This window comes from Dactylosporangium sp. NPDC000555, assembly GCF_040300025.1.
Lineage (GTDB): Bacteria > Actinomycetota > Actinomycetes > Mycobacteriales > Micromonosporaceae > Dactylosporangium.
Map to the genome: position 1 here is coordinate 1 of NZ_JBEPDB010000049.1, position 55,895 is coordinate 55,895.

Sequence of the window (55,895 nt, forward strand, 5' to 3'; positions counted from 1 at the left end):
GGGGGGGGGGGGGCCCCCCCGCCCCGCGGCCGATGACCGACTCCGGAGGTACGACCTTGCAGACCGACCGATACGGGCAGAGCGTGTCCACCGCCGACCCGGACGCCGCCGCGGCCTACTTCGATGCCATCGACGCGTTCCTGGCCCTCGACGACGACGCGCTCGACGGCTTCGGCCGCGCCGTCGAGAAAGACCCGGGCCTCGCGGTGGCCCACCTCGGGCTCGGGCTGAGCCTCGCCGCGGACGGCCGCGACGGCGAGGCCCGCGAGGCGTTCGCCGCCGCGGTACGACTGCGCCGCGACCACCCGGACCGCCTCACCGCCCGCGAGGCCCGGCAGATCGACCTGATCACCGCCCCGCCGGGGTACCTCGCCGCGTACACCGAGCACCTCGAGCGCCACCCCGGCGACATGCTCGTGCTGGGCTTCGCCGCCGGGCTGCTCAGCGGCCGGCGCATCGCCGCGGGCACCGGCCGCGACGCGGTGCTGATCCTGGCCGCCCGCCCCGGCGAGGCGTTCCCCGACGATTGGGCGCTGGCCGGGATCTGCTCGCTGGAGCTCGAGGAGGCGTGGCAGTTCGCCGCGGCCGAGGCCGCCGCGCAGCGCTCGCTACGCGACCGGCCGGACAACCGGGCCGCCTGCCACGGCTACGTCCACGTCCTGCACGAGACCGGCCGGATCACGCAGGCGGAGTCGTTCCTGGACGACTGGTTCCACACCCGCCCCGCCCGTTCGCCGCTGCAGACCCACCTGCGCTGGCACCACGCGCTCGTCGCGCTGGAGGCCGACGACACCGAGGCCGGCCTGCGCCGCTACCACGCCGCCCTCGACCCGCGGGTATCCGGCCGGCGCACCACCCTGGTCGACAGCGCCGCGGTGCTGTGGCGGCTGCACATCGACGGCCACGGCGACCTGCCCTGGGCGCCGGTGGCCGAGCTCGCCCGGGCCCAGCTGCGCGGGCCGCGGGCCGCGCTGTTCGACGTGCACGCCGCCCTCGCCCTCGCCGCCGTCGACCGCGCCGCGCTGGGCACCCTGCGCGACGCGTGGCGGGCCGAGACCGCCCGCCCCAACCGCGACGTCGTCCTCGCCGTCCTCGACGGTGTCGCCGCCCACGGCGAGGGCCGTTACGACGAGGCCGCGCGGCACATCGGGGGCGTGCTGTCGGCGGTGAGCCTGGTCGGCGGCAGCCGCCTGCAGCAGGACATCGTCGTCGATACGCTGTGCGACGCGCTGGCCCGAAGCGGCGAGCCGGGCCGGGCCGCGGACATCCTGGAGGACCGCAAGCTGCGCCGTCGCTCGCGCCGCGACGAGCGCTGGATCGACGCGCTGCGCCGGCGGGCCGCGGCGGAGGGCCGGTGAACCCGCCCACGGTCCTGCAGGCCGAGGACCTGCGCGTGACGTTCCGCACCGGGGCGGGCACCGTCGAGGCGGTCCGGGGCATCGGCTTCACGCTGCACGCCGGGCAGTGCCTGGCGATCGTCGGCGAGTCCGGCTCCGGCAAGAGCGCGACCGCGCGGGCGCTGCTCGGCCTGGCCGGCCCGAACGCCACCGTCACCGCCGGCGCGCTGCGCCTGGCCGGGCGCGACCTCACCACCCTGTCGGAGCGGCAGTGGCGCCAGGTTCGCGGCCGGGACCTCGGCCTGGTGCTGCAGGACGCCCTCGGCTCGCTCAACCCGCTGCACCGGGTACGCCGCGACGTCGGCGAGCCGCTGCGCCGCCACCGCCTGGTCCCGCGGGACGCCCGCCCGGCGCGGGTCATCGAGGCGCTCGCCGCTGCCGGGGTGCCCGAGCCGCGGCTGCGCGCCGAGCAGTACCCGCACCAGCTGTCCGGCGGCCTGCGGCAACGGGCGCTGATCGCCTCCGCGGTGATCGCCGCGCCGCCGGTCCTCGTCGTCGACGAACCCACCACCGCCCTGGACGTGACCGTACAGGCGCAGGTGCTGCAACTGCTGGAGGAGCTCAAGTCGGATGGCACCGCGCTGCTGATGATCAGCCACGACCTGGCCGTGGTGGCCCGGATGGCCGATCACATCGCCGTGATGCGCGACGGGGCGATCGTCGAGTCCGGCCCCCCGCGGCAGGTGCTGGGCGCCGCGTCCCACGCATACACCCGCAAGCTGATCGCCGCGGTCCCCTCCGCCCGGCCCCGCCGGGCCCCGCCCGCAACGGCCGGCGAGACGCTGTTGGAGGTCCGCGAGGTCACCAAGCGGTACCGGCAGCCCGACGGGACCCCACGCGCCGCCGTCCACGACGTGTCCTTCACCGTGGCTGGAGGCCGGACGCTGGGCATCGTCGGCGAGTCCGGCTCCGGCAAGAGCACCGTCGCCCGCATCGCGATGGGCCTGCTGCGCCCGGACGCCGGCGAGGTCCGCTTCGCCGGTGCGGCCTGGAGCGCCCTGCCGGAGCGCGACCGCCGCCCGCACCGCGGCCGGATCCAGCTCATCCACCAGGACCCGCTCAGTGCGTTCGACCCGCGGTTCACCACCGCCCAGGTGATCGGCGAGGCGCTGTCCGGCCTGCCCGACCGCTCGGCCCGGCGCCGCCGCGTCGCCGAACTGCTCGACACCGTCGGCCTGCCGGCGGCGCTGGCCGAGCGCCGGCCCGCCGAGATGTCCGGCGGTCAGCGGCAGCGGGTGGCCATCGCCCGGGCCCTCGCGCCCGGCCCGCAGCTACTGGTCTGCGACGAACCGGTGTCGGCGCTGGACGTCTCGATCCAGGCGCAGATCCTTGACCTGCTCGCGCAACTGCAGGCCGGGCAGGGGCTGGCGATGCTGTTAATCTCCCACGATCTCGGCGTCATCCGGTACCTCAGCGACGACGTGCTGGTGATGAAGGACGGCGCCGTCGTCGAGCGCGGCCCGGTCGACGAGGTCTTCGAGCGCCCGAAGCACCCGTACACCCGGCAACTGCTCGCCGCGGTGCCGCGCCTGCCCGTGTGAATTTGGGACTCTGTCAAGCCGCTGATGTCGATGCTGTGCGAGATTTCATGTGTGATTGATGAGCTGCCGCCAAGATGCCTCGACATCTCCGCCGACATGGCGGTGGCGCTCCTCAACGGCGCGTTTACGGACGCGATACGGCGACACGGCAACGTCGAGCCGGTGCAGCCGACCGGCGCAGTAAGCATGGAGCCGACGTCGAGAACGTTCGCCGAAGCGACCTACTCGGCCGTCGGGATGCTTCGGCTGTACCGGGTGGAGGTATGACGGCGGCGGAGGTTGTGGGGCAGACGCTCCAGCGGGCCGGGTTCGACGTCAGCGAGATCGTCGCTCTCCCGGGCGGATGGGGTGGGGCGAGCTTCCGGGCCGAGACGACGACCGGCCCGCTTGTGGTCAAGCTCCGCAAGGACCGGCGGCCGCTGCTCGCCGCCAAGTCGGTGACAGCGGTGCTGGCCCTGCACGGGATACCGCACCCCGAGGTCGTGGTGACTCCGACCGCGACGACCGAGGGCTGGATCATGGCCCAGCGTTGGATCGAGGGGATATCGGTCGAGGCGACGGAGGTGAAGCGCTGGGCCGATCGGGACGCGGCGCAGCTGGGCGCCGACCTCGGCCGGTGGTTGAGCCGGCTGCACGCCGTCGAGTTGCACCGCCGGGTCTGGCTGCCGCCGGCGCGGCGCCGTTACGTGGGCAAGCTTCGGCGCTGCCAGGAATTGAGTCTGCTCGACGGGCAGCTGGCCGCCGCGGTCGAGCGGCGGTGGTCGGATACGGCGGGGTGGCTGGCGACGGTGCCCCTGGCTCTGATCCACCGGGATCTCCAGCCGGGCAACATCGTGGTTCACGACGGTCGGTTCGCCGCTGTCATCGACTTCGAGCAGGCACGGACCGCCGACCCTCTCTACGACTTCGTCAAACTCCGTGAGTGGGTGTTCCCGCTGCATCCCGCGATCGAACCGGCGCTCAACGACGCCTACGGGATGAACACCTCCATGCTTGAGTACCTGTCCGCCCTCGTCTATTTCGCCAAGCACAACAACGCGGCCATGGTGGATGATCAGCGGGCGCGACTGCAGGACCTGGTGCTCTCCGGCCGGGTGGACGCATGAGCGTGATCGCCACGGTGATACTCGTTCTGCTCGTCGCGGCGTCCGCATCCCGAAGCCTCCTAGCGTCGCGGTGACCCGGCTGCTGGCCGAGATCCGCGACCAGGGCTACCCCGGCAGCGCGAACCTGCTGGTGCGCTACCTCAACCAAGGCCGCGCCGATGCGGCGTCGTGAGCGATATCGCGCTGGACGTGCCCGAGACCGGCCGGCTCCGGCGTCACTGAACCACGCTGCGACGGATTTCAGCGGCCGGCAACGTCCGCTTCCGGCGCGGACCGCTTGATCACGTTTCGCGAATGCCTCAGACAACGCGCAGCCGGCGGCCAGTGGCGCTCGACAAGCTCCGGCGGTGGGAACGGTGTGAACCTGACCTGTTCCGCCCCAGCCACCTGGGCGGCGAGGCGGGCGACGACCGAGGTGGTGCTCGCCGCAGCGGGCGCTGGGCAGAGACGCTGGGCCTATCGGGTCGCTGGCGGTGGCCGTCGGCGGTGGTGGTGGCCGGTTCGAAGAACCCGCCCGGTTCAGGCGGGGAGGCGGATGCGCAGCGCCGCCCGCACGTAGGCGAGGTGCGGCCGTAATGGTGGCCGGGGCCGGCAGGTCAGGCCGATGCGATGCAGGACATCACGCTTCTACGGCCGGACTGTATCGTATGACGTAGTAGAGGAGGTGTCGCGGTGGTGCGTCGTGCGGACCAATTGGCGTGGGGAAACCCGCCGCTGCTGATTCTCGGCAGCCTCGCGGGCGGGCCGAAGCACGGGTACGCGATCGTGCAGGACGTCCTCGAGCAGGCGGGGATCGAGCTGGGGCCGGGGACGCTGTATGGGGCCCTCGCAAGGCTGGAGGAGCGCGGTCTGGTGGAGGCGTTGCCGGGCGACGAGCGCCGCCGGCCGTACCGGTTGACCGCGGCCGGAGCACAGGCGTTGTCAGAGCGGTTGACCGACATGTCGCGGTTCGCGCGCACCGGTCTCGCGCGGCTGTCGGCTGTGCACCCGTGATCCGCGTACTACTGGCCTGCTACCCGCCGTCGTTCCGCGAGCGGTACGGTGCCGAGTTGGCCGGGTTGGTCGAGGACACCGGCACCGGGCCGCGAGTGTGCTGGGATCTCGCGGTGGGTGCCGCGGCGGCGTGGGTCCGTCCGACGTTCACCGGGTCGCCGGACGAGCGGGTGCGCCTCCGCGTCCAGGCCGGGCTCTCGACCACCTGGGTGGCCTGGTGCCTCGGCATGCTGGCGGTGCCGATGGTGGCCCGGGCCCTGCTCGACCCGCCGGCACCGGGTACGACCGGCACGGTGCGAACGCTGGTGTGGGTCGCATGGCTGGTGCTGCTGGCGGGCGGCGCCGTCGCGGCCGGGTGCGCGCTGCTGTTGGCCCGCCGGGTGCTGGCGCCGGCACTGCGATCCGGCCAGCGCCGGGTGTGGCGACCGTTGCTCCCCGCGGTCGTTCTGCTGCTGCTCGACACGGCGGGTACGGGTGGCGTGTGGCTGCTGCGGCGCGGACACCCGGCGGTATGGCCGCACCCGTCCCCCGCGTTCGTGGCGGCGGTGCTCGGTTGGCTGGCCGGCCTGGCCGCCCTCGCCGGCGTCGGCGCGGCCGGCCCGCCGGTCACGCTGCGCCGGGCCGCACCACCGGTTGGCGTCATGCGGCTGCCCGCCGTACTGGCGGTCGGTGTGACGGCCGCGCTGACGGTGCTCGCCGTCGTGGAGGTGGCGGCGGTACTGCTGGCCGGCGACGGGCCGATGGCGTTTGCTGGCGCGGCGACCGCGGTGCTGGCTGCCGGCGGCGCGCTGGTGAGCGCGGGTCGGACGGCACCGGCCTTGCGGAGTTGACCCGAGTATCGTCTCACGTAGTATCGTCTCACGTAGTAGCGAGACGGGGAGACGGTGCATGGAACGCCGGGTGTCGTGGTGGAGTATGAGCTGTGCGGTGCTGTTCACCGCGTTCGCGGTGGCCAGCACGCAGGTACAGGCATTGCGGATGCACAGCCCCTGGCAGGACGACCCGTACGACGTGGTGGTGTCCTTCACGCAGATCCTGGTGCCGGCGTTGGCGGTCGGGATCGTCTTCCGGCGCTCCGGGGAGGAGCTGCTGCGCGGCGGCTGGGCGCTGGTCGGCATCGTCGCGGCGACCGCAGCGACCGGCTGGGTCGCGGTCGGCCTCCGGGTACACGAGGACCGGTGGGGCGGCCCGGGTCGGTTCCTGATCGCCGGGCTTGCCCTGGTCACGCTGGCCGCCGTGGCCGTCGCCACGGCGATGTGGCGGGTCGGTGAGGGCACCCGCGCTCCGGCCGGTCCCGACTGGGTCGAAGACGTGCTGGTCGGCATTGGCCGCCTGGTTGCTCAGCACAAAGCCGCGGCGCGGGCACTCGACTGGATCCGGCGGGTGGTCGTCGGTGGCCGGCACGGGCTGCGCCGGCACCGGCTGTCCACCGCGGTGCTGGCGAGCCTCGCCGTGTCGACCTGGTTCACCGTGGCCGAGGCGCTCGGCGACGGCCTCGGCCCGCATCCCGCGGAGGCGGCGGCGATGCGACTGCTGATCGGTACCGCCGGCCTCGTGACGGCCCTGATCCCGCTCAACGCGTACCTCGGTGTGCTACGGCCAACCAACCCGACCCGGTCGGCCGCGCCGGCGCGGCGGCCCGCGCTGGTGTGCGCCGGGTACGCGGCGGTCGCGAGCGTGCCGGTCGCGGTGGGGTTCCGGGACGGCATCGGCGCCCTGGTCGACTTCCCGGTCACCGGCTGGGGCCGCCTCGCCGGCCTGGTCGCGGCGATCGCGGTCCTGGCCGGGCTGGTCACCCTGCTGGCGCAGGCCATCCGCCGGCGCCGGAGCGGGCTGGTCAAGGCGCTGCTCACGGTGCCGCTGGCGCTCGTCCTGGCGATCGTCGGCACGGTCGGCTACCTGGGTGTACGGCACGTGCTGCCGCGGACTCTGCCGGCGCCGACCGGGCCGTACCGGGTGGGCCGAACCACCTTCGACTGGACCGACACCGCCCGCACCGATCCCCTCGCCCCCGAACCGGGGCAGCACCGCGAACTGTCGGTCTGGGCCTGGTACCCCGCACCGGCCGGCACCACCGGGCGGCCCGCGCCGTACGCGCCCGGGCACTGGGCAAGGATGCTGCAGTTCGGGATCCTGGCCAACCGCCTCGACGCGGTACGTACCCACTCGGTGGCCGACGCTCCGGTGGCCGGCGGGCGTTTCCCCCTCGTGGTGCTCGAACCCGGAATGGGCCTGGCCGCGCCGCAGTACAGCGGGCTCGCCGAAGACCTGGCCAGCCACGGCTACGTGGTCGCCGGCATCACGCCCACCTACAGCGCCAACGTCACCGTCCTCCATGGACAGCCGGTCGGTCGCACCGCGGCCGGGAACCCGCCGGACCTCGACCGGGACGCCCTCGACCAGTTGGTCGCGGTGTGGGCCGCCGATTTCCGCTTCGTCACCGGGCAGCTGACCGACGCCGGCGGGCCCCTTGCCGGCCACGTCGACGCGTCGCGGGTCGCCTACATCGGACACTCCTTCGGCGGTGCGGCCGCGTTGCAGTCATGCCACGACGATCCCCGCTGCGCCGGCGCGGTCGACATGGACGGCACCCCCTACGGCACGGTCGTGCAGCAGGGCCTGACCGCGCCGACGATGCTGCTCGGCACCCCGGGTGACTGCCTGGCCGGCGCCTGCCAACCCACCGACGCCGTCGAGCGCGACACCAACACCGCCAGCCAGACCCTGCGCGCCGCCATCATCGGGCCATTGTTCCGGTACGAGATCGCCGGCGCGAAACACTTCAACTTCACCGACTACGGTGCCTACTACGTCCCCACGGCCCTAAACGGGTTGGCCCAGCTCGGTCCGATCGACGGCGACCGCTGCCTGGTCACGACATCGGCCTACGTCACCGCGTTCGCCGACCACGTGCTCCGCGGCGGGCCCGCGCCCCACCCCGACCCCCGCTACCCCGAGGTGTACCCGACATGACGGCGCCGCGACGTTGGCAGCGGATTTCGGCGTACGGGCTCGCGCGACGCGATGACGCTGTGCTGATGGTCCGCATCGCCGACGACGCGCACGGTGACGCCCGTGACCTGATCGACCTGGTCACCGCCTGGGACCGGCTGCACCGCGCCGGGGTCCGCCCGGCCGTCACCGTGCACCCCGTTGGCGCCGCGCTGACCACCACCGAGCAGCTCCGGCTGCTCGTGGCCCGCCACCACACCCAGATCGTGATCACCTGGCCCCGGCGTACCACCTGCTGGCCGCCCGGCAGGACAAAGACATCTGCGCCACAGCGCGGACCTTTCCTGTCGCTCGGCGTCCCAGTGTGGGCGGCCTGGTTGCTGGCCGTCGTCGTGCACGTTGTCGCGCCCGGCCGGTGGTTCCGGTGGGCGGTCGGCTTCGCCGTGCTGGTGACTGCAGGCGTTGCGATGCTGACCGAAACCTACCGGCCGCCGCTGTTCGTGCTGCTGCCCCAGGTGATGCTCGGTATCGTCGCGCTCGGCGCGGCGGGACGGCAACCCTGGTGGGTTCGGCTGATACCGCTCGCCGCCGCGGCAGCGAGCGTGCCGATCGCTGCCAGCACCGCGCCGCGCTTCGTCTTCTCCGGCGACGACTACTACAAAGCCGCCGTGACGGCATTGCCTGCCGCTGCGGTGACACTGCTGATCGGCACCCGCTCCAGCTCAGGGTCACGCAGACCGACCGTGTCAGTGGTCCAGAACGCCTCGGGATAGATCAGCCGGCCGACCATCCACGGCTGGTACGACGAAAGAAGCGCCACCTGGAACCCCGGGTCCGGGATGCGCGTCGAGGGCCGCTCGAACCCGAGGGCGGAGGCGGAGCTGAACCCGCGGCGTCCGTAGTATTGCGGGCTGCCCTCGAGGAAAACGGCCGGCGCGCCATGACCTCCGGCGGTCTCCAGCGCCGCCGCGACCAACGCGGTGCCGACGCCGCGGCGCTGGAGGTCGGGACGTACCGACAGCGGGGAGAGCACCACCACCTCGACCAGCTCGCGTCGAGCGTCCACCCAGCCGCGTGAGAGACCAACGTGCCCGACCAGCTCCTCGTCGACAACAGCGACCAAACTCGCCCGAGCGGCTCCGCTGGTCTGCAGTGCTCGCATCATCTGCACAACGCGCCCGTCTGGTGGCTCGCCGAATGCCGCCGAGACGACCTCCTCGGCAGCCAGCTCTTCGGCCGGCATCAAAGTACGGATCTCCATGGCGCGACCCTAGTGTCAGTGGTCGGCCAGCGCACCGCAGTTCTCGGGCTCCATCTCGCGCCCATCAGCGGGCGTGGCGGTCTGGGTGTACTGCAGAGATATGTCGCTCTATCGCAACCGGTCCTAGCTATGCCGCCTCGTGCTGAGCGCGAGTGGCGCGGATGTCATACCCGACCTTCATCCTGATGAGATGACTACGACAGCGACACCGCCCGCCGACGGAGCCGGCGAGCGCAAGAGCCTCACACCGGCCATGCTGGCCGCCCTCTGGACGGTCAGCAACGGCCGCTGCTACGCCCCAGGGTGTCCGCATCCGGTGGTGTTCGAGGTCAGACCGGGAGAGTTCAAGAAGAACGCACAGGTCGCTCACATCTACGGTGTCCGTCCAGGTGCCAGGCGCTACCGGCGGGACCTACCGGCAGAGGTGCGCGACTCCTTCGAAAATCTCCTCCTGCTCTGCCTGGCGCACCACGAGGAGGTCGACAGCAAGGAGGCTGGAGGCCATCGTGGAGCGGCTTGAGGAGACGCATACCGTCACGAGCGAAACCGTGGCTGAGCTGAAATCGATCATCGCGCTCATGTCCGATACCGGCACTGGCGTCAGCGCCGCCACCGCGGCAAGCCTTGCCTACGCCGCCGAGGTACTGAACCCGTCCGACCTCAAGGCCGCTGCGGAAGACCTCACTTACGCCGCCGACGTGCTGCCCGGCATCCTCCGCCGAGTCGAGGCTGCGATGGGCAACATGAGCCAGTTCATGTGAGCCGTGGGCATGTCGAGCGGCACGCTGAAGTACCGCACGAAGCCCGAAACCACCACGCCGTGAACCCGAGCGGAGGAACCTGATGCTGATCACGCCGCTGCGCATTGACCTCATCGACGGCGTCACAGCGCTGATGCGACGTGGCGCGCCCTTCGTCACGGTCCGCGGCGCCTCCGACTACTGGCTCTACTCCTACGCCTTCGCCTCGACCTGCCCCGTCGCCGTCAACGACGATGGGACAGTGATCGGGGCCGTGATCGCGATGCGCAGCCAGGACCAGCCCACCGACGTCTACGTCCAGGACGTCGCCGTCCTACCCGACCAGCGTCGGCACGGCGTGGCGAGGGCCCTGCTGGCGTCGGTCGCCGGGCAGACCCGGGCCTGGGGCTGCCACCGGCTTGTCCTGACCTGCGCCCCGGACAACACCACGGCGCTTGCAGTGTGGGCACGGCTGGGGTTCCGGAACCTGCCCGGCGACTACGAGGTGAACGGGATCCAGGTGACCAAGGACTTCAAGGGGCCGGGCCGGGACCGGCCGGTCTTCCAGTTCGACCTCACACCGCTGGCCCCTACCCCCCGAGCCAACCAGACCGCCCGTGGCGAGGTGACCGGCGGATGACGATCGCAGATGAGCGGACCGCGCTGCGCAATCTGGTGGCCGGCATGGCACCGTTCGACGAGCGGGAGGCCAACGACCGTGCCCTCGTGCTCGCCTGGATCGACCGCGGCGGCGAACTGTACCGGCGGGTGCCACCGGACGAACCCCCGCAGCACCTGGTCACCTACTTCCTGCCGCACGATGTCGGCCAGGACCTGCTGTTCCTGGTCGCGCACCGCAAGGCCGGCCGGTGGCTGCCGCCTGGCGGGCACGTCGAACCCGGCGAGACGCCGTGGGCGACCGTCCTGCGCGAGGCCGACGAAGAGCTAGCCGTCATCGCCAATCCGCACCCGCTCATCCCCGCCCGTGAACCGCTGTTCCTGACCGTCACCGAAACCGTCGGCCCAGGCCAGCACACGGACTGCACCCTGTGGTTCCTGATCGATTTGCACCCGAACGATCCGATGGCGCCGGACCCAGGCGAGTTCAGCGATGCCGGCTGGTTCCCGCGCACCGAGGTAGCCGGCTGGCCGGCCGAGCGAACCGATCCGCAGATGGCCCGGGCCCTGGCGAAGCTCGACGCTCACATCCACGCGGCGCGTGCCGCAGGGTCTGGCCATGCCGGCCGGTGACGAGCCCCAACGGCCAGCGCCGCGTTGCGGGCCCGAGCCGTCCACCAGCGCGGTCGACCCGTACCTGGTGCCGGTCGATCTAATCGCTGACGTCGAACGCGAAGGTACCCGCCTCGATGCGGTCGATGAGTTCGCCGACACTGCCGGCCCGCCGGATGGCGCTGTCCCATCCGCTACTGGTGATGTCGACCAGCAGCACCGGTGCGGGGTCAAAGCGCAGGTCGAGCACGAGCTGTCCACGAGATCCGTCACCGCCGATGATCGCGATGCCGGGGTGCGCGTCGGCGCTCTGGCCCCACGCGTGGTGCAGCTCAAGCATCTCGCGTGGCGTGTGGAGGCAAACGTAGACTCCGTTTTCCATCCACCCTCGTCGAAGCCACGACGCCGCTTGCAGGTAGGCCCGCCATGTGGCTGGTAGCGCTGTGCCCAGCGCGTGGTAGGCGTCGGTGAACTCCTGATCGCGCACGGGACCGCGGTAGTCGGCTTCCTCGATGATCGTGCCGACAATGTGGGCGTTGAGGTCGGCGAGTTCCTCTGCGGGGATCCAGTATTCCAGCACGTCGCGGCCGCCGACCTGATGAACCTCGTAGCGGTCCAGGAACGCGCGCTGGACCTGGAACCGGGTCACGTAGCCGACGCCACCGGCGGGGACGTTCCACTCACGGGCGATCTTTGTGGCGTACCAGCGGTTGAGTACCGGGTAGAAGATCGGCTGGTCCGGCAAGCGTGGTGGCCAAGCCCGCCATCCGGATGCCGCGACAAGGTCGAGTTCGGCCTGCCCAGTGGGCCGCCACAGGGTGATCATATCGGAGGCGTCGATGGCCTGGCTCCCCTACAACATGGTTATCGCGTGCTCGTAGCGAGCGACGCATGCAACATTCTGATGCTCTCGGCCTCGGGCGTTACTGCGGCCCTGTCGGTCAGTCGGCGGGCGCATGGGACCAGGGGCCACGCATCTGCCGACGGTCGGGCGCAGCGAGCCGTACGGCTCAGGCTCCGAAGCCGGCGTAACGGTAGTAGAAGGTTCGCCGCGCCGCCGGCTGTGGGTAGTCGCCGTAGTCTTCGGAGATCGCCCAGTGCACTCGCTGGCACAGGTCGGCCAGAACGGCGTTCATCTCGCCGGCCGACGCGCCTTCGGGCAGTGGTCCGTGTTTGGTGAGCCGATCGAGCAGCCTGCGCACAAGGTCAGGTGGGAGTGCGTCAGCCAGAAGATGGGCATGCACGGTGACCAGGACGCCGAACAACGCCTCAAGGTCCGGCAGAGGCAGTGCTCGAGGGGCCGACTCCATGCGGGCCACGTTACCGACCTGGACGCCAGGACATGCCCCATGCAGGCGTTACTGGTCGGATGTGCTGTCTATGCCGTTCTCTGGAAAGCAGCAGAGCGTCGCGGGATTCGTGAGGGGCGACACCGTGTGGTGCCGCCCCTGAAACGTACGTCAGCCGCAGTTGTCCGTGAACTCGTACCACGTGTAGCCGCTGATACCGGGCTTGAAAATCGGGCCGATATGGTAGGTGTTGGGCGTGGTGCCGTTGCAGATGTAGATCAGGGACCCGCTGGTCGAGGACGTGACGAAGGCCCAGTAGCCGGATGCGACGTTGTAGCGCTCGAGGACCAGATAGGCGGTGCTGGTTCCCGGGCACGCGTTGCTCGCGGTCACCTGGATCGCCGAGCTGTTGATCGAGTACGAGTAGTTGAAGCCGTAGCAGGAGTCGCCGGACGCGGTCGCCGGCCTCGCCATGGCCGCCTGGGCGGGTGCCAGAGCGGCGGCGGCGATGGCGGCAGCGGTCACGGCAATGACTTTGAGCTTCATGAATTCACCATTCGTATGGTCGGTGAAACTCGTTGAGACGATTGGCGATCGAATGACCGGGCCCGTCGGTCGACCCTGTGATCGACAGGAATCGCCGTGGTCGATATATTGCGAGGATCGTAGCTTTCTCGACATCTGCTCGCAACAACCAGACGAATGACTGGAACCACATAGGCGAATCTCGCAAGAAGTCGCAAATTGACCGGCGACGCGCACACCCGTCCAATGCATCCGCCCTCCCTTTCGAGTCGCGTGGCGACGGCCGATCAAGGCATCGCGCGCACGGCGATCCGCGCGTACACGCGTCAGAGCCGGGCCGGCGCGCGGTGCCGCTGTGGCGCGTCGTTGTCCGCCGCCGGGTGGTGCGACGGCTCCCCCGGCCGCGGGGTGGAGCGGGGCCCCAGCGACACAACCTCGTCGACCCGGTCCAGCACGTCGGTGCGGTGGGTGATGAGCAGGACGGTGCGGCCCTGGGCGGCGTCCAGCAGGTCGTCGAGCAGCTCGTCGGCGGTCTGTTCGTCGAGGTGCTCGGTCGGCTCGTCCAGGATCAGCACCGGGAAGCCGGCCAGCAGCACCCGGGCCAGGGCGAGGCGGCGCCGCTGGCCGCCGGAGACGGCCGCGCCGTGCTCGCCGACGAGCGTGCCGAGCCCGTCGGGAAGGGACTGGACCCAGCCGTCGAGCCGCGCCGCCGCCAGGGCCTCGTCCAGCTCCGCATCGGTGGCCTCCGGCCGCGCGACGCGCAGGTTGGCCTCGATGGTGGTATCGAACAGGTAGGCGTCGTCGCCGAGGTAGCCGATCACCCGTCGCACGTCGTCGCCGCGCAGATCGCGCAGGTCGACGCCGCCGAGGGTGATCCGGCCCGCGGTGGGGTCCAGCCAGCGCAGCAGCAGCGCCGCGACGGTGCTCTTCCCGGCGCCGCTCGGCCCGACCAGCGCGACGCGACGGCCGGGCCGCAGCGTGAACGACAGGTCGTGCAGCACCGGCCGATCGGCCGCCCAGGCGGCGGCGACGTGCTCGACGCGCACCACCGGCGGCCGCCCAGCGCTCCCGGCCGGCATAACGGCCGGCGTGCCGGACGAGGCCACAGACGGCGCAACGGACGGCGCGACAAACGAGACCACAGACGGCGCAACAGACGGCGTGCCAGAGGAAGCCACAGACGGTGCGACGAGCGACGCGACGGACGGCGTGACGGACGAGGCGACAGACGGCGTGACGGACGAGACCCCGGGCGACGCGACGGGCAGGTCGACAGGCGAGGCCGGGTCGGGTGCTGGGTCCGGGACGGCCGCGATCTCGGCGAGGCGGCGCAGGGCGGCGCGCGCGGCGGCGAGGCCCTGCGCGGCGACCGGCACGGCGGCGACGGTCTCGAACACCGCCAGCGGCGTGAGGACGACGACGGCGAGCAACTCGCCCGGCAGCGCCCCGGAGCGCACGGCGACCGCGCCCGCGGCGAGGCCGGCCAGGACGCTGAGGCCCGCGCACGCCGCGGTGACCGCGGCCGAGACGCCAGCGAGGGCGCTGGAGCGGCGGGTCGCGGCGAGCAGCTCCCGGTCGGTGCGCTCCAGCGCGGCGAGGGCCGCGCCGGTGGCGCCGGCCGCGACCAGGTCGGGCAGGCCGTGCACCAGGTCGGTCGCGCCGGCGGCGAGGGTGCCGCGCAGCGGGGCGAGCCGGGCGTCCGCGCGGCGGACCAGCGCGGACTGCAGCAGCGGTACCCCGACTCCGGTCACGAGCAGGCCGGCGGCGAGCGCGGCGCCCGCGGCGGGCAGCAGGGCGCCGACGAGTAGCACCGAGGCCAGGCCGATCACCGCGGCCACGACGATCGGCAGCCATACCCGCACGACGAGGTCGAGGACCGCGTCGACGTCGGCGGCGAGGCGTGCCGCGAGATCGCCGCGGCGGAAGCCGGCCAGCCCGGCCGGCGCGAGCGGCACCAGTCGCCGGTAGGCGCGCACCCGCAGGTCCCCGAGCATTCGCAGGGCGGCGTCGTGCCCGGCCAGCCGCTCGGCGTAGCGCAGCACGCCCCGGCCGATGCCGAACGCGCGCACGGCGACGATGGCGACCATGAGGTGCAGCACCGGCGGGTGCTGGGCGGCGCGGGAGATGAGCCAGGCAGAGGTGGCCATGAGCCCGACCGCCGCGCCGGCGGCGCCGAGGCCGGCCAGCACGGCCAGGGTCAGCCGCCCGGCCGCCGCCCGCGCCGGGCCCGCCACGATACGCAACCCGCCCATCACAACACCCCCGCCGGGGCCAACGGAATCTCACGGCCGGCGGCGGCCAGCAGCACGGGCCGGCGCGCCACCAGGATCACAGTCCGGCGGGCGGCGTAGGCGCGGACCGCAGCCAGCACGATGCACAGCCCGCCCATCACGACACCCCCGCCGGGGTCAGCGGGATCTCACGGTCGGCGGCTGCGAGCAGCGCGGGCCGGTGCGCCACCAGGATCACGGTCCGGCCGGCGGCGTGGGCGCGGATCGCGGCCAGGATGTCGGCCTCGGTCGCGGCGTCCAGGCCCGCGGTCGGCTCGTCGAGCAGCACGAGCGGCGCGTCGCGCAGGAAGACCCGGGCGAGGGCGATGCGCTGCCGCTGCCCGGCGGACAGGCCCGCGCCGTCGTCGCCGATGCGGGTGCCGAGGCCGTCGGGCAGCGCCTCGACGAAGTCCAGCGCGCCGGCGCGGGCGGCCGCGTGCCGGACCGCCGCGTCGTCGGCCTCCTGCGCGCCCAGGCGGATGTTGTCCGCGATCGTGCCGGCGAACAGCCAGGGCCGCTGGGGTAGCCACGCCACCCGCCGGCGCCAGCCGTCAGGGTCCACTGTGGATAGGTCGGTGCCGTCGACCGTCACGGTGCCGCTCTCCGGCGTGGCGAAGCCCATCAGCACGGCCAGCACGGTCGACTTGCCGCAGCCGCTCGGGCCGGTCAGCGCCACCAGTTCGCCGGGGCGCACCTCGGCGCTGAACGGCGGCAGCGGGGGGCGGCCGGGGTGGTGTACCACCATGTTGTCGAACCGGATCGCGCCCGCCGGCGGCGGGGCCGCGCCCCGCTCGGGCAGCGGGGTCTCCAGCACCGCGAAGACGTCGGCCGCGGCGGCGAGGCCCTCGGCGCTGGCGTGGTAGTTGGCGCCGACCTGGCGCAGCGGCAGATACACCTCCGGGGCCAGGATCAGCACCAGCAGCGCGGTGGCCAGTCCGAGCCGCCCGTCGACCAGGCGCAGCCCGATGCCGACCGCGACGAGCGCGACGGACAGGGTCGCCAGCAGCTCGAGCACGAGGGAGGACAGGAACGCCAGCCGCAGCGTGCGCATCGTGACCCGGCGCTGCTCGGTGCTGATCCGCGCGATCACCTGGGCCTGCCGCCCGGCCCGGCCGAAGACGCGCAGCGTCGCCAGCCCGGCCACGACGTCGAGGAAGTGGTGCGACAGCCGGCTCAGCAGCCGGAACTGCCGCTGGTTGGCGGCCTCGGTGTGCAGTCCGACCAGCGCCATGAAGAGCGGGATGAGCGGCAGCGTGACGGCCATCGTGCCGGCCGCGACGAGGTCGGCCGGCGCGATGCGCAGGAGCAGGATGACGGGCACGAGCGCGGCGAGGACCAGCTGCGGCAGGTATCGCGCGAAGTAGGCGTCGAGCGCGTCGAGCCCCCTGGTGGCCAGCGTGGCGACCGTCCCGCTCGGCGGCGCGGCGCCCGGGCCGAGCGCCGCCACGTGGGTCAGCAGCCGGGCCCGCAGCTGGTGCTTGACCGCGGCCGCGGACCGGGCCGCGGCGGCCTCCTGCGCCCAGGCGACGGCCGCTCGCGCGGCGACGACCGCGGCGAGCCAGCCCAGCGCCGGTGCGATCCGGCGCAGGTCGGCGCCGTGCAGGTAGACGTCGGCGATAGCATCGGCGAGCAGGGTCGCCTGCGCGACGAGCAGGGCGGCCAGCGCCGCGCCGAGCGCCACGGACAGCGCGAGGTAGGTCCGCGCGGCCCGGGCGTGGCGCAGCAGCCGGGGGTCCAGCGGTCTCACGGGTGGGCCGCCGGGATGTGCTCCACCCGCAGCCGGCGGCGGAACACCCAGTACGTCCAGGACTGGTAGCCCAGCACGAGCGGCGTGAAGCACACCGCGACCCAGGTCATCACCTTCAACGTGTACGGCGAGGAGGCCGCGTTGGTCACCGTGAGGCTCTGCCCGCCGTCGAGGGTGGTGGGCATGACGTTGGGGAAGAGCGTGACGAACAGCGCCGCGACGGCGAGTACCAGCGTCACGGCGGTGGCCAGGAACGCCCAGCCCTCGCGCCGGGCGCGGATGGCCGGGAGCGCCGCGACCAGCGACACCGCGGCGGCCGCGGACAGCGCCCAGCCCCAGGCGTCGTCGTGGGTCAGCTGGGTCCACAGCAGGAACGTGCCGGCCAGCGCCACCGCCGGCAGGCTCAGCCACCACGCGAGCCGGCCGGCCCGCTGCCGCACGTCGCCGTCGGTCTTCAGGGCCAGGAACACCGCGCCGTGCAGCGCGAACAGCGACAGCGTGGTCAGGCCGCCGAGCAGCGCGTACGGGTTGAGCAGGGTGAGCAGCGAGCCGGTGTACTCGTGCTGGGCGTCCAGCGGCACGCCGCGCACGATGTTGCCGAACGCGACGCCCCACAGCACCGCGGGCACCAGGCTGCCGCCGATGATCGCGAGGTCCCAGCGTCGCCTCCACTGTGGACTGTCCACCTTGCCGCGATACTCGAACGCCAGGCCGCGCAGGATCAGCGCCACGAGGATGATCAGCAGCGGCAGGTAGAAGCCGGAGAACAAGGTGGCATACCACTCGGGGAACGCGGCGAACGTGGCGCCGCCCGCGACGAGCAGCCAGACCTCGTTGCCGTCCCAGACCGGGCCGATCGTGTTGATGAGCAGGCGCCGCTCGCGCTCGTCCCGGCCGAGGACCGGCAGCAGCATGCCGACGCCGAAGTCGAAGCCCTCCAGGAGGAAGTAGCCGGCCCAGAGCACGGCGATCAGGATGAACCAGACGGTGGTGAGTGCCATGACGGCGCCTGCCTTCAGTACGCGAACGCGAGCGGACGGTCCGGCTCATCTTCGCCGGGGGGTACGACAGTTTCCGGTGCGCCGGCCCGGGCGTAGCGCAGCATGAGCATGAGCTCGATGACGGCCAGCGCGCCGTACAGCACCGTGAAGACGATGAGCGAGGTCGCCACGTTCGCGGTGGACACCGACGGCGAGACGCTCTGCTCGGTCTTGAACACCCCGAAGACGGTCCACGGCTGGCGGCCCACCTCGGTGAAGATCCAGCCGAACGAGTTGGCCAACAACGGCATCGCGACCGTGGAGATCGCGGCCGGCCACAGCCAGCGCCCGGCCGGCCGGCGGCCCTTGCGGGTGCTCCACAGCGCGAGCGCGGCCACCGCCATGGCGAGCGCGCCGAAGCCGATCATCAGGCGGAACGACCAGTACGTGACCGGGACGTTGGGCACGTAGTCGCCTTCGCCGTACTTCTGGACGTACTGCCGCTGCAGGTCGTTGATCCCTTCGACCTCGCCGGACGGGCTGCCGGTGGCCATGAACGACAGCAGCGACGGGATGCGCACGCTGGCCATCTCCTCGCGCCCGTCGAGCGAGCCGATGGTGAACACCGAGAAGGACGCCGGCTTGCTGGTGTCGTAGAGGGCTTCGGCGGCGGCCATCTTCATCGGCTGCTGCTCGGTCATGATGCGGGCCTGCAGGTCGCCGGTGATGAGCACGCCGACGCCGGCGATCAGCACCACCCAGGCGCCCAGCCGCAGGCCGGGCCGGAACACCTCGACCTGGTTGCCGCGGCGCAGGTGCCAGGCGCTGACCGCGAGCAGCAGCGCGCCGGCGGTCAGGAAGCACGCGGTGATCGTGTGCGGGAAGGTGACCAGCGCGGTGCTGTTGGTGAGCACGGCGCCGATGTCGGTGAGCTCGGCCCGGCCCCGCTCGGCGTTGATGGTGTAGCCGACCGGGTGCTGCATCCAGGAGTTCGCGGCGAGGATGAAGTACGCCGACAGCATCGTGCCGATCGAGGCCAGCCAGATCGTGGCCAGGTGCACCCGCTTCGGCAACCGGTCCCAACCGAAGATCCACAGGCCGAGGAACGTCGATTCCATGAAGAACGCGAGCAGCCCCTCGATCGCCAGCGGCGCGCCGAAGATGTCGCCGACGAACCGCGAGTAGGCGCTCCAGTTCATGCCGAACTGGAACTCCTGCACGATGCCGGTCACGACGCCCATCGCGAAGTTGATCAGAAAGAGCTTGCCCCAGAACTTCGTGGCCCGCAGGTACTCCTCCCGCCCGGTGCGCACCCACGCGGTCTGCAGCCCCGCCACGAGCGCGGAGAGACCGATCGTGATCGGTACGAAGATGTAGTGGTACACGGTGGTGATCGCGAACTGCCACCGGGCAAGGTCGAGGGCGTCCATGACGCAGATTCTGCGCACCGCCCGCCGTGGCGGATCAGGGCCGAAAGTCCCATCACCACCGGGCCGCAGGGGTCCCAAGGTGCGGGCGCCGGCGCGCGACATCCGGGTAGTCGCCGCTGGACCGCGTCCGGTTCCCGGCGGTCGGTCATCTCACTCGCGGGCCTCCGAGCGCCGGATCGCGCCGGACGGTGGTTCAGGATGGGGTACATGCGACTGCCCGCGACCGCTCGCGCGGCCCTGGCCGCGACCGCCGCCGCCCTGCTCGTCACGCTGCTGCCGGCACGGCCGGCCTGGGCGCACGAACGGCTGCTGTCCAGCGACCCGGCCGACGGCGCGAGCGTGACCACGCCGGTCACCGCGGTGACGCTGACGTTCAACGCGCCGGTCAAGTCGCGGTTCAGCACCGTCGTGGTCACCGGCGCCGACGGCGCGGGCCACGCGCAGGGCGCGCCACGGGCGGTGGACGCCACCCTGGTCCAGGCGGTCGGCGCGCTGCCGCCGGGCACGGTGCGGGTGGCGTGGCGGACGGTCTCCGCCGACGGCCACCCGATCGAGGGCCAGTTCACGTTCACCAACGCGGCGCCGCCGCCCGCGAGCGCCGCCGCGTCGCCGAGCCCGGCCGCGGCGGAGTCCGCCACGGCCGCGTCGAGCACGGGCGCGTCGAGCACGGCGGCCGACCCGCCGGCCTCCGGCGGGCAGGACTCGCCGGCCCCGGCGTGGTGGTGGATCGTCGCCGCGGTCGTGCTCGTGCCGGCGGCGGCCGGTGGCTGGCTGTGGTCCCGGCGCAGGCGCGGGGCGGGCGGCTGACCGGGCGGGGCACGCGGACGCCACCACCCGGTGGAGCCGGCGGTCAGCGGCGTTCGGCCTCCGCGGCGGCCGCGCGCAGGAAGGCGTTGTACCGCGCCAGGTCGTCCTCCTCGCCGGTGGCCTCGGCCCGGTCCGCGGCCCGGTCCAGGCGGCGCTGCTCGCGCTCGTCGGCGCGGATCCACCGGACCACGAGCAGCAGCAGGATCGCCGCGGCGGGGATCTCACCGAAGCCCCACGCCAGCCCGGCGCCCACGTGCTGGTCGGCCAGGAGGTTGTCGGCCCAGGCCGGGTGGACGGCGGTGTACCAGTCCGGGGCGATCACGGTGCGGGACTGCATCAGGGCGAGGCCGAGGAAGGCGTGGAAGGCCATGCCGGCGAAGTGCACCAGCACCAGCAGCGGCGGCGGGACCGCGCGCCGGCCGGGGTCGACGCCGATGAGCACCCAGTAGAACAGGAACCCGGCCGCCACGAAGTGCGTCAGCATCGCCAGGTGCCCGAGGTGGTAGCGCATCAGCACGCCGAGCAGGTCACTGAAGTAGAGCGCGTACAGGCTCACCACGTACAGAGCGAGCGCGACGAGCGGATGCGACAGCAGCCGCGCCGGCCGGCTGTGCAGGGCCAGCATCAGCCAGTCCCGGGCACCCCGGACCGCCGGGTCGGATGGCGGGCGCAGGGTGCGCAGCGCCAGGGTGATCGGGGCGCCGCCGACCAGCAGGATCGGCACCACCATGCCGAGCACCATGTGCTGGGCCATGTGCGCGGAGAACAGCACGTAGGCGTAGCGGGCGAACCCGCCCACGGTGAACAGGCCGAGCAGCAGCATCCCGGCCATCCAGCTCGAGGTCCGGGCGACCGGCCATCGGTGGCCGCCCCGCCGCAGCCGCCACACGCCGGCCGCGTACGCGCCGATCCCGGCCGCGACCGCGGCCAGGAAGAAGGCGTCGGCCAGCGGCGGCCAGAACACCCGCACGGCGCTCAGCGGCGCGGGCGCGGCGAAGCCGAGCAGGTCGGTCACCGGATCGGTCTGGACCGGATCGGCGGGTACCGGCGCCGGCGTGCGCGACAGGGCCACGGCCAGGCCGAACGTGGCGGCGAACAGCAGCAGCTCGCCGGCGGCGAGCCGGCGCAACGCGCCCGGCCGCCCGGCCCGCAGCGCGGGCAGGGTGCGGGTGCGGTGCACGGCGCCGAGGACCCCGGCCGCGACGAGCGCGGCGGTCTTGCCGAGCACAAGGAGGCCGTACCGGGAGTGCCACAGCTCCTCCACCGCGCCGAGCCGCACCGCCGCGCTGGCCAGGCCGCTGAGCGCGACCGCCACCCAGCACCCGAGGGCCAACCGGCGGTAACCGGCCGCGGCGACGCCCAGCACCCGGTCGGAGCGCAGCACCAGCAGCGCGGCCAGGCCGCCGGCCCAGAGCGCGGCGGCGACGATGTGCACGGCGAGGCTGGTCACCGCGACCTGATGATTCCCGGCCCCGGCGGCGTGCCCGGTCAGCGCCGGCGGCACCAGCCCGGCGCACGCCAGCACCGCCACCACACCCGCGGCCGTGCGGGTCAGCACCGCCCGGCACGCCACCGCCACCACCACGGCGAGCACCGCCTGGATCAGCGCGGACCGGCCCTGCGCCACCGACCAGGCCAGGCTGCGCACGCCCGCCCACGACACCTGGCCGACCGGCATACCGAGCAGGTCCGACAGCGTCAGCGGCAACATCACCACGCTGGCCAGGGCCCAGCCGCCGGCCCACCACGAGGCGCGGCGCAGCAGCCGGTAGGCGGCCGGCCCGACCAGCTGCCCGCGGCCGCGGTGCTCGGCGCCGCCGGTCGCCGCACCGGGCTCGCCAGGCTCGCCGGGTGGCGCGGCGGTACCGGGCAGCAGGAACGCCGCCGTCACGCACCAGCCCACCGTCAGGGTGCCGAACACGTCGACGGCCGCCCGGGTCACCGGCAGGCCCCACCGCGTCCACCCGCCCGGGTCCGGCAGGCCGGGGATGCGGCCGCCGGCGACCGCGCCGCCGAAGCGCAGGGCCACGATCAGGGTCAGCAGCAGCCCGGCGACCGCGACGGCGGCCAGGAGGAGCCGCCGCGCCGGGGACGCCGGCACATACCGGTGCAGTAGCGTGAACATCGTGCGGGTGGTCGTCGCCCGCGCCTGATCGGTTCCCGCGACGGTGCGATCGTTGGAAACCTCACGGCCCGGCCGCCGGCGGAGTGCTGTCCCGCGCGCGGCGGCGCACGCATGAACGCCGGCGGCCCGGGTATGGCGCGTGCCGGGACACCCGAGCGACGGGACGAGGTGCCGCCATGGGCGCTTGGAACAAACGCGACGACATGCTCATCCACACGGCGGAACCGTTCAACGCCGAACCGCCGCCGGCCGCGCTCGCCGGACACCCGATCACCCCGACCGACACCTTCTACAGCCGCAACCACGGAGACATCCCCCGGATCGACCCCGCCACCTGGCGGCTGAGTGTCGATGGGCTCGTCGAGCGTCCGCTCGAGCTGTCGCTGGCCGACCTGCGGAGCCGGTTCGAGCACCACACCGTGGTCGCGACCCTGGCCTGCGCCGGCAATCGCCGCGGCGAGCTCATGGCCGTCCGTGACATCCCCGGGCAGACGCCCTGGCGCTCGGCGGCCATCTCCACGGCCCGCTGGACCGGTGTACGGCTGCGGGACGTCCTGGCCGCCGCCGGCCCGAGCGGCGAAGCGCATCACATCGCCTTCACCGCCGCCGACCGTGCCACCGGCATCGAGCCCTCCCAGCCGTTCGGCGGCTCCGTCCCGGCGGACAAGGCGACCACCGACGAGGTCCTGCTCGCCTGGCGGATGAACGACGAACCGCTGCCCGCCGCGCACGGCGCGCCGGTCCGGGTGATCGTGCCCGGCTACGTCGGCGCCCGCAGCGTCAAGTGGGTCGAGCGCATCACCGCCCAGCGGCAGCCCTCGTCCAGCTACTTCCAGGCGTTGGACTACCGGATTCTGCCCGCCGAGACCGATCCCGGCACGGCCCCGGCCGGCAGCGGACTGTCCCTCGGCGTCGCGGCCCTCAACTGCGCCATCCTCACCCCGTCCGACGGCTCCCACGTCCTCGTCGGCCCGAACGTCGTCACCGGCTACGCGACCGCCGGCGAGCACCGCGCGGTGGCCCGCGTGGACGTCTCCGCCGACGGCGGCAAGACCTGGCGGGTGGCCGACATGGACTCCCCGCCGGGTCCGTGGGCCTGGGTGTTGTGGCGCGCCGGCGTCAACCTGCCGCCCGGCCGCGTCGAGATCACCGCACGGGCCTGGGACTCCAGCGCCGCCACCCAGCCCGAACACCCCGAACCGCTGTGGAACCCGCTGGGCTACCTCAACACGTCGTGGAGCAACGTCCGCCTGATCGCCGCCCTGTAGGGCGGTCCGCCCGGACAGGTCGGTCCACACAGGACCCAAGGTTGCCATGGGTGCCAATGACGTCACGGCCGGCGAAATTCGGGAAGTAGTATGGTTCATGATCGCTTTCATTCGCGAGCTACTGCTCCGCTGGGTCTCCGTTGTTCCCGTGCTCGCCATCGTGGTGCTGGTGTTCACCTGGGAACGCAGCCTGCCCGGGTTCGTCATCGCGGTGGTCGTCGTGCTCCTGGCCGGCGCGGTGCTGGCGGCCGTTCACCACGCGGAGGTGGTGGCACACCGGGTCGGCGAGGTCTTCGGTTCGCTGATCCTCGCGGTCGCGGTCACGATCATCGAGGTCGGCATGATCGTCGCGCTCTCGATCGACGGCGGGACGAAGGCACAGACCCTGGGCCGTGACACCGTCTTCGCGGCCGTCATGGTGACCTGCAACGGCATCGTCGGCCTCTCGCTGCTCATCGGCGCCCTGCGCCGGCACGTGGCGGAGTTCAACGCGGAAGGCGCGGGCGCCGCCCTCGCCACGGTGATCACACTGGCCACGATGAGCCTGGTCGTGCCCACCTTCACCACGACACACGCGGGGCCGCAGTTCTCCCCGGCCCAGCTGGCGTTCGCCTCCGTCGCCTCGCTCGTCCTGTACGGGCTGTTCGTCCTGGTGCAGACGAAGCGGCACCGCGACTACTTCCTGCCGGTCGCGGCCGAGCAAGACTTCGTCAACGTCGACAAGGAGAGTGCGCGGCCGTCGGTCAACGCGGCGCTGATCAGCCTGGCGCTGCTGGTCGTGGCGCTGATCGCGGTCGTCGGCGACGCCAAGATCGTATCGCCGGCCATCGAGGCCGGCGTGGAGGCCGCGCGCCTGCCGCAGTCGGTCGTGGGCGTGGTCATCGCGCTGCTGGTGCTGCTGCCCGAAACGGTCGCCGCCGCGCGCGCCGCGCAGCGCGACCGGGTGCAGACCAGCCTGAATCTCGCCTTCGGCTCGGCGATCGCGAGCATCGGGCTCACCATCCCGGCGATCGCCGTCGCCTCGATCTGGATCGGCCAGCCGCTGGTGCTGGGCCTGGGTGGCACGCAGATGGTGCTGCTCGCGCTCACCGCCGTCGTCAGCGTGCTCACGGTGCTCCCCGGCCGCGCCACGCTCATGCAGGCGGGTATGCACCTGCTGATCTTCGTCGCCTACCTCTTCCTCGCCGCGAGCCCGTGAACCGTGGTCGCACGGGCCCGGCGGCGAGCGGGAGGGCGCTCGCGCGCCGGTCAGACGTTGCGGCGGTACTGGCCGCCAACCTCGAAGAACGCGTCGCTGATCTGGCCGAGGGTGCAGTACCGCACGGCGTCCATCAGGGCCTCGAAGACGTTGTCGCCGTGGCCGGCCGCGGTCTTCAGGCGCTCCAGCGCCGCTGGGGCCTGCGCCGCGTTGCGGGTCTTGAAGTCGGCGAGCCGGCGGACCTGCGAGTGCTTCTCGTCCTCGGTGGCGCGGGCGAGCTCCAGGCCGGTCGCCGCCTCGTCGCCGCCGGGCGCGCCGAGGAAGGTGTTGACCCCGACGATGGGCAGCGACCCGTCGTGCTTGCGCTGCTCGTACAGCATCGACTCGTCCTGGATGCGGCCGCGCTGGTAGCCGGTCTCCATCGCGCCGAGCACGCCGCCGCGTTCGGAGATGCGGTCGAACTCGGCCAGGACCGCCTCCTCGACAAGGTCGGTGAGCAGGTCCACGATGTACGAGCCCTGCAGCGCGTTCTCCGTCACGGCCAGGCCCCATTCGGCGTCGATGATCATCTGGATCGCCAGAGCGCGGCGCACCGACTGGGCGCTGGGGGTGGTCACAGCCTCGTCGTAGGCGTTGGTGTGCAGGCTGTTGGCGTTGTCGTAGATGGCGCACAGCGCCTGCAGCGTGGTGCGGATGTCGTTGAAGTCCATCTCCTGGGCGTGCAGCGAGCGGCCCGAGGTCTGGATGTGGTACTTCAGTTTCTGGGAGCGCTCGTCGGCGCCGTAGCGCTCGCGCATGGCGACGGCCCAGATCCGGCGGGCGACCCGGCCGATGACGGTGTACTCGGCGTCCATGCCGTTGGAGAAGAAGAACGACAGGTTGGGCGCGAAGTCGTTGACGTCCATCCCCCGGGCGCGGTACGCCTCGACGTAGGTGAAGCCGTTGGCGAGGGTGAACGCGAGCTGGCTGATCGGGTTGGCGCCGGCCTCGGCGATGTGGTAGCCGCTGATGCTGACCGAGTAGAAGTTGCGCACCCGGTTGGTGATGAACCACTGCTGGATGTCGGCCATGCAGCGCAGCGCGAACTCGGTGGAGAAGATGCAGGTGTTCTGGCCCTGGTCCTCCTTGAGGATGTCGGCCTGGACGGTGCCGCGCACGGTGGACACGGTCCGCGCCCGGATCGTCGCCGCCTCGTCCGCGTCCGGCTCCCGCCCGTGCTTGGCCGTGAACTCCGCGGTCTGCTGGTCGATCGCGGCGTTGAGGAACATCGCCAGGATCGTCGGCGCCGGCCCGTTGATCGTCATGGAGACCGACGTCTTCGGGTCGCACAGGTCGAAGCCGGCGTACAGCTCGCGCATGTCGTCGAGGGTGGCGATCGAGACTCCGGAGGTGCCGACCTTGCCGTAGATGTCGGGGCGCCGGTCGGGGTCGCGGCCATACAGGGTCACCGAGTCGAAGGCCGTCGACAGCCGCGTCGCCGGCTGGCCGGCGCTGAGCAGGTGGAACCGCTGGTTGGTGCGGAAGGCGTCGCCCTCCCCCGCGAACATGCGGGCCGGTGCCTCGCCGGTGCGCTTGAGCGGGAAGACCCCGGCGGTGAACGGAAACGCGCCGGGCAGGTTCTCCGCGCGCAGGAACCGGACCAGCTCGCCGTCGTCGCCGTCGCGGGGCAGCGCGACGCGCGGGATGCGGCTGCCGGAGAGGGTCTGGCGGGTCAGGGGGCTGCGGATCTCCGTGTCCCGGACCTTGTAGACGAACTCGTCGCCGCGGTACGCCTCGCGGGTCGCCGGCCACGCGTCGAGCAGTTCGCGGACGTCGCCGGAAAGCTCCCGCTCCGTCGCCTCCAGCAGCCGTGCGACGGCCTCCTCGCCGGGCAGCAGGTCTCGGGCGGTGGTGAGGTGCTGGCGGCGCCGGGCGACGGCGGCCTGCGCTGCGGTGGTCGCGTGGTAGCCGCGCACCGCTTCGGCGACCTCCGACAGGTATCGCTCCCGGCCCTTGGGCAGCGCCGACGTCAGCCCGGTCGACACCCGCCCGGCGACGGGGGTCAGCACGCCCGGGAAGCTGGGGAACCCGTGCCCGGACAGCAGTTCCTTAAGGTGGTGGTACAGCGCGGTCACCCCGTCGTCGCCGAAGCGGGCGGCGCTCGTGCCGAAGACCGGCATGTCATCCCATGGCGTGCCGAACTGTTCGCGGTTGCGCACCAGCTGCCGGGCGACGTCGCGCCGCGCGTCCTCGCCGCCACGGCGCTCGAACTTGTTGATCGCCACGACGTCGGCCAGGTCGAGCATGTCGATCTTCTCGAGCTGGCTGGCGGCGCCGAAGTCGGGCGTCATGACGTACAGCGAGACGTTCGAGTAGCCGGTGATGGCCGCGTCGCCCTGGCCGATGCCGGGCGTCTCGACGATGACGAGGTCGTTGCCGGCAGCCTGGCACGCGGCGACGACGTCGGCCAGGTTCGCGGGAACGGTGCCGTCCTGCACGCGGGTCGCCAGCGACCGGAAGTAGACCACCCCGGGCGCGATGCTGTTCATCCGGATGCGGTCGCCGAGCAGTGCCCCGCCGCCGCGCCGCCGGGTCGGGTCGATGGCGATCACGGCGACCCGCAGCTTGTCCTCGCAGTCGCGGCGCAGCCGCCGGACCAGCTCGTCGGTCAGCGACGACTTGCCGGAGCCGCCCGTGCCGGTGATGCCGAGCACCGGCACGGCGCTGCGGCGGGCCGCCTCCCCCACCGCGGCGGCCAGGTCCGGGTCGGCGCCCGCCTGCAGCGTGGTGATCGCCCTGGCCAGGGCCGTCTCGTCGCCGGCCAGCAGCGCCGCCACGTCGACCGGGCCGCGCACCGGTTCGGTGTCGCACTCGCGGATCAGCACGTTGATCATGCCGGGCAGGCCCAGCCGCTGGCCCTCCTGCGGACTGAAGATGCGCACACCGCGCTCGCCCAGGGCGGCGATCTCCTCCGGCACGATCACGCCGCCGCCACCGCCGTAGACCCGCACGTGCCCGGCGCCGCGCTCGGCGAGCCGGTCGACGAGGTACTCGAAGTACTCGACGTGGCCGCCCTGGTACGACGAGATGGCCACGCCCTGCACGTCCTCCTGCACCGCCGCGGTGACGACCTCCTCGACGCTGCGGTCGTGCCCGAGATGAATCACCTCGGCGCCCTGGGCCTGCAGCAGCCGGCGCATGACGTTGATGGCTGCGTCATGGCCGTCGAAGAGGCTCGCCGCAGTGACGAAGCGGACGGGATTGGCCGGCACGTGGAGACTCATGGGCTAGATAGTAGGGTGTCCAACTATCTGACGTCCACACAGCCCGCCGGACCGCTATCATGACGTTCGTGTCGACCAACAGCGGCCTTCCCCTCGACCCCATCGCCGAGGCACGCCGGCTGTGGGCCGAGCACGGCTGGGCACACGCCGCCGACGGCATGGCCGCGGTCACGTCCCTCATGCGCGCCCACCAGATCGCGCTCGCCCGCGTCGAGGCGGTGCTCAAGCCCCACGGCGTGACCTTCGCCCGATACGAGGTGCTGATGCTGCTGCACTTCAGCCGCAAGGCCTCGCTGCCCATGGCCCTCATCGGCGAGCGGCTCCAGGTGCACCCGACCAGCGTCACCAACGCCGTCGACCGCCTCGAGGCCGCCGGGCTCGTGCGGCGCACCCCGCACCCGGCCGACCGCCGCTCGACGATCGTCGAACTGCTCGACGCGGGGCGCGAGCTCGCCGAGGCCGCGACGGCCGAGCTCAACGCCGAGGTCTTCGCCGCACCCTGGCTGTCACCGGCGACCGACGGCTCGCTCATCGAGGTGATCACGGAGCTGCGCCGCAACGCCGGCGACTTCTGAAGCGGCCGGGCGAGGACGCGGCCGTCGTCCCCGCCGCGCCGAATCCATCCGTCGCCCAGCCGGTACGGCACCCGCCACCAGGCAAAACGTTCGCGACACGCTGCAGAACGCCATGCCGCCACGCGCACCTTGTCAGTTCCCCTCAGGGGGTTCACCTACGTTTACGCAGCCGTTATGGTCATGACGTTCGCTGCGTCGGCTGTCACTGTGGAGGGTGACACCGCGGCGGACCCGCTGAGTCGTGCTCGCACGAACCGGGGAACCAAGCGTAACTGGGGTGAATCCGAGCGGCCACGCGCCGTGAGGTAGGGCGATCCTCCCGCCCGAATCCGTCAGCTAACCCGGTAGGCGGTATCGGAAGGAGCATCGCGTGCACACCCTCGCATGGCGTCACACCTCGACCCGCGGCCCCGCAGGCCGGCCGGCACAACAAGGGCATCGTCCGGTCCGGTAACCGTTCCCGGCGCGCGCACCGGCCGCACCGGCACACCAGGCACCCCACCTCAACCATCCCCTGTGGACGGTCGATGGCCCGTGCCCTGGGTCCGTGCCGGCCCGGACCACCGGCGCCGCGTCCGCAATCCAGCAGCAGCCGCGTTCTCACCACATCTGTCGAGGTTTTCGTGAAGCACCGCAAGCAACACCGCCCACCCGCCGTGAGGTCGTCCCATGCCGGCCGATGAGACCGAGCCGCGCCGGCGCGGCCTCCGTCACCTGCGACGCTACCGCCGCGGCCGCCACTCGGCGGCCCGCCCGAGGATCGGCCTGTACTCGGCCGGGGTCGTCGCGTTCGCGGCGATCGGTGTGCTGTTCCTGTCACCGGGCACCACACCGGACAACACCATGGCGCAGGCCGAAACCGCGTATCAGAACGACCCCGAGCGGGTGGCGGACGCCGAGAACCGCGCGTCCCGTCGCGACGCGCGCCGGGGCGACGAGCCCGGCCGGCAGCCGTCGTCCCCGGCCGGCACGCAACCGCAGCAGTCACCGGCACAGAACCCTCCGTCACCGGCGAAGAGCACGGCGGCGGCACCGCAGCCGGCCGCGTCGTCGCCGACGGTCCACGCTCCCATCGGCGGGCTGAACCAGACCGAGATGAACAACGCCGTCGCGATCATCCGGGCCGGGCAGCAACTGGACCTGCCGCACCGCGCCTTCGTGGTGGCGATCGCGACCGCCTTGCAGGAAAGCCATCTGCGCAACCTCGCGAACCCCAACGTGCCGGCCTCGCTCAACGTGCCCAACGAGGGCGTCGGGAACGACCACGACTCGGTCGGCCTGTTCCAGCAGCGGCCGAGCTGGGGCAGCGTCACCCAGCTGATGGATCCGGCCGAGTCCGCGCGCCGCTTCTACGCGGCGCTGATGAAGGTCTCCGGCTGGGAGCAGATGCCGGTCACCGTGGCGGCGCAGACGGTACAGGTGTCGGCGTTCCCGGACGCCTACGCCAAGTGGCAGACCCTCGCCGAGCAGATCGTGATCGCCGTCGCATAGTGCGAGCCGCCGGCTGCGGCGCCCGGCGGGGCGCCGCAGCCGCAGGCTCGGCGCGCTCTTCCTCCTCCCGGCCGCACGGAAGTTCCCCGCGGATGGCGGGAAACTTGCGGTACATGGCAATCTCGCCACTGTCGGCCCGCGGCCGGCGGTGCGAGGCTGCACGGGCGACGGAAGGGGGCGGGATGGCCGAGCGGAACCACCGCGTGGTCGTGCTGGTGCTCGACGGGGCGAAGCCGCTCGATGTGGGCATCCCGGCCCAGGTGTTCACCAACCGCCCGAGCATGCCCTACGCGGTGCACGTGTGCGGCGCCGCCCCGGGCCTCGTCGCCGGGGGCGACGGCCTCTCCTACCACGTGGCCGAGGGGCTCGACGCCTTCGCCGCCGCCGACACGATCTTCATCCCCGGCTACCGGCACCCCGACCGGGAGCACCCGCCCGCCGAGGTCGTCGCCGCCCTGCGCGCCGCGCACGGCCGAGGGGTGCGGCTCGCGGCCATCTCGACCGGCGCCTTCGCGCTCGCCGCGACCGGACTGCTCGACGGCAAGCGCGCGACGACGCACTGGCATTACACGCACGAGCTCGCCCGCCGGCACCCCGGGATCCGCGTCGACGAGGACGTGCTCTTCGTCGACGAGGGCGAGGTGCTCACGTCGGCCGGCGCCGCCAGCGGCATCGACCTCTGTCTGCACCTCGTGCGCCGCGACCACGGCGTGGCCCTCGCCAACCGCGTCGCCCGGCGCCTCGTCGCCGCGCCGTACCGCAGCGGCGGCCAGGTGCAGTACATTCCCCGCAGCGTGCCCGAGGCCGCCGGCGAGCACTTCGTCGCCACCCGCCAGTGGGCCCTCGAACGGCTCGGCGAGCCCCTCGCGCTGGGCGACCTCGCCCGTAACGCCAACGTCTCGGCGCGCACGTTCTCGCGCCGCTTCGTCGAGGAGACCGGTTACACGCCAACCCAGTGGATCCTCCGCGCCCGCGTCGACCGGGCCCGCGAGCTGCTCGAGCGCAGCGACCTCGGCGTCGAGCAGATCGCCGCCCAGGTCGGGCTCGGCACCGGCGCCAACCTGCGGCTGCACTTCCAGCGCATCCTCGGCACCTCGCCGAGCGAGTACCGGCGCACGTTCGCCCGGCCGGTGCCACGCGCGTCCTGACCGGATCGGGCCGGTGACGAGCCTGGCGCGATCCTTGCGCGGCCTGGCGCGGCACCGCCTGTCGGCGCGCGCGGCCGCGGACGAGCATCGAGGGCGAACGAAAGGACGCCATCAGGATGACCACCCGCATCGCCGTCAACGGATTCGGCCGCATCGGCCGCAGCGTGCTGCGCGCGCTCCTCGAGCGCGGCAGCGACCTCGACGTCGTCGCCGTCAACGACCTCGCCAGCCCCGAGACCCTCGCCCACCTGTTGCGCTACGACAGCACCCTCGGCCGGCTCGGCCGTCCCGTCCTGGTCGACGACGACGCGCTCGTCGTCGACGGCCGCCGCATCCGGGTGCTCGCCGAGCGGGAGCCCGCGAAGCTGCCGTGGGCCGAGCTCGGTGTCGAACTCGTACTGGAGGCGACCGGCCGGTTCACCGCCGCCGACGCGGCCCGCGCGCACCTGGACGCCGGCGCGAGGCGCGTGCTCGTGGGCGCCCCGTCGGCCGGCGCCGACGTCACGCTCGCCTACGGCGTCAACACCGGCGCGTACGACCCGGCCGCGCACACGATCGTCTCGAACGCCTCGTGCACGACGAACGCGCTCGCGCCGCTCGCCGCCGTGCTCGACGAGCTGGCCGGCATCGAGCACGGCTTCATGACGACCGTGCACGCCTACACCCAGGAGCAGAACCTGCAGGACGGCCCGCACCGCGACCTGCGCCGCGCCCGCGCCGCCGGTGTCAACATCGCGCCCACCACGACCGGCGCCGCCAAGGCGATCGGGCTCGTGCTGCCGCGCCTGGCCGGCAAGCTCTCCGGCGACTCCATCCGCGTGCCCGTGCCCGTCGGCTCGCTCGTGGAGCTCAACGCGACCGTCGAGCGCGCGGTGACGCGCGACGAGGTGCTGGCCGCCTACCGAACGGCGGCGGACGGGCCACTCGCGGGCATCCTGGAGTACGCCACCGATCCGATCGTGTCGAGCGACATCGTCGGCGATCCCGCGTCCTCGGTCTTCGACGCCGCGCTCACCCTCGTCGACGGCCGGCACGTGAAGGTCGTCGCCTGGTACGACAACGAGTGGGGCTTCTCCAACCGGGTCGTCGACACCCTCGAGCTGCTCGCGGCCGGCTGACCCGCGATAGCCCGGCGACGCAGGTCGCCACCCGGTCGCCCATCACGCCCGGCCGGGGTGGTCGACGCGCTCCCCCACGGCCGCCTGGGCTACTCTGCGGAGATGCCACTGGAGGCCCCGACGAGGTGCACAAAGGCGACGGCCCGCGCGGTGACGTGCTGAGCGCCGCCTGGACCGAGCCCGGGGCCTTCGAGGAGGCGCCCGGCGTACACCGGATCCCGTTGCCGCTGCCGCTGGACGGCCTGCGGGCGGTCAACGTGTACGCGCTCGCCGCCGCCGACGGTCTCGTCCTCATCGACGCCGGGTGGGCCGTCCCCGAGTCGCGGGCCCGGCTGGTCGGCGCCCTCGACGGGCTGGGCCACGCACCGGCGGACATCCGCCGGTTCCTCGTCACGCACGTGCACCGCGACCACTACACGCAGGCGGTCGCCCTGCGCCGCGAGTTCGGCACCCGGATCAGCCTCGGCGCCGGCGAGCGCGCGACGATCGAGCACGCGCACGACCCCAGCCGTCCGGCGCTCGAGGGGCAGCTGCGCACCCTCGCGCAGATGGGCGCGCAGGACCTCGTGCGGGAGATCGCCGCCCACATGCCGGCCGATGCGCCGCCGGACCAGCGGGGGCTGTGGGAGGCCCCCGACGACTGGTTCGACGGCCAGGAGACGCTCCAGGTCGCCGGGCGGGCCCTCACGGTGCTGCCGACGCCCGGCCACACCAACGGTCACGTGGTGTTTCACGACGAGGCCGCGGGCGTGCTGTTCGCCGGCGACCACGTGCTGCCCGGGATCACCCCGTCGATCGGCTTCGACGTCGCCATCGCACCCAATCCGCTGCGCGACTACCTGGGTTCGCTGGCACTGGTCCGCTCCCGGCCCGACGCGCTGTTGCTGCCCGCGCACGGCCCGGCGGCCCCGAGCGTGCACCGCCGCGTCGACGAGCTGGTCGAGCACCACGGCGCCCGCCTGGAGCAGACCGAGAAGGCGGTCGCCCGAGGCGCGGAGACCGGGCTGGAGATCGCGGCGCGGCTGCCGTGGACCCGCCGCGAGCGCCGCTTCGACGACCTCGACCTGTTCAACCGGATGCTGGCCGTCTGCGAGACCGCCGCCCACCTCGAGCTTCTGGTCTCGCAGGGCCGCCTGCACGCCGAGCGCGACCCGTCCCCGGACGGCCCGGTCCGGCGGTTCCGTACCGCCTGACCGCGCCGCACAGCCGGCCGAACCGTCGCCGCCCACGATGGCCCCTCGTTCGGACCCTCGCCGCACCCCTCGAATTCGCGTTGATCACGATGAATACTTGGACATTGAGTCCAATTGACGTCTTTCGAATGGTGAAATTCTTCCCCAGCGGCCCAACCGACGCTATTGTTCGGGGCCAACGACGGACACCGCCCGGAAGGAGGTCACCCATGAAGGGCGTGCGCAACCTCTAAGGAGCCGGGTCACCTCGACGCTGCGCCGGCACTCGCGGAAACGCGGCCGGCGCAGGTTCCTTCCTCCGACGTCGACAAGGACGGGAATGCACGCGACACAACGCATCACTGTGCCGTTCGACGGCGAAGGCGACGGCGTCGAGGAACTGACCTGGGGACAGTTCGCCGCCTGGCGGTCGATGCTGATCGTCAAGGCCACCGAGTGGACCGGCGGCACGATGCCGCTCGATGCCGGCACCACCGTGCGGGACATCGCGACCCTGCTGGGCTTCATCATGAGCCGCCACCAGTCGTTACGCACCCGGCTGCTGATCGACGGCGACGGTCCCCCGAAGCAACAGCTCGTCCGCGGTGGCGAGGTCACGCTCGAGGTGTACCGCGACGATGGTGACCCCGAGCGGCTGGCGGCCGCCGTCCGCGCGCGCTACGAGGCCACCCACTGGGACCCGGCCACCGACTGGCCGGTGCGGATGGCGGTGATCGCCGACGGCGACCGCGCCGTCCACCTCGTCGCGCTGTACTGTCACATGGCCATCGACGGATACGGCTTCGAGGCGCTCGTCGCCGACCTCGCCAACCTCGAACCGGTCACCGGCCGGCAGCTCGCCCCGGTGGACGGCATCCAGCCGCTCGAGCTCGCCCGGGCGCAGCGCGGCCGGTCCGCGCGCCGCCAGCACGAGGCCTCGCAGCGGTACTGGGATCGCCACCTGCGCTCCATCGAGCCGCGGCGCTTCGCCGAAGCGCTGGTCCCGCAGGACGAGCGATGGTGGGAGGCCACCTTCACGACGCCCGCGACGGCCCTCGCCCTGGCGGCGGTCGCCGACCGCACGAAGGTGCACACCGGCACCGTCCTGCTCGCCGCGTACGCGGTCATGCTCGGACGCCTCTCCGGGCAGCCGGTCGGGGCGTTCCGCATCGTCGTGAGCAACCGCTTCCGGCCCGGCTTCGCCGCCTCGGTGAGCAACCTGGCGCAGGCCGGCCTCGCCGTCATCGACACCGCCGCCGACACGTTCGACGAGGTCGTCGCCCGCGCCTGGAACAGCCAGCTCGCCGCCGGGATGCACGCGTACTACCACCCCAGCGACCTCTGGGCGCTCGTGGACCAGGTCGGCGCCGAGCGCGACACCGAGCTCGACACCCTGTGCTACTTCAACGACCGCCGCCGCTCGGCCGCGCAGGCGCCCGCCGGTGCGCTCCCCACGCCGCGGCAGATCAGCGATGCGCTGCCCCGCAGCAGCCTGCGCTGGGGTCCCCGCTCCAACGAATTCGACGCCACCTGTTACCTGCACGTCGACGCCGTCGCGGACGGCATCGAGCTCACCTGGCGGGTGGACACCGCGTCCGTCTCGCCCGCGATGCTGGAGACCTGCCTGCGCGGCATCGAGTCGCTCGTCGTGACCGCCGCGCTGGACCGGGCCACCGCGGTCGCGGGCCGGACCGGGTAGCCCGGCGCGCTCGGTTCACCCGCCCTCGCGCTCACCGTCCGCGGTCATCGCGCCCTGGCCGGGCGCGTGGGGCAGGAACACGTGCTGATGGCCGTGACCGGTGTCGACGCTGAGCTGATCGAGCTGGGTCGCGCCGATGGACCAGCTCGCGATGGCGCTGTCGCGCTGACGTGAGGCGAGGCCCAGCAGCGCCGGACGCAGGTCGTCGCCGGCCTTCAGCGCCGCGGCATAGGTGTCGACGGCGAGGTCGAGCTGGCGCGCCCCGGCGGCGAGCCCGCCCCGGGCGACGTTGACGGCGGTGCCGGCCGACGGCGGATTCGCGAACTCGCCGGCGGCCTGGCGGGTGGCCGCCTTCCAGCCCTCGGCCTGGGCGGCGGTGGCCGGCGGACCCGGGGCCGCACCGGGCGGCAGGGCCGTGAGGAGGCCGTCGAGCGTCGAGCCGAGCAGGTCGCGCACGCGGCGGGCCTGATCGGTGAGCGCGACCACCTGGTCGGCGTCACGCTGGACGTCGGCGGCCTGCATCGCGTCGATGCGTTTCTGCTGCTCCGTGCGCGGGTCGGCCGTGGCGGCACCGATCAGTGCCCCCACGGCGAGACCGACGGCGAGGGCGACGGCAAGGGCCGGGTAGATCCAGCGGGGCAGCGGCGATCGACCGGCGGTGCGGACGGCACCGCGAGCGCCCGGGCGGGGTCGGATGCGATTGGTCATGCCGCACGCGGCTTCGGCGAGGCAGGACGCACGGGCCCTCCAGAAGACGGCCCGGGGCTCGCCGAAGACCTCCGGGCGGACGTTGGTAGGCCGCCGAGTCTAGCGCTCCCCGCGGTGCCGGTGGAACCACGATCCATCCGAGCGGTTGCCGTCCGGCGGTTCCGCTTGACTATGGAAATGAAAACCGATACCAACAAGGAGTGAAAGCTGCCTTCGTCGGCAAGGGTGGTAGCGGGAAGACCACCCTGGCCGCATTGTTCTGCCGGTTCCTCGCGGTCCAGGACGGCCCGCGCGTGCTGGCCTTTGACGCCGACATCAACCAGCATCTGGCCGTGGCGCTGGGCGCCGATCCCGAGGAGGCGGCGCCGCTGCCCGCGCTCGGCGATCACCTGGACGCGATCAAGGAGTACCTGCGGGGAGACAACCCGCGGATCGCGTCGGCGGCGGCGATGCTCAAGACGACGCCGCCCGGCTCCGGGTCGCGACTGCTGCGAGTGGACGAGCAGAACCCGCTGTACGAGCGGCTCGTGCGCACCGCCGGCGGGGTGCGGCTGGCGGTGACCGGCCCGTTCGCCGCCGACGACCTCGGCGTGGCCTGCTACCACTCGAAGGTCGGCGCGGTGGAGCTGCTGCTCAACCACATGGTCGACGGGCATGGCGAGTACGCGGTGGTGGACATGACCGCGGGCGCCGACTCGTTCGCGTCGGGGCTGTTCACCCGGTTCGACCTCACCTTCCTGGTGTGTGAGCCGACGGTGCGCAGCGTCGGGGTGTACCGCCAGTACGTCGGCTACGCCCGCGACCACGGCGTGCGCGTCGCGGTCGTCGGCAACAAGGTCGACGACGCCGAGGACGTGGCGTTCCTGCGCGCCGAGGTCGGCGACGACCTGCTGTGCTGGGTGGGCCGCTCGCCGTTCGTCAAGGCCGCCGAGCGCGGCCGCTTCCTGCCGATCGACGCGCTCGAGCCGCACAACGCGCACGCCCTGGCCACGATGCGCGCGGCCCTGGACGGGTGCGAGAAGGACTGGAGGCGCTACGCGGCTCTGGCGGCCGAGTTCCACGTCCGCAACGCGCTCGCCTGGGGCAACGCCCGCGCCGGCGCCGACCTCACCGACCAGATCGAACCCGGCTTCACCCTGGCGCCGGCGACCGCCGCCGCGCGCTGAACACCGCATCCGAGGAGGAACGAATGTCCCTGACCGTACCGACCGCCCTGCTGGAACGCGCCGAGGCCGGCCCGGTCGACGACGCCGAGTTCGTCGCCTGCGTGCGGGACTCCCTGCCGTACGCCTGGACCGTCATCAGCGGCGTCGTCGCCGACCTGCGGCAGGGCGGCGACGACTTCGCCGACCACAGCGTGCCGCCGCCGGGCGAGGCCGAGCGCGGGCAGCTGCTGCGGGCCCTGGCCAGCGACGCGATCCGCGGCGGCCTCGAGCGGCACTTCGGCGTGAGCCTGGCGTTCCAGAACTGCCACCGGGTCGCGGCCTTCAGTCCCGCGGCGGTGGGCGGCGAGCGCTACCGGGCGTTCGTCTCGCCGCGCGGGCAGTTGCTCAACCAGTCGCCGCAGCTGCGCGACTGCTGACGCGGACGCCTCGGCGGGGCTGATCGCGGCGATCGCCCCCGCCGGGGCCCGGGCGGCCCATGCGTACATCGCGATGCGACGGCTCGTTATTGAAAATGAAAACGAGTATCGTCTGGCGCGTTCACGCAACTGAGCCTCACCCCTTGTCCGAGGAGCACAACCATGCGCCCTTCCCGGCGTCCCATAACGGCCTTCGCACTCGCCGCAGCGCTGACGGCACCACTCACCGCGTGCGGCGACAACGCCACCCCGCAGCTCGCCGCGGCCGGCGACGGCAAGCTCGCGGTGGTGGCCACGACCACCCAGGTCGCCGACTTCGCCCGCAACATCGGCGGCGACAAGGTGACGGTCACCCAGATCCTCAAGCCCAACATCGACCCCCACGAGTACGAGCCGACCCCGGCCGACATCACCGCGATCGGTGCCGCCAAGGTCGTCGTGAAGAGCGGTCTCGGCCTGGAGAAATGGCTCGACGAGACAATCTCCGCCGCCGGCTTCAAGGGCACCACCGTCGACGCCAGCACCGGCGTGAAGATCCGCCAGGGCAACGGTGACGAGGAGCAGCAGGACGGCGACCCGCACATCTGGCACAACCCCCGCAACGCCAAGATCATGGTTCAGAACATCGGAAAGGCCTTCGCCGCCGCCGACCCCGCCGACGCGGCGGCCTACGAGAAGAACCTGGCCGACTACTCGGCGAAGCTGGACAAGCTCGACGCCGACATCCAGGCCAAGATCGACAAGCTGCCGCCCGACGGCCGCAAGCTGGTCACCAACCACGACGCGTTCGGTTACTACATCGACCGGTACCAGCTGGAGTTCATCGGCTCGATCATCCCGAGCTTCGACACCTCCGCCGAGCTGTCCGCGAAGGACATCGACGACATCGTCGCCAAGATCAAAAAGACCGGCACCAAGGCGGTCCTCTCCGAGAGCTCCCTGCCGCCGAAGACCGCCGAGGCGATCGCCAGGCAGGCCGGCGTGCAGGTCGTCGCCGGCGAGGACGCGCTCTACGGCGACACGCTCGGCCCGCAGGGCTCGGCCGGCGACACCTACCTCAAGATGGAAGAACACAACACCGACGTCATCGTGCGGGCCCTCGGTGGCTGACCCGGCGGCTGCTGACCCGGCGGTGGCGGCGCTGCACATCGACCACGCGACGATCGCCTACGACACCGAGCCGGTGCTCACCGGGGTCACCGGCCGCGTCCACGCCGGCGAGGTGGTGGCGCTCATCGGCCCGAACGGGGCCGGGAAGTCCACGCTGATCAAGGCGGTCCTGGGCCTCGTCCCGGTCGTCGGCGGCACCGTCACCGTGCTCGGGCGGGCACCGGCGGCGGCCCGCCGCGACGTCGCGTACGTGCCGCAGGCCGACAGCCTCGACCCCCAGTTCCCGGTCTCGGTCGCGCAGGTCGTGCTGATGGGCCGCTACCGGGAAGTCGGCTGGCTGCGCCGGCCCGGCCGCGACGACCGGCGCATCGCCGCCGACGCCCTCGATCAGGTGGGGCTGGCGGACCGCGCCCGGGCGACCTTCGGCACCCTCTCGGGCGGGCAGCGCCAGCGCGTGCTGCTCGCCCGGGCGATCGCCCAGCGGCCCCGGTTGCTGCTGCTCGACGAGCCGTTCAACGGCGTGGACCTGGTCAGCCAGGACGCCCTGCTGGGCGCGCTGGGCGAGCTCAAGCGGCAGGGTACCGCCGTGCTCCTCTCCACCCACGACCTCGCCCTCGCCCAGCACGTCAGCGACCACGCCTGCCTGCTCAACCGACGCATGTTCGGCTTCGGCCCAACCGGCGCCACCCTCACCCCGGACCTGTTGCGCGCCACGTACGGCAACCAGGCCCTCGAACTGCACGGCGACCAGATCGTCGTCGCCCACCACTGAGGCAGCCCCCCGCATGCACGCCACCCTGGTCGAGCCCTTCTCCGTCCCGTTCATGGCCCGCGCGCTGACCGAGCTGCTGCTGCTCGCCGTCCTGGCCGGCGTCGTCAGCACCCACGTGCTCACAAGGCGCCTCGGCTTCGTCGCCGACGCCATGACCCACACCGTCTTCCCCGGCATCGTGCTCGGCTTCCTCAGCGCGGGCGTCGACGGCGTCCTGCCCGGCGCCCTCGCCGCCGCCGCGGTCACCGCCATCCTGCTCACGCTGCTCACCCGGTCCCGCCGGGTCACCGACGACACCGCCCTCGCCGTGCTGCTCGCCGCGATGTTCGCCGTCGGCGTCGTGCTCGTCTCCCGCCGCGCCTCCTACACCGCCGACCTCACGTCGTTCCTGTTCGGCCGGCTGCTCACCGTCACCGCCGGCCAGATCGCCCAGACCGCCGTCGTCGCCGGGCTGGTGCTGACCACGCTCGCCGTGCTGCACAAGGAGCTGCTGCTGCGCGCGTTCGACCCGCGGGCCGCCGCCGCCATGGGCTACCGGATCTGGCTGCTCGACCTCGTGCTCAACCTCGCTGTCGCGCTCGTCGTGGTCGCCGCCGCCCAGTCGGTGGGCACCATCCTCGTCATCGCCCTGCTCGTCGTCCCCGCCGCCACCGGGCGGCTCGTCAGCGATCGCATCGCGCCGATCACGCTCGCCGGCGTGGCCGTCGCCGCCCTGTCCGGCTACCTCGGCCTCGCCATCAGCTACCGCGCCTCGGTCTCCCACGGCCTGCGCCTGGCCGGCGGCGCCACCGTCGTACTCACCATGGTCGCCGTCTACCTGCTCACCCTGCTCGCCGCCGGACTCGCGCGGGCGTTACGGTCGCGGAGGACATCCGATGCGGTGGCTTGACGTCGCGTTCGACCGCGCGCTGCTGGAATCGGTCCTCGTCGGCAGCGTGTGCGGGCTCATCGGCGTGCAGGTCGTCCTGCGCCGCCAGGCGTTCTTCACCATGGCCATGACGCACGCCACCTTCCCCGGCGTCGTCATCGCCGCCGTCCTCGGCGTCAACCTGTACCTCGGCGGCGCCGTCGCGGGCGTGCTGGCCGCGCTCGCCGTCACCGTGCTGTCCCGCCGCCGCGGTCACGACGCGAGCATGGCAACCGCGGTGGCCCTGGCCGCCGGGTTCTCCCTCGGCGTCGCCCTGCTGTCGACGCAGAACGGGTTCACCAGGAATCTCACCGCCTACCTCACCGGCTCCATCCTCACCGTCGGCGAGCAGGACCTGGTCGTGGCGGCCGCCGTCACCGCCGGCGTCGCCCTCGTGCTCGCCGCGGTCCACAAGGAGCTGCTCTACACCGCCTTCGACCACCACGGGGCCCGGGCCGCCGGCTACCGCACCGGCGCCATGGACCTGCTCGTCTTGCTGCTCATCGAGGCCGTGGTCGTGACATCGGTGCCGGCCGTCGGGACGATCCTCACCCTCGCCCTCGTCGTCGCCCCGGCCGGTGCCGCCCGCCTGTGGACCGACCGCGTCGCGGGCATGACCGCCTTCGCCGTCGCGGTCGCCGTGTCCAGCGCGGTCGGCGGCCTGTACCTGTCCCGCGCGTTCGACGTCGCCGCCGGCGGTGCGATCAGCCTCGTGGCCGCCGCCTGCTTCGCGCTGTCGACGATCGTCGCGCCGCGGCAAGGCCTGATCGCCCGCGCCGCTCACCGCCGACGCCGCAGGACACCGCCGGCGACCGAACCCGGCCGAGCGGCGCCCGGCGAACCGGTGCCCGCGACCGGATCCTGACGCGAGGCGGTCCGCCACCGCCTGGCCCCTCCCGGCTACTCGGCCTCGGGCTTCTCGGACTCGTGGCCCGCGGTGACCTCCCCGCGCTCGTCGCGGTCACGCCGTACCGGCCGCGCGGGGGGCTTCTCGATCGGGAAGAAGAAGCCCTTCACCGTCGGGGCGAGCGCGCCGATCCGGTTCATCTTCTTCGGGACCACCCAGCCCGCGTACTCCAGGACACGCTCCTCCTCGGCGCCCCGGGCCTCACCGGCCGCCGGGAGCGGCTGGTGGACCTCGACGAAGCGGCCGTCGGGCAGGCGGCGGATGATGCCGGTCTCGATGCCGTGGACCAGCACCTCGCGGTCGTGCTGCTGCAGGCCCAGCGCGATCCGGTACGCCACGTAGAAGGCCAGCGGCGGCAGGATCACGGCGCCGATGCGACCGGCCCAGATCATCGCGTTGAGGCTGATGTGGAACTTCTCCGCCACCAGGTCGTTGCCGCCGGAGATCAGCATCACCGCGTAGAACATGATCGCCATCGCGCCGAGCCCGGTGCGGGACGGGTTGTCCCGCGGGCGCTGCAGCAGGTTGTGGATGGCCTTGTCCTTGGCGAAGCGCTGCTCGATGAACGGGTAGAGCATCGGCAGGATCGCCAGGATGCCGGGCAGCACGACCGTGGGCCAGAAGATCGGCGGGACGGTGTAGCCGTTGCCGAACAGCCTGAACCGGATCTCCCACGCCGGCATGAGACGGGCGGCGCCGTCGAGGAACATGACGTACCAGTCGGGCTGGCTCGCCGCCGAGACGACAGCGGCGTTGTAGGGCCCGTACAGCCAGAGCGGGTTGATCTGGATGAGGCCGCCCAGCAGGGCGAGCGCGGCGAACACGAACATGAAGAAGCCGCCGGACTTGGCCGCGAAGTTCGGGAACATCCGCACGCCGACCACGTTCTCGTTGGTGCGGCCGGGGCCGGGCCACTGGGTGTGCTTCTGTTTCACCAGCAGGCCCATGTGGACGGTGATGAGCGCGAGCAGCGCGGCGGGGACCAGCAGGACGTGCACGATGTACAGCCGGGACAGGATGATCTCACCCGGGAACTCGCCCCCGAACAGCGAGGTGGTCACCCAGGTACCGACGATCGGGATCGACAGCACGATGGCGCTCGCGATGCGCAGGCCGGTGCCGGACAGCGCGTCGTCGGGCAGCGAGTAGCCGGCGAAGCCCTCCAGGAAGGCCAGCCAGAACAGCAGGATGCCGACGATCCAGTTGGCCTCGCGCGGCTTGCGGAACGCGCCGGTGAAAAACACCCGGAACATGTGCACCACGATCGCGGCCACGAACAGCAGCGCCGCCCAGTGGTGCATCTGCCGCACGAACAGGCCGCCGCGGACGTCGAACGAGATGTGCAGCGTCGTGTTGTAGGCCTGCGACATCTCCACGCCGCGCAGCGGTGGGAAGCTGCCGTCGTAGGCCGACTCGCGCATCGACGGGTCGAAGAACAGCGCGAGGAAGGTTCCGCTGAGCAGCAACACGACGAACGAGTAGAGCGCGATCTCGCCCAGCAGGAACGACCAGTGGTCCGGGAAGACCTTGTTGAGCACGCGGCGCAGTGGCGTGGCCGCCTGGAACCGCTCGTCGATCCCCCTCGCCGACCTGGCCGGCAGGGTCCGGAGGTCGGTCTTGCGTCGTCTCATGGCCGCTCCCCGAAGGCAGGTCCGACCGCAATCCTGGTCTCTGCCGCTACCCACTGGTACGACGTCCAAGCCCGGGCCGCGCCGCGAAGTCACGTCGGCCGGTGGGAGACGCGCGGCTTCTTCGCACGGCCGCGACGGCATGCGGCGCCCACCGGGGAAGCGCCGTGCGCCGCCGGCTCGGCCAGGACGGCGGCGCACGGCCACCCGGACCGCGGCCACCTCCCCACCCGTGCGGTGCAGGGCCTGGAGCCGAAGCCGCAGAGCAGAAACGCACCCTCCGCCTCGCCGGGCGGCCGTTCGTCCGGCCGGTACCGGTACACATGGCCGTCCTCGGTGAGCTCGGCGGTGATCGGCCGTTCGTCCGGCCGGTTCCGGTACACGTCGCCGTCCTCGGTGACCTCGGCGGTGATCGCCGCGAGGGTGGCCCGGTGTCGCAGGTCGGCGGCATCGAGCGGGCCGCGCTGGGCAGCCGGCAGCAGCAGCGCCGCATCGACCCGCGCATCGTCCGCAGGCGCGCTGCCACCGCCCGGACGGATGGGTGTGGTGGCGGGCGAGGTCCGCGGCGATGGCGTCGGCCAGGGCCGCCCAGTCGCGGCCCGTCCGGGGACCGGCGGCGACGGCCGCGGCGCGCAGTCCGCCGACGGCGGTCAGCCGGGAGTGGGTCCAGCGGTCGGCGCCCAGCTCCCAGATGCCGGCGTCGGGCTCACGCCAGCGGGCGGCGACGGCCTCTGCGGCGATCCGGACGCGTTCGGCCCGGCCTTCGAGGAGGTGCTCACCCAGCGGCGCGACGAGGCCGACACGCATCGCCGCCGCTCCGGCCGGGTCGAGCCGTCCGCCGCGAACAGCCCCAGGGCCTCACCCGGCGGACGCCATGGTCACGGAGCGTTCGTGTACCAGGGAGTACCCGAAGGCTCCGTGAGCATGGCGTCCGCCGGAATTGCCGACCGTGGCGGCGCCGCCCGGATAGCCGGACAGAAATCACAGTCCCCGTGTAGCCGGGCGCGGTGGCCGGGCCGTGCTCGCCCAGCCGCGCCGCGGGTCCGGGCCGGCCGGATCCCGGTCGGCGATCCGCAGCACCAGGTCATGCCGGTCGCCCACCGCCACGCGCAGCCGGCCGCGCGGGACGCCGGCGTCGTCGACGTGCACCGCCGGGGCGCCGGTCCAGCGCCAGTGCAGCCCACGCAGCGTCCGGTCCACGAGCTGTCGCGGTGCCGGTGCGTCACCGACCGCCGGCGACCGAATCCGCCACGGAGGTCGAGGCTCACGTCGCGAACGGCGTCGCCGTCCACCGCCTCGACCTGTCGCAGCAGCAGGGGCCCGTGCGGATCGCCGGGGACCCCCCGTCGGGCGAGGTGACCGCGTACTGCCCGCGGCCGCCGAGCAGGGCGCCGCGGCGGCCGTCACCGAGGAACGCGTACTCGCGCAGCACGTGCGGCCCGTCACGCCGCGTCCGGCCCCGACCCTGGCGGCAGCCGCCTCGGCCATCCGTCGTTTCCCGGCCCATCGCAGGGGTAGGCGTCCACGTATGGGCCTGCACCGTCGATCGCCTCGGCCCGCGGCCGGCACCCACCGCGGAGGCCGCAGCATCCGGCCGGACCCGTCCGACCCCGACCCACCAAGGAGAGCCGATGTCCACCGACGCGATCGTACTGCTCAAGGACGACCACAAGACCATCAAGCGACTGTTCAAGGAGTTCCAGGCGGCACAGGACGGCCCGCCGGCCCGCAAGGCACAGTGCGTCGAGCAGATCCTGCAGGCGCTGACCCTGCACACGTACCTCGAGAACGAGGTGATGTACCCCGAGGTCCGCCGGCTGCTGCCCGCCCTCGAGGAGGACATCCTCGAGTCGTACGAGGAGCATCACATCGCCGACGTGCTGTGCCTGGAGCTGTTCACGATGGACCCCGGTGACGACCACTTCGACGCGAAGGTCACCGTGCTCATCGAGACCATCACCCGCCACATCCAGGAGGAGGAGAACGGTTGGTTCCCGAAGGTCCGCGCGGGCCTCGGCCGCAACCAGCTGCGGGATCTCGGCGCGAAGATGCTCGAGCTGCGCCCGAAGGCGCCGACGAAGCCCATCGAGCCGGCCGCCCTAAAGAAGGCCATCGACGCCGTCCGCGCCTGAGAGTGCCGCCAGTCTTACCCTGCATGGGTCACCTCGTGCGGGGTAAGACGACATCATGGCCGCACGCAGACAGAGCACGCACGAGCTGGACGCCGCCGACCGCAACGCCATGCCGGACCGCGCGTTCGCGTTCCCCCGGCTGCGCAAGGAACCGCTGAACGACGCGACGCACGTACGCAACGCGATCGCCCGGTTCGATCAGGTCCGAGACGCCACCGACGCCGAGCGCGAGGAGGCGTTCCGCCGGATCAAGCGCGCCGCGAAACGGTACGGCGTGGACGTGACCGAGCGGCGCTGGCAGGAGCTGGGCAAACCGACGGCCACGATGAAGTCCTCCGACAAGCCGCGGACCCCGGCGATGGCCCGGCGCAACCAGCCGCGCGACGAATGGTCGCGCGACGAGCTGTACGCCGAGGCGAAGCGCCGCAACATCAGGGGCCGCTCCACCATGACCAAGGCCGAGCTGGTCAACGTGCTCGGGGGCCGCTGAGGTGGCGCGGCCGCGGATCGTCATCGTCGGGGCGGGGTTCGCCGGCTACCAGGCGGCCCGCGCGTTGCTGCGCCAGGCCCGGGGCAACGCCGACGTCGTCCTGGTCAACCCGACCGACTACTTCCTGTACCTGCCGCTGCTGCCCGAGGTCGCCGGCGGTGCCCTCGACCCGCGGGCGATCAGCGTGCCGCTGCAGGACACCCTGCCCGGGGTACGGCTGGTGCTCGGCGAGGTCGACGGCGTCGACACCCGCGCGCGGACCGTGTCGTACACCGGGCCGGAGGACAACCGCGGCACCCTCGGCTACGACCGGCTCGTCCTCGCCGCCGGCAGCGTCACCAAACTCCTGCCGATCCCGGGCGTCGCCGACCACGCCCACGGCTTCCGCGGCGTTGCCGAGGCGCTGTACCTGCGCGACCACCTCATCCGCCAGATCGAACTGGCCGACGACGCCGCCGACCCGGCCGAACGGGCCGCCCGGATGACCTTCGTGGTCGTCGGCGCCGGGTACACCGGCACCGAGGTCACCGCGCAGGGCCAGCTGCTCACCGCCGACGTCGCCGCCCGCCACCCGCGGCTGCGCGACACGCCGCCGCGGTGGCTGCTGCTGGACATCGCCGACCAGGTGCTGCCCGGCATGGACGGGCGCATGGCCGCCGGCGCCGAGCGGGTGCTGCGGGGCCGCGGTGCCGAGGTCCGGCCCGGCACCTCCGTACGGGAGGCCACCGCCGAGGGCGTGCGCCTGACCGACGGCAGCTTCGTGCCCTCGCGGACCCTCGTGTGGTGCGTCGGCGTCCGGCCCGACCCGGTCGTCGACAACGCCGGGCTGCCCACCGAGCAGGGCCGGGTCCGCGTCGACACGTACCTGACCGTGCCCGGGCACCCCGAGATCTATGCGTGCGGTGACGCGGCCGCCGTGCCCGATCTGCACCATCCTGGCCGGCACACGGCGATGACCGCCCAGCACGCCGTACGGCAGGGCCGGCTCGTGGCGCACAACATCGCCGCCTCGTACGGGATCGGGAGGCCTCGGCGGTACCGCCACCGCGACCTCGGCTTCGTCGTCGACCTCGGCGGCTGGCAGGCCACCGCCAACCCGCTGCACGTGCCGCTGTCCGGCCCGCTCGCCCGCGTCGTGACCCGCGGCTACCATCTCGCCGCCCTGCCCGCGAACAAGCTGCGCACCGCCACCGGCTGGCTGTTCACCGCGGTCGACTCCCGCCCCGGCGTACAGCTCGGCCTCGTCCGCGGCCGCGCCGTGCCCCTCGACACCGAAGCACCCGAACTCGCCCGGTAAGGCGGCAAGCGGCAGCTCAGGTCGTGGGCGCGGTCAACCGTGCAGCCGGTGCAGGACCTCCCGGCATGCCTCCGCGCACCGCAGCGTCGCCTGCGAGCACATCCGGCAGTGGTCGTGGTGGTGGGCATGCTTGCCGCACAGCTCGGCGCTGTGCTCACAGGCCATCACGCACGCCTCCAGCATCGAGCTCAGCAGCACGGCGTCGGCGCCCCGGCTGACCAGCCGCCGGCCCGCCGCCACCACATCGGCGCAGTTCAGGTCCCGCACGATCGCGTCCTGCAGCACGCGGACGTCCTCCTCGGCGACCATGGCGGCCGCGCAGGTGGTGACGGCCTCCTCGCACGCGGCCAGGGCGTCGATCACCGCCGCCAACCGCTCGCTATCCACCTCCGGGCGAAAACTCACGGCGAACGTGTCAAGCAGCTCCCGGGTCTGCGACATGGCCATCCTCCCGACGTCCGGCAACGACTGCACGCAAGTACCACGCAAGAAACGCCTGAAACCCGACGTGAACTCGCTGACCGGAAAGTGGCGAGTATGAGTGCGGGGTGTTCCTGCGGGGCCGGGGCGGATGCGATGGGGCAGGTTGACGGATGGGTGTGCTGAGCTGGCGATCGGCTGGGCTCGCCGACGGGCAGGCTGTGGAGGCCTCGCTGACCTCGGCGGAGGCCTTTGCGGTGCGCTCCTGCGGACGGCGATCGTGGATCAGGCGGGGCAACTGCCGGGCTGACCGGGCTGGGCCTGCCCGGCCAGCGGCCCGCCGCGGACCGCACCGCCTCGTGTCGAAGTCGGCGCGCCGCAGCGTCGATTCCGCCCCGGCTCACCCGGGCCGCCGATACGATCCGCCCGTGACGGAGACGATCGCGCGATGACCGCCCTGCCCGAATCGCTGCGCGATCTGGTCGCGTCCGGTCCGATGGCCCACGTGAGCACCGTCAACCCCGACGGCAGCCCGCACGTCACGGTCGTCTGGATCGGGCTGGACGGCGACGACCTCGTCAGCGGCCACCTCGGGTACTACCAGAAGCTGCGCAACATCCAACGCGACCCGCGCGTGGTGCTGTCCTTCGACGCCCCGCGGGTGCCGGGCAAGTTCTTGAACGACTACGCCGCGTTGCGCACACGCGCCGTCGTCGAGGCCACCGACGAGGCGTGGGACCTGCTCAACCGCCTGGCGAAGGTGTACGTCACGCCGAACACCGAATTCCCGGCGCCGCGCGGACCCGGCTACATCGTGCGGTACTCCGTCGAGCACATCGGCGGCGTCGGCCCTTGGGCGCCGGCCGCACGCTGAGCAGGCGGGCCGGCCGGCGGTTCCTGGCCGCGGCGACCGGCGGCGACGGCAACGCGCTCATGGAACCGCTCCCCCGACGTCACGCTGCGGGCCAACGGCGGCGGCAGGGTGGATGCGCCCGATCACCGGCGCCGCGACGGTCGCGGCGTGGTTCGCGGCCATCGGGCACCGTCACGTACCAGGGCGTCGCCCGCGCGGACATGGCGGAGCTCAACGCCGCACCGGGCGTCGTGTTCAGCGGCCCGGACCGCGTCCTCGCCACGGTCACAGGGCGAGACCGCGGCCAATGATCGGACCGCGGCGGGCTCAGGGTACGGTTTCGGGCGGTGAGGGGTGGTCCGTTGAGCAAGCCGCTGTGTCAGGCGGAGGCCGAGTTCTTCGAGGCCCTGGCTCAGCTCGCCCGTATCCGGGTCCTGGAGCACGCAGGCCTTCGCTTCGCGGGTCGGGCTGCGCGCGGCCAAGCCCGTGGACCGATAGCCGCGCCGCCGCATTGATACCCAGGATCCTCAAGCTCGGCCGCGCGACCACGTCCACGACCGACGCCGCCCCGCAGATGGTGACGGCGCCCGCCGGGCAGGACGTCGCCACCGCATACGAGCTCATCTACGTGACCGCGGCCGGCAAGGACTACCGGACGGAGGCCCACGAGGTCGCGGCGCTGATCCGCCGGCGCAACCCCACCGCCGACAGCCTGCTCGACGTGGCCTGCGGCACCGGCCTGCACCTGTCCCACCTGCGCACGATGTTCACCCACGTCGAAGGACTCGAGGTCTCCGACGCGATGCGTCAGGCCGCCGTCCGGCGGCTCCCCGGAATCACGGTGCACGCCGGGGACATGCGCGACTTCCGGCTCGGCCGCACGTTCAGCGCGATCACCTGCCTGTTCTCCGCCATCGGCTACGCGCAGTCGGTCGACGAGCTGAACCAGACCCTCGAACGCCTGGCAGCACACCTCGAACCGGGCGGCGTGATGCTCCTCGAACCCTGGTTCACCCCGGACCAGTGGACTCCCGGCACGGTGCACCCGGGCATCGCGGGTGACGGCCATCGGCACGTCACGAGAATGTGCTACTCGCACCAGTCCGGCACCACCTCGACCATGACGATGCACTACATGCTCGGCGAACCCGGCGTCGGCATCCGGCACTGGACCGAGGAGCACGTCATGACCCTGTTCACGAACAGGCAATACCGCCGGGCGATCGACCGGGCCGGCTTCGGCGACGTCGAGTGGCTGCCCGGCTGGCGCGACCAGCGCCCCCGGATCGTCGCCGTCAAGCGGTCATGATTCGGCCTTGATGCGGCGCGCGAAGCGCACCACCCGCTCGGCCTGCACCCGCGCCGACGTGCGGTCTGCCGAGCGAAACGCACCTGCACGGTGGGATCCTACGGGCTTGACCTTGACACAGTGACAAGGTCTTCACTGTCGCCGAGGAGGTGGTCGCGATGGCCATACCGAACCAGGACACGGATACGATGCGAGCTCTCCAGGGGCTGGAGCACAGCAGCTCGTCGGTGCGACTGCGGGCAGCTTTGGCGGTCGGCACGACCCCGGACCCGGGGTTCGTCGACAAGCTCATCGAACGATGCGCGATCGAACCCGAATTCTCCGTGCGCGAAGCGCTCACGTGGGCACTGACCCGCCACGCAGCATCGGTGACGGTCCTAAAGCTTATCGATGAACTCCGCTCGCAGCGTGCGCAGGCGCGAAGCCAGGCGTTGCACACGCTGTCCAAGATCGGGGATCGGCAAGCGTGGCCGGCGATCACACGGGCGCTGCTGACCGACGCCGACGACGAGGTGGCGCGCAGCGCCTGGCGAGCAGCGGTCGTACTCGTGCCCGAGGGCGACGAAGCCGAGTTGGCCGGCGTGCTGGCGACGCAGTTCGGGCGCGGCGGGCGTGAGATGCGGTTGAGCCTGAGCCGGGCGCTGATCGCGCTCGGTGAGATGATCATTCCGATCCTGCGCGCCGCGATGGCGGATCTCGACCCTCGCGTGCGGCAGCACGCGATCGCCACGGAACGTCTGTCGCGCGACCCGGATGCCGGATTCGAGTTCGCGGTCGAGGAGGCGAAGCGCGTCGTGGCCCTCGGCAGGATCAGTCAGGAGGGATGATGGGCAGTGTTGATCGGTGATGTGGCACGACGGTCCGGGGTCAGCGCCCGCATGCTCAGGCATTACGAGTCGCTCGGCCTGGTGCGGCCGACGGGTCGAAGCGGCGCCGGCTACCGGGAGTACTCCAGCGAGGACATCCGGCGGATCTTCCATATCGAGAGCCTGCGGTCGTTGGGGCTGTCGCTGCGTGAGGTCAGGCGCGCGCTCGAGGACCCCGGCTTCACGCCCTCGGAGCTCATCGACGACCTCATCCGCAAGACGCGAACACGCATCGCGGCTGAGACGGAGCTGCTCACCGCACTGCGCCGGATCGATGCCGCGGAACCCGTCGCCTGGGAGGACGTCCTGCAGACCGTCGCGCAACTGCAGGCGTTGCGGTCGGAGAGCGCCGGGAAGCGCCAGCGCGCGGCCCTGTCCTCGGTCGCGGAGGCTCCGGCGCCGGTGGAAGCACTGGTCGAGGCGGTGCTGAGCGAGGCGGACCCGAACGTCGCCGGAGCCCTCCGCTGGGCCTTGGCGCAATCGGGCGACGGCGGATTGGCGTTGCTGACGGAGGGCCTCGGCGCTCCGGTGGCCGCGGTGCGCAAGCGCGCCGTCGAGTCCATCGCCGAGCTTCCGGGCGGCGAGGCGACCGCATCGCTGCGGGACGCCCTCGCGAACCCCGACATCGTGGTCCGCCGGTATGTGGCTCTGGCGCTCGGGGCACGCGGAGTGGCCGACGCGGTCCCGACGCTCATCGACATGGTCGTCGAGGAGGCGAACGACGTCGATGCGGCCGATGCGCTGAGCGCGCTGGCGAGCGATCCCGTGCTGGCGGATCAGATCGCTACCAGGCTCGTCGATCGCCTCACCCACGGCAGCGTCGCGTCGTCCGCACGCCGACGGCTGGCACAGGCGCTCGCGGACATCCCGGGGACCGCGGCGTCACGTGCCCTCGCGGACCTGTCGCGTGACGAGGACCGTGCCGTCGCGCTCACCGCGGCATACATTCTCAAGCTGCGCGACGAACGATGACGAATCCTTGTCAGTGCGAGCGCGGGCGGGCCAGGCCCGACTCGTAGGCGAAGACCACCGCGCCGATCCGGTCACGCAGCCGCAGCTTGGCGAGGATCCGGCCGACATGCGTCTTCACGGTCGTCTCGCCGAGGAACAGCCGCGCGGCGATCTCGGCGTTGCTCAGGCCGAGCGCGACCAGCCCGAGCACCTCCCGCTCCCGCCCGGTCAGCAGCTCACAGCGCTGGTCGGGCTCGGGCGCGGCCGACCCGGTCACGTACCGCTCCAGCAGCCGGCGCGTGACCGACGGCGCCACCATGGCTTCGCCGCGCAGCACGCCGCGGATCGCGACCAGCAGCTCGGCGGCGGGCGCGTCCTTGAGCACGAAGCCGTGGGCGCCGGCCCGCAGCGCGGCGTAGGCGTACTCGTCGAGGTCGAAGGTGGTGATCATGAGCAGCCGCGCGCCGGGCACGGTCGCGGCGATCCGCGCGGCCGCGGTCACGCCGTCAAGACCCGGCATCCGTACGTCGAGCAGCACGACGTCCGGCCGCAGCCGCTCGGCCAGGACGACCGCGGCGGCCCCGTCGGCGGCCTCGCCCGCCACGGTCAGGTCGGGCTGGCTGTCCACGACCATCCGCAGGCCGACCCGCATGAGCTCCTGGTCGTCGCAGATCAGTACCCGTGCCCCCACGTCATGATCGTGCCGTCGCCCGCCTGTGGGTGCGCTGTGTCCGGCTGAGAACCGGCTGTGGAGCCGCAGGGCAGCGTCGCGGCCACCCGGAAGCCGCCGCCGTCGACCGGGCCGGCCGTCAGCGTGCCGCCGGCGAGCGCGACCCGCTCCCGCATGCCGGCCAGCCCGCGCCCGGAGGACGGCAGGCCGGCGGTCGCGCCGGACGGGGCGACCGGCGCGGTCCCGCCGGTGTCGAGCACCTCGACGCGCAGGGTGCGGTGGCGTCCCGGGCGGCCGAGGTCGAGGAGGACGTCCGCGGAGGCGCCCTCGCCGGCGTGCTTGAGGACGTTGGTGAGGGCCTCCTGCACGATGCGGTACGCCTGGGCCAGCGTCTCGGGCGGCAGCCCGTCCGCGGTGCCGGTGCGGTGCAGCCCGGCGCCGCGGCGACGGACGAGATCCTCGAGGTCGGCGACGGTGCTCGCGTGCTCGTCCAGGGCGGCCAGCAGGCGGCGCAGCTCGTCCAGCGCGGCCCGCCCGGTGCTGCCGATCAGCTCGAGCGTCCGGTCGACGACGGCGGGGTCGGCGTGGCGCATGAGCCGGGCGCCCTCGGCGTTGAGCACCATGACGCCGACGCTGTGCGCGAGCACGTCGTGCAGCTCGCGGGCGATCCGGGCGCGTTCACCGGCCGCGGCCGCGGCGGCGAGGGCCCGGCGCTCCGCGGTCGCCCGAGCCTGCCGGGCGCGCATGTGCTCGCCGAGCAGCCACGCCAGGGCGAGCGCCAGGCAGAACCCCGCGGCGCCCCAGAGGGCGTCGATCCCGGGGTACCACCGCACGGCCCACGCCACGAAGAACCCGCCGCCGGCCGCGGCCGCGATCGCCGCGGCCCCGCGCCGGCCCAGCTGCGCCAGCGTGCCCACCATGACCAGGACGGCGAGGTGGCCGAGGGGCAGGTGCGTGCGCCAGACCGTGGCGAGCAGCCCCAGCCATGCCGCCCCGAGCACGACCGCCGCCGCGGCGAGCGGCCGGCGGCGCCGCCACAGCAGCGCCGACACGAGCACCACGAGCAGCGCCACCTGTACCTCGCGTGGCCGCCCGTCGGGCAGGGCGGTCAGCGACACCGCCGCCAGTACCGCGACGAGCGCCGCGTCGCGCGTCAGCAGCAGCCCCGCAATCCCGTACACCAGCCCCACGATACGGCCCGTTCCTCCCGTGGGAGGACGACCGCGGGCCCACGGGAGGACGAGCGGTTACGGCGGGCGTTCGTAGCGTGCCAGCATGTCGATCTTCCGGGAATTCCTGCTGCATCCGCGGACGACCGGCGCGATCGCGGCGAGTTCGCCCGCGCTCGCCCGGGCGCTCACCGACGGCCTGGGCCTGGAGCGCGCTCGCGTCGTCGTCGAGCTCGGCCCGGGTACGGGTCCGGTCACCGCCGCGATCCTGGCTCGGATGGCGCCCGGGGCGCGGCTCGTCGCGGTGGAGGCCAACGGGCGGCTGGCCGAGGCGCTGCGCCGGCGGTACCGAGGCCACCCGGTCGATGTCGTGCACGACTCGGCCGAGCGGCTCCCGGGTCTCGTCGACGCCCCCGTCGACGCCGTCGTGTCGGGGCTGCCGTGGACCGTGCTGCCCCGGCCGCTGCGGCGCCGGATCCTCGACGCGGTCGGCGCGGTCCTCGCCCCGGACGGCGGATTCACCACGTTCGCGTACGTCCACGCGGCGTGGACCCCGCCGGCCCGGCACTTCGCGGCCGAGCTCGGTGCCCGGTTCCGGACGCTGGAGCGCACGCCGCCGGTGTGGGCCAATCTCCCGCCCGCCTTCGTGCACCGCGCGACCGGCCGCCGCGAACCGGCGGGATCTCCCTCGGCCGCGGCCGGACGTCGTGCTGGTGGCGCCGGCCCGTCGGGGTCCGGGCTCAGCGCACGCCGTGCATCAGGCGGCGGATCAGCGGGGTCAGCGCGGCGATGACGGTGCCGAGCAGGATCGCGGCGAGGCCGAGCACCGAGAAGTACGGGACCTCGTGGGCGGGGTCGTAGTGGGCGGCGAGCGCGCCGGCGGCGGCGGTGCCGAGGGCCACGGACAGGAAGAAGAGCGCGACCATCTGGGTGTGGAAGGCGTCCGGGGCGAGCTTCGTCGAGAGCGACAGGCCGACCGGCGACAGCAGCAGCTCGGCGATCGTGAGCACGAAGATGACCCCGACGAGGCCGGGCAGCGGCGCGCCGCCCCGCCCGGTGCCGGCCATCGGCAGGAACAGCAGGAACGCCACGCCCATGATGACGGTACCGGCGGCGAACTTCACCGGGGTGGAGGGCTGCCGGTCGCCCAGCCGCGTCCACAGCGCCGCGAACACGCCCGACAGGACGATGATGAAGACCGGGTTGATCGACTGCACCCACGACACGGGCATCTGCCAGCCGAACAGGTCGCGGTTCAGGCGCTTGTCGGCGTAGACGGTCAGGACCGTGAACTGCTGCTGGTACAGCGACCAGAAGCCGGCGCTGGCCACGAACAGCGGGATGAACGCGAGCACCCTGTCTCGCTCGACCCGGTCGACGGCGCGGCCGGTGAGGATGACCGCGAAGTAGGCGACGGCCGCCGCGGCGCTGAGCACGACCACGACGGCCGCCAACCGGCTCGCGGCCAGCACGCCCGAGACGGCGAGTACGGCGACGAGGGCCGCCCCGGCCGCGACGATCCCGGCCGCCAGCGGCAGCCGCGTGCGCGGCAGCGGGCGCGGCACCTCGTTGGCTTGCGGGGGCAGCCGCTTGCGGCCGCGGGCGTATTGCGTGAGCCCGAGCCCCATGCCCAGGGCGGCGAGCGCGAAGCCGTAGTGGAAGCCCAGCCGCTGCTGCAGCAGTCCGGTCAGCAGGGGCCCGGCGAACGCGCCGACGTTGACCCCGAGGTAGAACAGCGAGAACCCGGCGTCGCGGCGGGGGTCCCGCGCGTCGTAGAGCGAGCCGACCAGCGAGGTGGCGTTGGCCTTGACGCCGCCGCTGCCCAGCGCGATGCCGACCAGCCCGAGCCCGACGCCGGTCAGGCCCGGGACCAGGGCGAGGCAGACGTGCCCGATCATGACGAGCACGGCGCTGCCGAACAGGACGCGCTCGCTGCCGACGATCCGGTCGGCGAGCCAGGCCCCGCCGATCGTGGAGAGGTAGACGAAGCCGCCGTACGCGCCGACGATACTCGTCGCGGTCGCCTCGTCGATGCCGAGCCCGCCGCGGGCGGCGCTGTAGTACAGGTAGATCAGCAGGATGCCCTGCATGCCGTAGAACGAGAAGCGTTCCCACAGCTCGACCCCGAACAGGCTGGCCAGCACCCGCGGCTGGCCGAAGAACGTGCGCTCGCGCGCCGGTGCGTCGGCTGTGACCATGCCGGACGGCTACCCAGCTTCGCGCCGCCCACCCCTGTCCGCGCCGGCGGGCCGCGGCCGGTCCACTCAGGACACCCCGACCGGGCGGTAGTCGGGCAGGGTGCGCACCCACGCGGCGGTCTGCGCCAGGCCGGCCTCCAGCGGCACGGGTACGACGTCGGGGAACAGGCCGCGGAGGCGCTCGGTGTCGGCCTGGGCGTCGCGGGCGTCGCCGGGGCGCGGCGGATCGTGCTCGAGCTCGACGGGGACGCCGAGGGCGGCGCCGACATGGGCGGCCAGGTCGAGCACGCGGACGCGGGTGCCGAAGGCGAGGTTGACCGGCCGCGGGGACGTGACGCGGCGCAGCACCGCGTCGGTGAGCACCCGCACGACGCTGCCGACGTAGGTGAAGTCGCGGGTCTGCCGGCCGTCGCCGTGGATGCGCAGCGGGCGCCCGCGCAGGGCGGCGTCCATGAAGGACGGCACGACGGCGGCGTAGGCGTGGCCGAGGGCCTGCAGCGGGCCGTAGACGTTGAAGAAGCGGAAGGCGAGGCAGGGCAGGTCGAAGGCGGCGCCGTACGCCATGGCGTAGCCCTCGGCGGCGAGCTTGCTGGCCGCGTAG

Annotated in this window: 54 protein-coding genes, 1 pseudogene and 1 riboswitch (1 of these 56 running past the window's edge); of the genes and pseudogenes, 35 read left to right on the plus strand and 20 right to left on the minus strand. The window is 72.8% G+C overall.

The window, feature by feature from the left end; all coding sequences use genetic code 11:
* Nucleotides 1–56: 56 nt before the first annotated feature.
* From ABT297_RS26185 to ABT297_RS26220, 8 genes are all read left to right on the plus strand, one after another.
* A complete protein-coding gene (locus tag ABT297_RS26185) occupies nt 57–1,358 on the plus strand; it encodes a tetratricopeptide repeat protein (protein ID WP_350554229.1) in 1,302 nt (433 codons plus the stop codon).
* Nucleotides 1,355–2,938 carry a dipeptide ABC transporter ATP-binding protein gene (locus tag ABT297_RS26190; protein WP_350554231.1) on the plus strand — a complete coding sequence of 528 codons (1,584 nt, stop codon included), beginning with the start codon at nt 1,355–1,357 and terminating at the stop codon, nt 2,936–2,938. Before ABT297_RS26185 ends, ABT297_RS26190 begins: the two co-directional genes overlap by 4 nt.
* A 51-nt stretch (nt 2,939–2,989) precedes the next feature.
* Nucleotides 2,990–3,205 (plus strand): hypothetical protein, encoded by a 216-nt coding sequence (locus ABT297_RS26195; protein WP_350554233.1) that lies wholly within the window; start codon nt 2,990–2,992, stop codon nt 3,203–3,205.
* A complete protein-coding gene (locus ABT297_RS26200; protein WP_350554235.1) occupies nt 3,202–4,044 on the plus strand; it encodes an aminoglycoside phosphotransferase family protein in 843 nt (280 codons plus the stop codon). The genes ABT297_RS26195 and ABT297_RS26200 overlap by 4 nt, the downstream gene beginning before the upstream one ends.
* A 672-nt stretch (nt 4,045–4,716) precedes the next feature.
* On the plus strand, nt 4,717–5,037 hold the full coding sequence (locus ABT297_RS26205; RefSeq protein ID WP_350554237.1) for a PadR family transcriptional regulator: 321 nt from the start codon (nt 4,717–4,719) through the stop codon (nt 5,035–5,037).
* Nucleotides 5,034–5,867, plus strand: coding sequence for a hypothetical protein (locus ABT297_RS26210; RefSeq protein ID WP_350554239.1), 834 nt, complete (start codon nt 5,034–5,036; stop codon nt 5,865–5,867). Before ABT297_RS26205 ends, ABT297_RS26210 begins: the two co-directional genes overlap by 4 nt.
* Before the next feature lie 58 nt (nt 5,868–5,925).
* Nucleotides 5,926–8,010 (plus strand): alpha/beta hydrolase family protein, encoded by a 2,085-nt coding sequence (locus ABT297_RS26215; protein WP_350554241.1) that lies wholly within the window; start codon nt 5,926–5,928, stop codon nt 8,008–8,010.
* 65 nt (nt 8,011–8,075) lie between these two features.
* On the plus strand, nt 8,076–8,762 hold the full coding sequence (locus ABT297_RS26220) for a hypothetical protein (protein ID WP_350554243.1): 687 nt from the start codon (nt 8,076–8,078) through the stop codon (nt 8,760–8,762).
* Here ABT297_RS26220 and ABT297_RS26225 read toward each other — a convergent pair.
* Nucleotides 8,645–9,250: a GNAT family N-acetyltransferase gene (locus ABT297_RS26225; protein WP_350554245.1), complete on the minus strand. Its 606-nt coding sequence runs from the start codon at nt 9,248–9,250 to the stop codon at nt 8,645–8,647. The genes ABT297_RS26220 and ABT297_RS26225 overlap by 118 nt on opposite strands.
* Nucleotides 9,251–9,440: 190 nt before the next feature.
* On the opposite strand from ABT297_RS26225, the gene ABT297_RS26230 reads away from it, so the two are divergent.
* The 4 genes from ABT297_RS26230 (at nt 9,441) to ABT297_RS26245 (ending at nt 11,241) form a co-directional block, all read left to right on the plus strand.
* The gene (locus tag ABT297_RS26230; protein ID WP_350554247.1) at nt 9,441–9,770 is read left to right on the plus strand and encodes a hypothetical protein; all 330 of its coding nucleotides are present in this window, start codon (nt 9,441–9,443) and stop codon (nt 9,768–9,770) included.
* Nucleotides 9,757–10,011: a hypothetical protein gene (locus tag ABT297_RS26235; RefSeq protein ID WP_350554249.1), complete on the plus strand. Its 255-nt coding sequence runs from the start codon at nt 9,757–9,759 to the stop codon at nt 10,009–10,011. Before ABT297_RS26230 ends, ABT297_RS26235 begins: the two co-directional genes overlap by 14 nt.
* A gap of 82 nt (nt 10,012–10,093) precedes the next feature.
* Nucleotides 10,094–10,630, plus strand: coding sequence for a GNAT family N-acetyltransferase (locus tag ABT297_RS26240; RefSeq protein WP_350554251.1), 537 nt, complete (start codon nt 10,094–10,096; stop codon nt 10,628–10,630).
* On the plus strand, nt 10,627–11,241 hold the full coding sequence (locus ABT297_RS26245) for an NUDIX domain-containing protein (RefSeq protein WP_350554253.1): 615 nt from the start codon (nt 10,627–10,629) through the stop codon (nt 11,239–11,241). The genes ABT297_RS26240 and ABT297_RS26245 overlap by 4 nt, the downstream gene beginning before the upstream one ends.
* Nucleotides 11,242–11,713: 472 nt before the next feature.
* Here ABT297_RS26245 and ABT297_RS26250 read toward each other — a convergent pair.
* From ABT297_RS26250 to ABT297_RS26285, 8 genes and pseudogenes are all read right to left on the minus strand, one after another.
* Nucleotides 11,714–12,046: pseudogene (locus ABT297_RS26250) on the minus strand (ADP-ribosylation/crystallin J1); the annotation flags it as partial.
* 184 nt (nt 12,047–12,230) lie between these two features.
* Nucleotides 12,231–12,530: a hypothetical protein gene (locus ABT297_RS26255; RefSeq protein ID WP_350554255.1), complete on the minus strand. Its 300-nt coding sequence runs from the start codon at nt 12,528–12,530 to the stop codon at nt 12,231–12,233.
* A gap of 150 nt (nt 12,531–12,680) precedes the next feature.
* Nucleotides 12,681–13,055 carry a hypothetical protein gene (locus ABT297_RS26260; protein WP_350554257.1) on the minus strand — a complete coding sequence of 125 codons (375 nt, stop codon included), beginning with the start codon at nt 13,053–13,055 and terminating at the stop codon, nt 12,681–12,683.
* Nucleotides 13,056–13,360: 305 nt separating this feature from the next.
* The gene (locus ABT297_RS26265; protein WP_350554259.1) at nt 13,361–15,286 is read right to left on the minus strand and encodes an amino acid ABC transporter ATP-binding/permease protein; all 1,926 of its coding nucleotides are present in this window, start codon (nt 15,284–15,286) and stop codon (nt 13,361–13,363) included.
* The gene (locus ABT297_RS26270) at nt 15,286–15,423 is read right to left on the minus strand and encodes a hypothetical protein (RefSeq protein ID WP_350554260.1); all 138 of its coding nucleotides are present in this window, start codon (nt 15,421–15,423) and stop codon (nt 15,286–15,288) included. The genes ABT297_RS26265 and ABT297_RS26270 overlap by 1 nt, the downstream gene beginning before the upstream one ends.
* The gene (gene cydD / locus ABT297_RS26275; RefSeq protein WP_350554262.1) at nt 15,423–17,051 is read right to left on the minus strand and encodes a thiol reductant ABC exporter subunit CydD; all 1,629 of its coding nucleotides are present in this window, start codon (nt 17,049–17,051) and stop codon (nt 15,423–15,425) included. Before cydD ends, ABT297_RS26270 begins: the two co-directional genes overlap by 1 nt.
* Entirely contained in the window at nt 17,048–18,052 is a 1,005-nt protein-coding gene (cydB, locus tag ABT297_RS26280; RefSeq protein WP_350554264.1) for a cytochrome d ubiquinol oxidase subunit II, read from the minus strand. Before cydB ends, cydD begins: the two co-directional genes overlap by 4 nt.
* 14 nt (nt 18,053–18,066) lie before the next feature.
* On the minus strand, nt 18,067–19,461 hold the full coding sequence (locus ABT297_RS26285) for a cytochrome ubiquinol oxidase subunit I (RefSeq protein WP_350554266.1): 1,395 nt from the start codon (nt 19,459–19,461) through the stop codon (nt 18,067–18,069).
* 207 nt (nt 19,462–19,668) lie between these two features.
* Between ABT297_RS26285 and ABT297_RS26290 the strand changes: the two genes are divergently transcribed.
* Nucleotides 19,669–20,268, plus strand: coding sequence for a copper resistance CopC family protein (locus ABT297_RS26290; RefSeq protein WP_350554268.1), 600 nt, complete (start codon nt 19,669–19,671; stop codon nt 20,266–20,268).
* A 43-nt stretch (nt 20,269–20,311) separates the two neighbouring features.
* Here ABT297_RS26290 and ABT297_RS26295 read toward each other — a convergent pair whose 3' ends face one another.
* Complete coding sequence (locus ABT297_RS26295) at nt 20,312–22,393, minus strand: bifunctional copper resistance protein CopD/cytochrome c oxidase assembly protein (protein WP_350554270.1); 2,082 nt, start codon at nt 22,391–22,393, stop codon at nt 20,312–20,314.
* Nucleotides 22,394–22,569: 176 nt separating this feature from the next.
* Here ABT297_RS26295 and ABT297_RS26300 point away from each other — a divergent pair, with 176 nt between their 5' ends.
* Both ABT297_RS26300 and ABT297_RS26305 read left to right on the plus strand, forming a co-directional pair.
* Nucleotides 22,570–23,661, plus strand: a complete 1,092-nt coding sequence (locus ABT297_RS26300; RefSeq protein ID WP_350554272.1) for a sulfite oxidase — start codon at nt 22,570–22,572, stop codon at nt 23,659–23,661.
* A gap of 97 nt (nt 23,662–23,758) precedes the next feature.
* Nucleotides 23,759–24,859: a calcium:cation antiporter gene (locus ABT297_RS26305; protein ID WP_350554274.1), complete on the plus strand. Its 1,101-nt coding sequence runs from the start codon at nt 23,759–23,761 to the stop codon at nt 24,857–24,859.
* A 50-nt stretch (nt 24,860–24,909) separates the two neighbouring features.
* Here the strand turns inward: ABT297_RS26305 and icmF are convergent, their stop codons facing one another.
* Nucleotides 24,910–28,122: a fused isobutyryl-CoA mutase/GTPase IcmF gene (icmF, locus tag ABT297_RS26310; RefSeq protein WP_350554276.1), complete on the minus strand. Its 3,213-nt coding sequence runs from the start codon at nt 28,120–28,122 to the stop codon at nt 24,910–24,912.
* A gap of 68 nt (nt 28,123–28,190) precedes the next feature.
* Here icmF and ABT297_RS26315 point away from each other — a divergent pair, with 68 nt between their 5' ends.
* From ABT297_RS26315 to ABT297_RS26340, 6 genes are all read left to right on the plus strand, one after another.
* A complete protein-coding gene (locus ABT297_RS26315) occupies nt 28,191–28,697 on the plus strand; it encodes a MarR family winged helix-turn-helix transcriptional regulator (RefSeq protein WP_350554278.1) in 507 nt (168 codons plus the stop codon).
* 222 nt (nt 28,698–28,919) lie between these two features.
* A riboswitch (cyclic di-AMP (ydaO/yuaA leader) is annotated at nt 28,920–29,063 on the plus strand.
* A gap of 303 nt (nt 29,064–29,366) precedes the next feature.
* Nucleotides 29,367–30,188 carry a hypothetical protein gene (locus ABT297_RS26320; RefSeq protein ID WP_350554280.1) on the plus strand — a complete coding sequence of 274 codons (822 nt, stop codon included), beginning with the start codon at nt 29,367–29,369 and terminating at the stop codon, nt 30,186–30,188.
* Nucleotides 30,189–30,370: 182 nt separating this feature from the next.
* Complete coding sequence (locus ABT297_RS26325; protein WP_350554282.1) at nt 30,371–31,336, plus strand: GlxA family transcriptional regulator; 966 nt, start codon at nt 30,371–30,373, stop codon at nt 31,334–31,336.
* Between the two features lie 116 nt (nt 31,337–31,452).
* On the plus strand, nt 31,453–32,454 hold the full coding sequence (gene gap, locus ABT297_RS26330; protein WP_350554284.1) for a type I glyceraldehyde-3-phosphate dehydrogenase: 1,002 nt from the start codon (nt 31,453–31,455) through the stop codon (nt 32,452–32,454).
* Between the two features lie 125 nt (nt 32,455–32,579).
* A complete protein-coding gene (locus ABT297_RS26335; protein WP_350554286.1) occupies nt 32,580–33,647 on the plus strand; it encodes an MBL fold metallo-hydrolase in 1,068 nt (355 codons plus the stop codon).
* 319 nt (nt 33,648–33,966) lie between these two features.
* A complete protein-coding gene (locus ABT297_RS26340; RefSeq protein WP_350554288.1) occupies nt 33,967–35,325 on the plus strand; it encodes a condensation domain-containing protein in 1,359 nt (452 codons plus the stop codon).
* A 15-nt stretch (nt 35,326–35,340) separates the two neighbouring features.
* Here the strand turns inward: ABT297_RS26340 and ABT297_RS26345 are convergent, their stop codons facing one another.
* A complete protein-coding gene (locus ABT297_RS26345; protein WP_350554290.1) occupies nt 35,341–36,033 on the minus strand; it encodes a hypothetical protein in 693 nt (230 codons plus the stop codon).
* 200 nt (nt 36,034–36,233) lie between these two features.
* Between ABT297_RS26345 and ABT297_RS26350 the strand changes: the two genes are divergently transcribed.
* The 6 genes from ABT297_RS26350 (at nt 36,234) to ABT297_RS26375 (ending at nt 41,269) form a co-directional block, all read left to right on the plus strand.
* The gene (locus ABT297_RS26350; RefSeq protein WP_350554292.1) at nt 36,234–37,199 is read left to right on the plus strand and encodes an ATP-binding protein; all 966 of its coding nucleotides are present in this window, start codon (nt 36,234–36,236) and stop codon (nt 37,197–37,199) included.
* A 23-nt stretch (nt 37,200–37,222) separates the two neighbouring features.
* The gene (locus ABT297_RS26355) at nt 37,223–37,615 is read left to right on the plus strand and encodes an SCO5389 family protein (protein WP_350554294.1); all 393 of its coding nucleotides are present in this window, start codon (nt 37,223–37,225) and stop codon (nt 37,613–37,615) included.
* Between the two features lie 162 nt (nt 37,616–37,777).
* Nucleotides 37,778–38,725, plus strand: a complete 948-nt coding sequence (locus ABT297_RS26360) for a metal ABC transporter substrate-binding protein (RefSeq protein WP_350554296.1) — start codon at nt 37,778–37,780, stop codon at nt 38,723–38,725.
* A complete protein-coding gene (locus ABT297_RS26365; RefSeq protein WP_350554298.1) occupies nt 38,718–39,497 on the plus strand; it encodes a metal ABC transporter ATP-binding protein in 780 nt (259 codons plus the stop codon). The genes ABT297_RS26360 and ABT297_RS26365 overlap by 8 nt, the downstream gene beginning before the upstream one ends.
* Nucleotides 39,498–39,510: 13 nt before the next feature.
* Nucleotides 39,511–40,386 carry a metal ABC transporter permease gene (locus tag ABT297_RS26370; protein WP_350554300.1) on the plus strand — a complete coding sequence of 292 codons (876 nt, stop codon included), beginning with the start codon at nt 39,511–39,513 and terminating at the stop codon, nt 40,384–40,386.
* Nucleotides 40,373–41,269 carry a metal ABC transporter permease gene (locus tag ABT297_RS26375; protein WP_350554302.1) on the plus strand — a complete coding sequence of 299 codons (897 nt, stop codon included), beginning with the start codon at nt 40,373–40,375 and terminating at the stop codon, nt 41,267–41,269. The genes ABT297_RS26370 and ABT297_RS26375 overlap by 14 nt, the downstream gene beginning before the upstream one ends.
* Nucleotides 41,270–41,304: 35 nt before the next feature.
* Here the strand turns inward: ABT297_RS26375 and qcrB are convergent, their stop codons facing one another.
* The 3 genes from qcrB to ABT297_RS26390 all read right to left on the minus strand — a co-directional run bounded on the left by qcrB (nt 41,305) and on the right by ABT297_RS26390 (nt 44,371).
* Nucleotides 41,305–42,942, minus strand: coding sequence for a cytochrome bc1 complex cytochrome b subunit (qcrB, locus tag ABT297_RS26380; RefSeq protein ID WP_350554304.1), 1,638 nt, complete (start codon nt 42,940–42,942; stop codon nt 41,305–41,307).
* A gap of 978 nt (nt 42,943–43,920) precedes the next feature.
* The gene (locus ABT297_RS26385; protein ID WP_350554306.1) at nt 43,921–44,139 is read right to left on the minus strand and encodes a hypothetical protein; all 219 of its coding nucleotides are present in this window, start codon (nt 44,137–44,139) and stop codon (nt 43,921–43,923) included.
* 64 nt (nt 44,140–44,203) lie between these two features.
* On the minus strand, nt 44,204–44,371 hold the full coding sequence (locus tag ABT297_RS26390; RefSeq protein ID WP_350554308.1) for a hypothetical protein: 168 nt from the start codon (nt 44,369–44,371) through the stop codon (nt 44,204–44,206).
* A 199-nt stretch (nt 44,372–44,570) separates the two neighbouring features.
* Between ABT297_RS26390 and ABT297_RS26395 the strand changes: the two genes are divergently transcribed.
* From ABT297_RS26395 to ABT297_RS26405, 3 genes are read left to right on the plus strand one after another with little or no spacing between them, the layout of a single operon-like run.
* Nucleotides 44,571–45,071, plus strand: a complete 501-nt coding sequence (locus ABT297_RS26395) for a hemerythrin domain-containing protein (RefSeq protein WP_350554310.1) — start codon at nt 44,571–44,573, stop codon at nt 45,069–45,071.
* A 55-nt stretch (nt 45,072–45,126) separates the two neighbouring features.
* Complete coding sequence (locus tag ABT297_RS26400; protein WP_350554312.1) at nt 45,127–45,561, plus strand: DUF6582 domain-containing protein; 435 nt, start codon at nt 45,127–45,129, stop codon at nt 45,559–45,561.
* Nucleotide 45,562: 1 nt separating this feature from the next.
* Entirely contained in the window at nt 45,563–46,858 is a 1,296-nt protein-coding gene (locus tag ABT297_RS26405) for an NAD(P)/FAD-dependent oxidoreductase (RefSeq protein ID WP_350554314.1), read from the plus strand.
* A 33-nt stretch (nt 46,859–46,891) separates the two neighbouring features.
* Here ABT297_RS26405 and ABT297_RS26410 read toward each other — a convergent pair whose 3' ends face one another.
* Entirely contained in the window at nt 46,892–47,299 is a 408-nt protein-coding gene (locus ABT297_RS26410) for a four-helix bundle copper-binding protein (RefSeq protein ID WP_350554316.1), read from the minus strand.
* Between the two features lie 427 nt (nt 47,300–47,726).
* Here ABT297_RS26410 and ABT297_RS26415 point away from each other — a divergent pair, with 427 nt between their 5' ends.
* The 4 genes from ABT297_RS26415 (at nt 47,727) to ABT297_RS26430 (ending at nt 51,278) form a co-directional block, all read left to right on the plus strand.
* Complete coding sequence (locus tag ABT297_RS26415) at nt 47,727–48,152, plus strand: PPOX class F420-dependent oxidoreductase (RefSeq protein WP_350554318.1); 426 nt, start codon at nt 47,727–47,729, stop codon at nt 48,150–48,152.
* 490 nt (nt 48,153–48,642) lie between these two features.
* Nucleotides 48,643–49,440 carry a class I SAM-dependent DNA methyltransferase gene (locus ABT297_RS26420; RefSeq protein WP_350554320.1) on the plus strand — a complete coding sequence of 266 codons (798 nt, stop codon included), beginning with the start codon at nt 48,643–48,645 and terminating at the stop codon, nt 49,438–49,440.
* A gap of 158 nt (nt 49,441–49,598) precedes the next feature.
* On the plus strand, nt 49,599–50,267 hold the full coding sequence (locus tag ABT297_RS26425; RefSeq protein WP_350554322.1) for a HEAT repeat domain-containing protein: 669 nt from the start codon (nt 49,599–49,601) through the stop codon (nt 50,265–50,267).
* A gap of 6 nt (nt 50,268–50,273) precedes the next feature.
* Nucleotides 50,274–51,278, plus strand: a complete 1,005-nt coding sequence (locus ABT297_RS26430; RefSeq protein WP_350554324.1) for a MerR family transcriptional regulator — start codon at nt 50,274–50,276, stop codon at nt 51,276–51,278.
* Nucleotides 51,279–51,288: 10 nt separating this feature from the next.
* Here the strand turns inward: ABT297_RS26430 and ABT297_RS26435 are convergent, their stop codons facing one another.
* Nucleotides 51,289–51,948, minus strand: coding sequence for a response regulator (locus ABT297_RS26435; RefSeq protein WP_350554326.1), 660 nt, complete (start codon nt 51,946–51,948; stop codon nt 51,289–51,291).
* The gene (locus ABT297_RS26440) at nt 51,930–53,108 is read right to left on the minus strand and encodes a sensor histidine kinase (protein WP_350554328.1); all 1,179 of its coding nucleotides are present in this window, start codon (nt 53,106–53,108) and stop codon (nt 51,930–51,932) included. Before ABT297_RS26440 ends, ABT297_RS26435 begins: the two co-directional genes overlap by 19 nt.
* Nucleotides 53,109–53,202: 94 nt before the next feature.
* On the opposite strand from ABT297_RS26440, the gene ABT297_RS26445 reads away from it, so the two are divergent.
* Nucleotides 53,203–53,889 (plus strand): class I SAM-dependent methyltransferase, encoded by a 687-nt coding sequence (locus tag ABT297_RS26445; protein WP_350554330.1) that lies wholly within the window; start codon nt 53,203–53,205, stop codon nt 53,887–53,889.
* Here ABT297_RS26445 and ABT297_RS26450 read toward each other — a convergent pair.
* Complete coding sequence (locus ABT297_RS26450) at nt 53,837–55,294, minus strand: peptide MFS transporter (RefSeq protein ID WP_350554332.1); 1,458 nt, start codon at nt 55,292–55,294, stop codon at nt 53,837–53,839. The genes ABT297_RS26445 and ABT297_RS26450 overlap by 53 nt on opposite strands.
* Before the next feature lie 66 nt (nt 55,295–55,360).
* Nucleotides 55,361–55,895 carry the 3' portion of an NAD-dependent epimerase/dehydratase family protein gene (locus tag ABT297_RS26455; protein WP_350554334.1) on the minus strand. The gene runs 458 nt beyond the window's last position, so only the last 535 of its 993 coding nucleotides appear in the window; its start codon lies off the right edge, out of view — the gene reads right to left on this strand; its stop codon occupies nt 55,361–55,363.

What these genes read in the sequence shown, in the direction of transcription:
- ABT297_RS26305 (WP_350554274.1), top strand. Translation starts at nt 23,759, where the DNA reads ATGATCGCTTTCATTCGCGAGCTACTGCTCCGCTGGGTCTCCGTTGTT.
- ABT297_RS26230 (WP_350554247.1), top strand. Translation starts at nt 9,441, where the DNA reads ATGACTACGACAGCGACACCGCCCGCCGACGGAGCCGGCGAGCGCAAG.
- ABT297_RS26355 (WP_350554294.1), top strand. Translation starts at nt 37,223, where the DNA reads ATGTCCCTGACCGTACCGACCGCCCTGCTGGAACGCGCCGAGGCCGGC.
- ABT297_RS26415 (WP_350554318.1), top strand. Translation starts at nt 47,727, where the DNA reads ATGACCGCCCTGCCCGAATCGCTGCGCGATCTGGTCGCGTCCGGTCCG.
- ABT297_RS26240 (WP_350554251.1), top strand. Translation starts at nt 10,094, where the DNA reads ATGCTGATCACGCCGCTGCGCATTGACCTCATCGACGGCGTCACAGCG.
- ABT297_RS26395 (WP_350554310.1), top strand. Translation starts at nt 44,571, where the DNA reads ATGTCCACCGACGCGATCGTACTGCTCAAGGACGACCACAAGACCATC.
- ABT297_RS26220 (WP_350554243.1), top strand. Translation starts at nt 8,076, where the DNA reads ATGGTCCGCATCGCCGACGACGCGCACGGTGACGCCCGTGACCTGATC.
- gap (WP_350554284.1), top strand. Translation starts at nt 31,453, where the DNA reads ATGACCACCCGCATCGCCGTCAACGGATTCGGCCGCATCGGCCGCAGC.
- ABT297_RS26295 (WP_350554270.1), bottom strand. Translation starts at nt 22,393, where the DNA reads ATGTTCACGCTACTGCACCGGTATGTGCCGGCGTCCCCGGCGCGGCGG.
- ABT297_RS26370 (WP_350554300.1), top strand. Translation starts at nt 39,511, where the DNA reads ATGCACGCCACCCTGGTCGAGCCCTTCTCCGTCCCGTTCATGGCCCGC.
- ABT297_RS26410 (WP_350554316.1), bottom strand. Translation starts at nt 47,299, where the DNA reads ATGTCGCAGACCCGGGAGCTGCTTGACACGTTCGCCGTGAGTTTTCGC.
- ABT297_RS26400 (WP_350554312.1), top strand. Translation starts at nt 45,127, where the DNA reads ATGGCCGCACGCAGACAGAGCACGCACGAGCTGGACGCCGCCGACCGC.
- ABT297_RS26445 (WP_350554330.1), top strand. Translation starts at nt 53,203, where the DNA reads ATGTCGATCTTCCGGGAATTCCTGCTGCATCCGCGGACGACCGGCGCG.
- ABT297_RS26265 (WP_350554259.1), bottom strand. Translation starts at nt 15,286, where the DNA reads ATGGGCGGGTTGCGTATCGTGGCGGGCCCGGCGCGGGCGGCGGCCGGG.
- icmF (WP_350554276.1), bottom strand. Translation starts at nt 28,122, where the DNA reads ATGAGTCTCCACGTGCCGGCCAATCCCGTCCGCTTCGTCACTGCGGCG.
- ABT297_RS26450 (WP_350554332.1), bottom strand. Translation starts at nt 55,294, where the DNA reads ATGGTCACAGCCGACGCACCGGCGCGCGAGCGCACGTTCTTCGGCCAG.
- ABT297_RS26340 (WP_350554288.1), top strand. Translation starts at nt 33,967, where the DNA reads ATGCACGCGACACAACGCATCACTGTGCCGTTCGACGGCGAAGGCGAC.
- ABT297_RS26325 (WP_350554282.1), top strand. Translation starts at nt 30,371, where the DNA reads ATGGCCGAGCGGAACCACCGCGTGGTCGTGCTGGTGCTCGACGGGGCG.
- ABT297_RS26255 (WP_350554255.1), bottom strand. Translation starts at nt 12,530, where the DNA reads ATGGAGTCGGCCCCTCGAGCACTGCCTCTGCCGGACCTTGAGGCGTTG.
- ABT297_RS26290 (WP_350554268.1), top strand. Translation starts at nt 19,669, where the DNA reads ATGCGACTGCCCGCGACCGCTCGCGCGGCCCTGGCCGCGACCGCCGCC.
- ABT297_RS26375 (WP_350554302.1), top strand. Translation starts at nt 40,373, where the DNA reads ATGCGGTGGCTTGACGTCGCGTTCGACCGCGCGCTGCTGGAATCGGTC.
- ABT297_RS26200 (WP_350554235.1), top strand. Translation starts at nt 3,202, where the DNA reads ATGACGGCGGCGGAGGTTGTGGGGCAGACGCTCCAGCGGGCCGGGTTC.
- cydB (WP_350554264.1), bottom strand. Translation starts at nt 18,052, where the DNA reads ATGGCACTCACCACCGTCTGGTTCATCCTGATCGCCGTGCTCTGGGCC.
- ABT297_RS26215 (WP_350554241.1), top strand. Translation starts at nt 5,926, where the DNA reads ATGGAACGCCGGGTGTCGTGGTGGAGTATGAGCTGTGCGGTGCTGTTC.
- ABT297_RS26225 (WP_350554245.1), bottom strand. Translation starts at nt 9,250, where the DNA reads ATGGAGATCCGTACTTTGATGCCGGCCGAAGAGCTGGCTGCCGAGGAG.
- ABT297_RS26425 (WP_350554322.1), top strand. Translation starts at nt 49,599, where the DNA reads ATGGCCATACCGAACCAGGACACGGATACGATGCGAGCTCTCCAGGGG.
- ABT297_RS26260 (WP_350554257.1), bottom strand. Translation starts at nt 13,055, where the DNA reads ATGAAGCTCAAAGTCATTGCCGTGACCGCTGCCGCCATCGCCGCCGCC.
- ABT297_RS26245 (WP_350554253.1), top strand. Translation starts at nt 10,627, where the DNA reads ATGACGATCGCAGATGAGCGGACCGCGCTGCGCAATCTGGTGGCCGGC.
- ABT297_RS26345 (WP_350554290.1), bottom strand. Translation starts at nt 36,033, where the DNA reads ATGACCAATCGCATCCGACCCCGCCCGGGCGCTCGCGGTGCCGTCCGC.
- ABT297_RS26320 (WP_350554280.1), top strand. Translation starts at nt 29,367, where the DNA reads ATGCCGGCCGATGAGACCGAGCCGCGCCGGCGCGGCCTCCGTCACCTG.
- ABT297_RS26285 (WP_350554266.1), bottom strand. Translation starts at nt 19,461, where the DNA reads ATGGACGCCCTCGACCTTGCCCGGTGGCAGTTCGCGATCACCACCGTG.
- ABT297_RS26360 (WP_350554296.1), top strand. Translation starts at nt 37,778, where the DNA reads ATGCGCCCTTCCCGGCGTCCCATAACGGCCTTCGCACTCGCCGCAGCG.
- ABT297_RS26300 (WP_350554272.1), top strand. Translation starts at nt 22,570, where the DNA reads ATGGGCGCTTGGAACAAACGCGACGACATGCTCATCCACACGGCGGAA.
- ABT297_RS26270 (WP_350554260.1), bottom strand. Translation starts at nt 15,423, where the DNA reads ATGGGCGGGCTGTGCATCGTGCTGGCTGCGGTCCGCGCCTACGCCGCC.
- qcrB (WP_350554304.1), bottom strand. Translation starts at nt 42,942, where the DNA reads ATGAGACGACGCAAGACCGACCTCCGGACCCTGCCGGCCAGGTCGGCG.